Below are 56,626 nucleotides of genomic sequence, written 5' to 3'. Positions count from 1 at the left end.
TACGACATGCCGCACGTCGAGTTCATCGAGATCGGCCAGTAAGGCCATCAGAGACTTCCTGCGGCGCCGCTCTGCGGTTTCGGTTTCGGCACAGGTGCGCACCACCGCGTGATAGCGCACCGGATATCGCGCAATCGCCTCGACAATCCGCTGCCGCTCCCGAACGTACCGCTCCTCGTACCAGTGAAGCTTGCTGCGCCCGGGGCGACTCAGGTTCCGCAAGCTCGCGCTGACCGATTCTCGATCGTCCTCATCAAGAACGGCCGCAGCGACGACATAGACGGGACCAATAAGTGACGGTTCGCTCTCATCAAGATAAGCAACGCACAATCCATCACACCCCCAGCATCTCCGTCAATGTCTAGATAACCAGATATTGACGGATGTCGCATTGGCAATGTGACACCGGTCGGCGGCTACTGCGGCGACTGCCCGCTCGGATAGGCCACCGTCAGCAGGTGCGCGCTCGCGCCGAGCAGGGCCGGTTCGGTCTCCACTCGCCGCAGGCTCTCGAGCAGCCGCCGGGCGGATCCGGGATCGGCGAGGCGTTCGGCGAGCACTTCGTCCCCGAACAGCCAGCTCGCGCCTTCCACGGCATAGGTGACCGGATCGGTGAGTCCGGCCTCGCGTGCCTCGGCGGCGAGCTCTTCCGGGTGGTGGAAGTAGGCGGTGGTGAACCAGTCCTGCGGAGCGTCCTCGGGCGGGCGGTGCCCGGTGCCTTCGAGGTCACCGTCGATGAGCGAGCGAAAAGCCGGATCCGCGTCGAGCCCGAGGCGCATACCGTCGTGCAGCGAGGCGAACCGGCTGATCCCGGCGACGGCGACGCAGCCACGGCTCACCCGGGCCGCTTCATGCCAGGCCGTGATCCGCTCCGCGCGTTCGGGCAGGTGGTAGAGCGGGCCGAGCATCAGCACCGCGTCGAAGCTCCCCTCGGCGAACCGCAGTTCCCGCGCGTCCCCGAGTTCGGCGTCCAGCCCGGCCTCGCGCGCCTGCGTCACGTGCTTCTCGGCCGCGTCCACGAGGGTCACCCGATGACCGAGCTCGGTGAGCCAGTGCGCGTACCGGCCGGGGCCGCCGCCGAGATCGAGGATCCGCGCCGGGCTCGCGGGCAGCTGCCGCGCCAGAATGTCCTTGGTGCGCAGGAACTCCACCTGTCCGTGCGGGCTGTCCAGCCTGCCTACCTCACTGATCTCGGCGTAGTGGCGCAGTATCGAGGCATCCATGCGCGAACCCTGCCAGGCCGCGCCACGGGCGGCCACCGATTTGTTCAGCGTTTGCCGAGCAATCACCACTCGACCATTCGGATACCGAAATTCGAACCCAAAAGGCTCGAGCGCTGCACCACTTTCGCGAACGGCAGATCGGCGAGCGCAGGGCTCACGCGGCCCCGATTTGGAAAGCGCTGATAAAGGGGCTCTCCTCCACAGCATCCTCACCGGCTTCTTCGAGGTACAGCTGGACCGCTTCGATGAGGTTCGCCTTCGCTTCATCGATCGTCTGACCTTGCGAGGCGACCTCGACCTCCAGGCACCGCGCGACGTACCAGTCCTCTTCCTGGTGCACCGCGGCCGTCAATGTCTTCGCCATGTGCACACTTTAGCCCAGATCACCGTGGTCGCGACGGCCATTCGAGCCCCGGTTCGGCCACCCGGATGGGACCGGGGAACGCCGGGCGCGCGGCCGCGATCGCCCGCGCCGGATCGGTGCCCGGCCACAGATGGGTCAGCAGCAGCTCGCCGACCCGGGCGTCCCGGGCGTACTCGCCCGCCTGGCGGGCGCTGGACAGGAAGGCGGCGTCCTCTTCGGGCACGGTTTCGGGATAGGTGGCCTCGGCGAGCAGCACATCGGCGTCCGCGGCGAGCTCGGTGACCGCGGCGCTCGGCCCGGTGTCCCCGGTATAGGCCAGCCGATCCCCGCCCGTCACGCGCAACCCGAGGTTCACCACGTGGTGCGGCAGGGGTACCGGCAGCACTTCGAACGTCCCGATACGCACCGGTTCGCGCGCCCGCAGTTCGTGCACCAGACCGGCGGAGCGCACCGCGGCGACCTGGTCGAGCGCGAGCACCCGGTCGAGCGCTCCCCGCGGGGCGTACACCGGCAACGGCGGCTCGCCTTCGAGCGCACGGGCCCGCAGCAGCGGATTCAGATCGGCGCAGTGGTCGGGGTGCCCGTGGGTGACGGCGACGGCGCCGAGTTCACCCGCGGCGAGGTACCGCTGCAGTGCGGCGAAACTGCCGTAGCCGGGATCGAGCAGCAGGGTGTGCCCCTGGTACTCGAGCAGGTAACCACTGCACGGCTGTGCGGCGCTCGGCCAGGCCCCCGCCCCGCCGAGCACGGTGAGCTTCATCGGTCGAAGAGGGCGAGCAGTTCCTGCTTGCCGAACATCTCGGCGGACTGGCGCGCGGTCGGCGCCCCGGCGTCCGGATCGGCGCCGCCCTCGGCGAGTACCCGTACCACCTCGTTCTCTCCTTTGAACACGGCACCGGCGAGCGGGGACTGGCCGCGGTCGTTGAGCTTGTCCGGATCCGCGCCCCGGTCGAGCAGCGCACGCACGGTTTCCGCGTGCCCGTGGTAGGCGGCGAGCATGAGCAGCGTGTCCCCGGATTCGTTGGCGAGGTTCACCGGAACCCCGGCCTCGACATAGGCGTCCAGCTCGGCCGTGTTTCCGGTGCGCGCCATCCCGAACAACCGGGTCGCGAGCTCAACGAGATCTTGGTCATCGCCCATATCCGGATTCTGGCATGTTTCCGGGTCACGGCCATATGCTGACCGGATGCGACCGGCTCGACTGCTGTGGCGTACCTGCGCCCACGCGCTCAACGGCAAGCCAGGCACGAACGAACACCAGCTGCGCAAGGCGGTGTCCGGCAAGACGGTGCTCATCACCGGCGCCTCGTACGGGATCGGTGAGGCGACCGCCCGGCTGCTCGCCGGCGCGGGGGCGACCGTGCTGCTGATCGCCCGGTCCGCGAAACGACTCGACGAGGTCACGGCCGCGATCCGCGCGGACGGCGGGGACGCGCACGCCTATCCGGCCGATCTGACCGATACCGATTCGGTGGACGGGCTGGTCGACCGGATTCTCGAGGCGCACGGCCAGGTCGATGTGCTGGTGAACAACGCGGGCAAGTCGATCCGGCGGTCGATCGAGCTCTCCGAGAACCGGTTCAGCGATTTCCAGCGGACCATCGACATCAACTACCTCGGCCCGGTCAAGCTCACCCTCGCCCTGCTGCCCTCGATGCGCGCCAGGGGCGCCGGTCATGTGGTGAACGTGTCCACCTGGGGCATGCGGATGTCCCCCGGGGCGCGCTGGGCGGCGTATTCGGCCTCCAAGGCCGCCTTCGACACCTGGTTCCGCACCTTCGGCAAGGAGGTCCGCTCCGCGGGCATCACCACCACGAGTGTCTACATGGGGCTGGTGCACACCAGGATGAGCGCGCCGACCGCGGCCCTGCGCAGTGTTCCCGGCCTGAGCCCGCAGGAGGCCGCGGGAATACTCGCGGACGCGATCGTCACCCGCAAACTCAAGATCGAACCGCCGTTCATGGCGCCGATCGCGATCGGCCTCTACACCCTGCGCACCCCGGTGGAACTGCTCAGCGCCGCGCTGTACCGCTTCGGCTCGGACAGCGAGGCTTCGATCGCCGCGGTGCGCGAGCAGGAACCGCCGCAGTCACGGGTGTCCTAGCTTCACAGGTGCCGCAGCTTCGGCCACAGCACCGACCACGGCGCACGCAGACCGGTGCAACGCCAGATGGGCACATCCTTGGTGGCGCCGGGCAGACCGAGCCGCGCATCGGCTTTCCCCGCCGGTTCCAGGTTCGCGCAGATCGGCTCGAACACCACCCGGTCCCCGACCGCGAGCACGGGGCGTGCCGCCGCCGGTGGCGCGCCGAAGTAGCCGAATCCGCGGGATGGGCTGTACACCGGGGGTAGCCCGAAGCGGGTTCCGTACCGGTCCAAAGCGCTTGCCTGCCAATAGGATTCGGCCAGCAGCACCGCGTTTTCCCGGTCGCGGGGAGCCAGCCCGCGGTAGGCGCGCGCGGTGCTCGCGGCGAGTTCCCGCCAGCCGAACTGACCGTTGACGCTCAGCTTCGTCGCCAGCTCCGCCCGGTCGCGCACCGGTTCCACGGAATCGGCGGGCTGCCACGGAAGCACATACAGCGCCGAACCGATCGAGACCGCGGTCAGCACCGCGAGCACCGTCTTACCTGGCACCCGGAGCCCGCGTCTGGTCAGTTCGACGGCACCGACGGCCATGACGCCGGCGAAGATCCCGGCCACGTAGTACTCGCGCCCGTTCAGCACCAGGAACACCGCGAACAACAGCACCGTCGTCAGCGCCAGGAACCGGTAGTCGCGCAGGTGTTCCGCACGCATCAGGCGCCACAGTCCATAGCAGAGCAGCGGAACACCGAGCACCCCGGCGAGTGCGATGGCGAGCGGGACGAAGAGCACCCGCCCGGCGGCGAAGGCCTGCTCACCGGCAACGATCGAACCCATGCCCAGTTGCGGCCAGCCGTGGTTCGCTTGCCACACAAGGGAAGGCAGCATGCTCAGCACCACGATGGCCGCGCCGGTCCAGAGCATCGGCCGGGTGAGCATCCGCCGCGGCCCGAGCAGCAGCACCGCAACCCCCGCGCTCAGCCAGAAGAACGGGATCAGCCATTTCACCTGCATGTCGACCGCGGTCGCGATGCCCGCGCCGAGCAGCAGCAGGTCGTTCCCGGTACGTACCCAGGCGCACCAGGAACCAGGTGATCAGCACCCACAGCGCGGTGTCCACGGTGTTCGTCGCCAGCATGTGCCCTTGCAGGAAAAGGAAGAACGAGCTCGCGTATGCGGTAGCGGACAGCAGCTGCGCGCCCTTTCCCCCGCCGAACTCCCTGGCGAGCAGCCCGGCGAAGAACACGGCGCCCGCGGTGATCAGCGCGGCGGGAACACGCAGGGCGAACACCGAGCCGGGCGCGATCGAATCCATGAGATACGCGAGCAGCGGGAGAACCGGCCCCTGGTCGGCATAACTGAATTCCAGGCGGTGCCCCGCGGCGAGGAAATACAGTTCATCGCCGAAGTACCCGTACCGGCTCGCGAAAACGAGCAGCAGCACGAAACTCGCAAGGGCGATCAGCGATACCCCCAGTTTCGCGAACGGTACGGGCAATCCGGTTCCCGCGCGATTCTCCGCGGTCAACGTTGCCATCGCCCACCTCACAGGGTCATCAGATCAGGCCACAGTTTCGACCACGGTTCGCGCAGTTCGGCGCACCGCCAGATCGGTACATCCGTTGTCTCACCGGGAAGGCCGAGCCGTGATTCGGATTTCCCCAGTGGCTCCACCCGGTTGCACGCGGCACGCAGCGCGGGCTCGGTGCCGCCGATGTAGAGCACGGTTTTCGCCGAGTCCGGTGGCGGGCCGAAATAACCGAATCCACGACCGGGGCTGTACACCGCGGGCAATCCGTGCTGCGCGCCGAATTCGTCGAACGCGGCGGCCCTGGTGTACGAATCGGTGACGAGCACCGCGGATTTCCGCTCCTCCGGGGTGAGCCGGTGATAGGCGTTCGCGGTCGAGTTCATCAGATCCTGCCAGCCGAACTGACCGTTGAGGGTCAGCTTCTCGGCGGCGTCCTCGGGCCCGTGCACCGGTTCGATCTCCGCGGCAGGGCGCCACGGCAGCAGCACGACCGAGGACCAGACCGCGACGACCGCGAGCACCCCGATCGCCCAGCGGCCGAGCGGATAAACCTTGTCCCGCAACAGTTCCGCCGAACCGGCCGCGGCGAGCACCGGGAACATCCCGACCACGTAATAGGGCCGCCCGCTCGCGATGACGAAGAAGACGAACAACAGGATCGCGGCCGGGGCGAGGAACCGGTACGGGCGCAGCCGTTCGGCGCGGAACAGCCGCCACACCCCGTAGCACAGCAGCGGAACACCGAGCACTCCGGCGAGTTTGAGCGCCTCCGGGGTGAACAGCAACGGACCACGGGCCGCGGCCTCGTCCGCGCCGATGATCTCGCTCATCGCCAGCTGCGGCCAGCCGTGCCCGGCCTGCCAGACCAGGCTAGGCACCATGCTGACCCCGACCAGGAACGCCCCGGTGAGCAGCATCGGGTTGATCAGCATCCGGCGCGGCCCGCAGACCAGCACGGCAAGCGCGACACAGATCCAGAAGGCCGGAATCAGCCACTTCACCTGCATGTCCAGCGCGGTGACACAACCGGCGGCGAACAACAGCCAATCGACCCTGGTGCGCACCCAGCGCACCAGCAGCCAGGTGATCAGCACCCACAGCACACTGTCGATCGTGGCGGTGGCCAGCAGATGTCCTTGGGACAGCAGGAAAAGCGAGCTGGCCGCGGCGAGCGCGGAGAGCGTCTGCGCCCCGCGTGTTCCGCCGAACTCCCTGGCGAGCAACCCGGCGAGCAGCACGATCCCCGCCGAGGCCAGTACCGAGGGAAGGCGCACGGCGAACAGCGAGCCGGGCGCGATCAGATCCATCAGCCTGGCGATCGCGGGCACCAGCGGCCCCTGATCGGCGTAGCTCACGTCGAGCCTGCGCCCCGCGGCGAGAAAGTACAGCTCGTCCCCGAAGAAGCCGTACCGCTCGATCACCGCGAGCAGCAGCCCCGCGGTCGCCAGTGCCACCAGCCCGATGCCGAGCTTCGCCACCGGCGCACGCCCGCTCGCCTCACCCATCGCCGTATCCCCCTCTTCGCTACCGGCACACCATCCTCGCGGTCGCCTCGACCGCGGCGCGCGAATAGCGTTCCATGTCGAAGTCCTCCGTGCGCGAGACCCGGCCGGCGAGACCGTCGATGGTGTCCCGGATGAACATGGCCGTCATCCGGACGTCGAACTCGGCGAACTCCCCCGTTTGCTGCCCTTCCTCGAGCAGTTCGACCAGCGGATCGAGAACGTCCGCGTTCTCCTGCATATCGCGGAAGTGCAGCATCCCGTCCTGATCCCGGAGGTTGCCGATCACATCCACGAACACCCGCAGATAGGTGCGGTGCTGCCCGATGAATTCGAAGTTCGACTCCAGATAGGCGCGCAGCTTCGGCCAGGCCCCCTCCGCCGCGTCGATCCGCGGGGCCATGAACTCGCCGCCCGCGATGTAGAGCTGGATGACGAGCTGGTGCAGCAGATCGTCCTTGCCGTCGAAGTGATAGGAGATGACACCTTTGGAGATGCCCGCACGCTCGGCGATCTTGGCCAGCGAGGCTTTCAGGTAGCCCTGCTCGGCGATCACCTCGACCGCGGCCTCGATGATCTGGCGGCGGCGCGCCTCCTCGATGAACGTCCGGCCTTTCTGACCGGGCGACTCACTTTCTGACCGCATGGCCAAACTTTAGCATCGGAGGCGGGTCAGGCCAAGGGTGTGTCTGGTGGATGCCTTCCGTCGCGAGCGGGAGCCAGCGTGGCGGCGCCCCTGCGGGACACCCGCGCCCGAGATCGGCAAGGCGGAGGATTGAGCCATAGCGGAGCTGTGGTGATTGCGCGCCTTCGCAGCAAGGCGCCGCGCTGGCCCCGCGCAGCAGGAAAGCGCATCCGCCAGGCGCACCCCTAGGGTGTGTCCGGCCGCTGTCGGCGAACCGGCAGAATGGTGCCCCGTGAGCAGCCCTACGCCTATCCCACAACGGATCGCCGAGGAACTCGGCATCGAGCAGCGCCAGGTGACCGCGACGATCACGATGCTCGACGACGGCGCGACGGTGCCGTTCATCGCGCGCTACCGCAAGGAGGTGACCGGAGGGCTCGACGATGCGCAGCTGCGCACGCTGCACGAGCGGCTCGGTTATCTGCGCGAACTCGACGAGCGGCGCACCGCGATCCTCGACTCGATCCGGGAGCAGGGCAAGCTCACCGAGGAACTGGAACAGTCCATCAACGCGGCCGAGACCAAGGCCCGCCTCGAGGACATCTACCTTCCGTACAAGCCCAAGCGGCGCACCAAGGCGCAGATCGCCAGGGAACAGGGCCTGGAACCGCTCGCCGACGCGCTGTTCGAGGACCCGTCCAACGATCCGAACACGCTCGCCGCGCAGTACGTGACCGAGGAGGTCGCCGATGCCCAGGCCGCACTGGACGGGGCCCGCGCGATCCTCGTGGAGCGTTTCGGGGAGGACGCCGACCTGGTCGGTGAGCTGCGCGAGACCATGTGGAACCGGGGACGGCTGATCACCAAGGTCCGCGAGGGCAAGGAGAACGAGGGCGCGAAGTTCGCCGACTACTTCGACTTCGCCGAGGAACTCGCCTCGCTGCCGAGCCACCGGGTGCTCGCCGTGTTCCGCGGGGAGAAGGAAGGCGTGCTCGATCTGACCGTCTCCCCCGAACCCTCCGACGAAGAGGTCCCCGGGCCGAGCGAGTACGAGCGCGCGATCGCGGCCAAGTTCGGCATCAGCGACCAGGGCCGCGCCGCCGACTCCTGGCTCACCGGCGTGGTGCGCTGGGCCTGGCGTACCCGCATCCTGATCCGGCTCGACGTGGACCTGCGGGCCCGGTTGCGCGCCGCCGCCGAGGACGACGCGGTCGGGGTGTTCGCCACCAACCTGCGGGACCTGCTGCTCGCCGCGCCCGCGGGAACCCGCCCGACCCTCGGGCTCGACCCGGGCCTGCGCACCGGGGTGAAGGTAGCCGTGGTGGACGCGAACGGCAAGGTCACCGACACCGCCACCATCTACCCGCACGCCCCGGCGAAGCGCTGGGACGAATCGCTGGCCGCCCTCGAAGCCCTCGTCCGCAAGCACGAGGTCGAACTGATCGCGATCGGCAACGGCACCGCGTCCCGGGAGACCGACCAGCTGGCCGCCGAGCTGATCAAGAAATCCAGCGCGAAACTGACCAAGGCCGTGGTCTCCGAGGCGGGTGCCTCGGTGTACTCCGCCTCCGAATACGCCTCGACCGAACTGCCGACGCTGGACGTCTCACTGCGCGGCGCGGTCTCCATCGCCCGGCGGTTGCAGGACCCGCTGGCCGAACTGGTCAAGATCGAACCGAAATCGATCGGGGTCGGCCAGTACCAGCACGACGTGTCCGAGCTCAAGCTGGCGCGCAGCCTGGACGCCGTCGTCGAGGACTGTGTGAACGCCGTCGGCGTGGACGTGAACACCGCCTCGGTTCCGCTGCTGACCAGGGTTTCCGGGATCACCGCCACACTCGCGGAGAACATCGTCGCGCACCGGGACGCCAACGGTTCCTTCAGCAACCGGGTAGCGCTCAAGGAGGTCGCCCGGCTCGGCCCGAAGGCCTTCGAACAGTGCGCCGGCTTCCTGCGCATCCAGGGCGGCGATGATCCGCTCGACTTCTCCAGCGTGCACCCCGAGGCCTACCCGGTCGTACGGCGGATCCTGTCCAAGACCGGCGCCGAGACCGGCGAGCTGATCGGGAACACCAAGCTGCTGCAGGGGCTGCGCCCCGAGGAGTTCACCGACGAATCCTTCGGTGTGCCCACGGTGAGCGATATTCTCACCGAACTGGAGAAGCCCGGCCGCGATCCCCGTCCGGAGTTCGCCGCGGCCAAGTTCGCCGAGGGCGTGGACACCCTCGCCGATCTGAAGGTGGGCATGGTGCTCGAGGGCGTGGTCACCAATGTCGCCGCCTTCGGCGCCTTCGTGGACGTGGGGGTGCACCAGGACGGGCTCGTGCACGTCTCCGCCATGGCGAAGCGGTTCGTCTCCGATCCCCGCGAGATCGTGAAGTCCGGGCAGATCGTGCGGGTCAAGGTCCTGGAAGTGGACATCCAGCGCAAGCGCATCGGGCTCACGCTGCGCCTCGACGACCCGACCGACGGCTCGAAACCCGCGCAGGACAAGGAGAATCGCGGCCAGCGCGGCGGTGGAGGCGGTCAGCGCGGCGGTGGCGCCAAGGGCGGCAACCGCGGTAACGGCGGAGGCAAAGGCGGGAAGCAGGGCGGCGGCAAGCCGTCCCGGGACCGGGCACCCCAAGGCGGTGCCATGGCGGATGCGCTGCGCCGGGCCGGTCTGACGGGCAAGTAGTTCGGTGGTGTCCGGGGAGCGATCTCCCCGGACACCCTCCTCACTGCACCGGGTTGGTCAGCGTGCCGATTCCCTCCACGGTCACCGAGACCGACTGGCCCGAGGTGATCGGGCCGACCCCGGCCGGGGTTCCGGTCAGGATGACGTCCCCGGGCAGCAGCGTCATGACCGTGGAGATCCACTCCACGACCTTGCCGACATCGTGGATCAGCAGCGAGGTGCGCGAGTCCTGTTTGCGCTCGCCGTCCACTTCGGTGTGGATGGGCAGATCGGCCGGGTCCACGGCGGTGTCGATCCACGGGCCGAGCGGGCAGAAGGTGTCGTGCCCTTTCGCGCGGGTCCACTGGCCATCGTGTTTCTGGTGGTCGCGCGCGGTCACGTCGTTGGCGACGGTGAACCCGAGCAGGGCGTCCCGTGCCTTGCTCGCGGAGACGTTCTTGCACGGGGTGCCGACGATCGCGGCGAGCTCCCCTTCGAAGTGCACCTCGTTCGAGCTCGCGGGCAGCTTGATCGGCAGGTTCGGGCCGATCACCGAGGTGTTCGGCTTCATGAAGATCACCGGATCGGCCGGGGCCTCGCCACCCATCTCGGCGGCGTGATCGGCGTAGTTCTTGCCGATACAGATGATCTTCGTCGGCAGGATCGGGGCGAGCAGCCTGGTGTCGGCGAGCTTCCACTTCCGCCCGGTGAAGTTCTTCTCCACCCCGAACGGATGCTCGGCGATCTCCGCGACCACGGCATCGGCCCCTTCGCCCTCGACGGCGGCGAAAGCGACCCCTTCCTGATGAGCAATCCTCGCGATACGCACGGGGCCACTGTACAGCGTGCCTCGTGCGGCCCTCGTCCGTCGCGAGCGGGACATGGGGCCGCTCGAGGTGCCCTCAGCCTTTGGTCTCGGTGCGCACCCGGTACGCCTTGTGCGCAAGCGCATCGGTGAGCGCCAGCCAGCTCGCCTCGACGATGTTCTCGTGCACTCCGACGGTGGTCCACTCGCGCGCGCCGTCCGCGGAGTCGAGCAGCACCCTGGTTACCGCGTCGGTGCCGTGCGCCCCGGCGAGGATGCGCACCTTGTAGTCGGCGAGCGCGACCTCGTCCATCCAGCTCAGGTGCGGGCGCAGCGCGGTGCGCAGTGCGGCGTCCACGGCGTGCACCGGCCCGTTCCCCTCGGCGGTCGCGATCACCCGCTGCCCGCCGACGTGCAGTTTCACCGTGGCCTCGGAGACCACCGAGCCGTCCGGGGCGTGGTCGATGATCACCCGGTAGGACTCGAGGGAGAACACCGCGGATTCGGCATCCGCCTCCCCCGCGTTGCGCCGCAGCAACAGTTCCAGTGAGGCGTCGGCGGCCTCGTAGGACCACCCGGCCGCCTCCCTGCGCTTGACCTCGTCCACCGAGGCGGTCAGTGCCTCCGGCCGGGCGGCCAGGTCCACGCCGAGTTCACGGCCCTTGAGTTCCAGGCTCGCCCTTCCGGCCATCTCAGTGACCAGTACGCGCATGTCGTTGCCCACCAATGCGGGATCGATGTGGTTGTACAGCAGGGGATCCACCTTGATCGCGCTCGCGTGCAGGCCCGCTTTGTGCGCGAAGGCCGATGCACCGACATAGGCCGAATGCGGATCCGGGGCGATGTTCGCGAGTTCGGCGATGCCGTGCGAAACCCGGGACAGTTCCCCGATCGCGCCCTCCGGGAGCACCGGCATGTCCAGCTTCGCCACCAGATTCCCGAGCACTCCGAACAGGTCCGCGTTGCCCGCGCGTTCGCCGTAACCGTTGGCGGTGCACTGCACGTGGCTGGCCCCGGCCTGCACGGCGGCGATCGAATTGGCCACCGCGCAGGATGTGTCGTCCTGGCAATGGATCCCGAGCCGGAAGCCGGTCTTTTCACCTACCTCGGCGACCGTCTCGGCGATCCCGAGCGGGAGCTGGCCGCCGTTGGTATCGCAGAGCACCACCACATCCGCGCCCGCCTGGACTCCCGCGTCGAGCACCCGCAGCGCGGTCTCCGGATCGTGGGCGTAGCCGTCGAAGAAGTGCTCGGCGTCGAGGAACACCCTGCGGCCCTCGCCGACGAGGAAGCGCACGGTGTCGGCGACCATCGCGGCCGCGGTCGGCACATCGGTGCGCAGGGCGCGTTCGATGTGCCTGCGATCGGATTTCGCGACCAGGGTGATCACCGGGGCCGCGGAGTCGAGCAGCGCGCGCACCTGTGGATCCTGCGCGGCCTGGGTGTCGGCCTTGCGGGTGGCGCCGAACGCGACGAGCGCGGCGTGTTTCAGTTCCAGTTCCCCGGAAGCGGCACGGGCGAAGAACTCTGTGTCCTTGGGCAGCGCGCCGGGCCAGCCACCCTCGATGAACCCGACCCCGAGGGAATCGAGCAGCCGGGCGACGGCGAGCTTGTCGGCGACCGAGTAGGAAATCCCCTCCCGCTGCGCGCCATCGCGCAACGTCGTGTCGTAGACGTGGAATTCGTCCCCGAGCGGGGTGCCTTCCGGGCGGGTGCGGGTCACGGTGGTTCTCCTGTGGTGGCGGGACGCTGTGCTGATCGGGCAGAAGCAAAAAAAGAACCTCCCGTACGAATACGGGAGGTTGGCGCATCGGGTGCGTTTTGTGAACGGCTACCCGATGCGCTTGGCGATAATGCCGGTCGCGGTGCTGGTGACACGCTTCATGTGCGGCATGATCGCATGCGCTGCCGACGTTGTCCAACCGCCGGTCATGCGCCGGTTCCGTGCTGTGGCGCGGAAACGAGTGCGGCGAGCCGGTCGCCGATGGCCGAGGTGGTCCCCGGGTTCGCGTGGTCCCGGGTGGCGAGGTCGAACGCGACCGAGGCCTCGATGCGCCGCGCCGCCTCGCGCTCACCGATGTGGTCGAGCAGCAGCGAAAGCGAGAGCACCGCGGCCGTCGGATCGGCGATCCCCTGCCCGGCGATGTCCGGGGCGGACCCGTGCACCGGCTCGAACAGCGCGGGGTTGGTGCCGCTCACGTCGAGGCTGCCGGAGGCCGCGAGCCCGATCCCACCGGTCACCGCGGCAGCCAGGTCGGTGATGATGTCGCCGAACATGTTGTCGGTGACGATCACGTCGTACCGTGCGGGATCGGTGACCAGGTGGATGGTCACCGAGTCGACGTGCTGGTAGGAGACGGTCACCTCGGGGTGCTCGAAGGAGACTTCCTCGACCACGCGGGACCACAGCGAGCCCGCGTGGGCGAGCACGTTGGTCTTGTGCACCAGGGTCAGGTGCTTGCGCGGGCGGGCCGAGGCACGGGCGAACGCGTCCCGCACCACCCGGTCCACCCCGTGCATGGTGTTCACGCTGACCTCGGTGGCCACCTCGTGCTTGGTGTCCTTGCGCAGGATCCCGCCATTGCCCGCGTAGAGCCCCTCGGTGCCCTCGCGCACGACGACCAGGTCGATCTCCGGCGGCTCGGCGAGCGGGCTGCGCACCCCCGGGTAGAGCTTCGAGGGCCGCAGGTTCACCGCGTGATCGAGCTCGAAACGCAGGTTCAGCAGCAGGCCGCGCTCCAGGATGCCGCTCGGCACGGTCGGGTCCCCCACCGCGCCGAGCAGGATCGCGTCCTGGTCCCGCAGCTCGGAAAGCACCGACTCGGGGAGCAGCTCCCCGGTGGCGTGCCAGCGGGTCGCACCGAGGTCGTAGCGCGTGACCTCGGCACCCGGCGAGACCTCGTCGAGCACCTTCAGCGCTTCGCCGATGACCTCTGGACCGATCCCATCACCTGGGAGCACGGCAAGCCGCATCTAAACCTCCACTGTTATCGCTTACCGAGCACACTACCGGGCGACACCCGGCGCCGGACGAGCGACGGTGTCCAAATCGCGAGAAGCTGATCAGCGGAAATCGATCGAGTGCGCGGTGCGTGCGCCGATCGCCGCGCCGATCTTGGCGAGCACCGACTCGTCCACCGCGTGATCCACCCGGATGAGCATGGTCGCCTCGGAGCCGCTCGTGGTCTGGGACAGCTGGGCCGCCTCGATGTTCACCCCGGCCTCACCGAGCAGGGTTCCCGCGGTGCCCATCACGCCCGGCCGGTCGGCGTACTCGAGCAGCAGCACGGTGCCCTCGGCGCGCAGGTCGAAGTGCCTGCCGTTGATCTCCACCAGCTTCTCCACCTCGTCCAGCCCGGTCAGGGTGCCGGAGACGGAGATCGTGGAGCCGTCGGACCCGGTCGCGCGCACGGTGACCAGGCTGCGGTGGTTCGGGCTCTCCGACTCGGTCTGCACATCGGCGCGCACCCCGAGCTCCTCGGCGAGGTTCGGCGCGTTCACGAAGGTGACCTGCTCATCGACCAGATCGGCGAACACCCCGCGCAGCGCGGCCAGCGGGAGCACCGTCACGTCCTCGCCGGAGATCTCGCCGCGCACCGCGACGGTGATCGAGGTGGGTGCCTTGGCCGAGAGCGCGGCGACCACGGTGCCCAGTTTCTGGGTGAGCGGGAGGAACGGGCGCACCTCCTCGCCGACCGGTCCACCGGCCACGTTCACCGCGTCCGGGACGAACTCGCCGCGCAGCGCCAGCAGGGTCGACCGCGCCACATCGGTGCCCGCGCGGTCCTGCGCCTCCGCGGTCGAGGCACCGAGGTGCGGGGTCACCACCACGTTGTCCAGGCCGAACAGCGGGCTCTCGGTGGTCGGTTCGGCGCTGAACACGTCGATGCCCGCGCCGCCGACCCGGCCCTCGCGGATCGCATCGGCCAGCGCCTGCTCGTCCACGAGCCCGCCGCGTGCCGCGTTCACGATGATCACGCCCGGCTTGACCTTGGCCAGCTTCTCGGCGTCGATCAGGCCCTTGGTCTCCGGGGTCTTGGGCAGGTGCACGGAGATCGCGTCGGCGCGGGAGAGCAGTTCGTCCAGCTCCACCACCTCGACACCGAGCTGTGCGGCCCGCGCGGCCGAGACGTACGGGTCGTAGGCGATCAGGTTCGCGCCGAACGCGGCGAGCCGCTGCGCGACCAGCTGACCGATCTTGCCGAACCCGACGATGCCCACCGTCTTGCCGTTGATCTCCACACCCGAGTAGGAGGAGCGCTTCCACTCCCCGCCGAGCAGGCTCGCACAGGCCGCGGGGACCCGGCGCGCCACCGAGAGCAGCAGCGCGATCGCGTGCTCGGCCGCGGAGACGATGTTCGAGGTCGGCGCGTTCACCACCATGACGCCCTTGGCCGTGGCCGCCTCGACCTCGACATTGTCCAGTCCCACCCCGGCGCGGGCGACGACCTTGAGCTTGCTGCCCGCGGCGTACACCTCGGCGTCGACCTTGGTTGCCGAGCGCACGAGCAAGGCATCCGCCTCGGGGACCGCCGCGAGCAACGCGGATCGGTCGGTCCCGTCCACGTGGCGGATCTCGAGTTCATCACCGAGCACTTCCAGCACGGAGGGCGCGAGCTTCTCTGCGATCAGAACGACTGGACGACTTGCGTTAGTCACGATAGCTGCTCATTTCCTGCGTGGTACGCGAAACATAGGACACAACCAGTGGACACCGCACTGTGCCCACCTCAGCCAGCAGTGTAGTGCTCGAACTCGGGACGTCCAGGGCGTACAACTACATGGAATACCGGCCAATCACACTCCGTACACAAAAATCGGGGCACCGTCCGCAATGGACAGTGCCCCGATCCGGGTCTTCTCGAGCGGCGAGGCCGCTCTCACCACCCCCGCAACTCGCACCTACGCGGTGTCGTTGAGGGGGTTGTCCACCCAGGACATGAGCCCGCGGAGTTTCGCACCAACCTGCTCGATCTGGTGCTGCTGGCCCTGCTCACGCAGCTTGGTGAAGTTCGGGCGGCCGTTGTCGTCCTCGGCGATCCACTCCTTGGCGAAGGATCCGTCCTGGATCTCGCCGAGGATCTTCTTCATCTCCGCCTTGGTCGCGTCGTTGACCACGCGCGGACCACGGGTGAGGTCGCCGTACTCGGCGGTGTCCGAGCAGGAGTAACGCTGCCGGGCGATGCCGCCTTCGTAGATGAGGTCGACGATGAGCTTGAGCTCGTGCAGCACCTCGAAGTAGGCGATCTCCGGCTGGTACCCGGCCTCGACCAGGGTCTCGAAGCCCGACTGGATCAGGTGCGAGGTCCCACCGCAGAGCACGGCCTGCTCACCGAACAGGTCGGTCTCGGTCTCCTCCTTGAAGGTGGTCTTGATGACCCCGGCGCGCGAGCCGCCGATGCCCTTGGCGTAGGAGAGCCCGAGCGCGAGCCCGTTGCCCGAGGCGTCCACCTCGACCGCGACCAGGTCCGGAACGCCCTTGCCGTCGACGAACTGACGGCGCACGAGGTGCCCGGGGCCCTTCGGCGCGACCAGGATGACGTCCACGCCCTCCGGCGCCTGGATGTAGCCGTAGACGACGTTGAATCCGTGCGAGAAGCACAGCACGTCACCGGAGTTCAGGTTCGGCGCGATCTCGTCGGCGTAGACCTTGCGCTGCACGGTGTCCGGCGCCTGGATGGTGACGAAGTCGGCTTCCTTGGTCGCCTCGGCCGGGGTGAGCACGCGCAGGCCCTGTTCCTCGGCCTTGGCGCGGGACTTGGAGCCTTCGGGGAGCCCGATGCGGACGTCGACGCCGGAGTCGCGCAGGGACAGTGCGTGGGCGTGCCCCTGGCTGCCGTAGCCGATCACCGCGACCTTGCGGCCCTGAATGAGCCCGAGGTCGGCGTCATCGTCGTAGAAGATTTCCGCGGCCATGTGTTATTGCTTTCCTTCCAACGTTCGATCTTGCTCGGGTTGTCGAACTACTCAGCGCACCGAGGTAGCGGTGATCGACCGCGCTCCCCTGCCGAGTGCCACCATTCCGGACTGCACTATTTCCCGGAGCCCGTACGGTTCGAGCATCCGCAACAGCGCGGCCAGTTTATCGGTGTTGCCCGTGGCTTCGACGGTGACCGCTTCTGGCGAGACGTCGACTACCTTAGCGCGGAACAGCTGTACGGTTTCCAGCACCTGGCTGCGCACGGTCGCGTCCGCGCGCACCTTCACCAACAGCAACTCCCGCTGTACGGAGACGGCAGGTTCGAGCTCGACGATCTTGATCACGTTCACCAGCTTGTTGAGCTGCTTGGTGACCTGTTCGAGTGGGAACTCCTCCACCGAGACCACGATGGTCATACGGGAGACATCCGGATTCTCGGTCGGCCCGACCGCGAGCGATTCGATATTGAATCCGCGCCGCGAGAACAGACCGGAAACCCGCGCGAGAACACCCGGTTTGTTCTCGACGAGAACCGAAAGTGTGTGTGAACTCATTGCCGCCCCCGCTTCGCTTCGTCGATCATTTCCGATTCCTCGACCGGCGGTGCGACATCATCGCTGTCGAAAAGCGGGCGTATATCGCGGGCCGCCATGATTTCGTCGTTTCCCGTTCCGGCGGCGACCATCGGCCACACCTGAGCATCCTTGCCGACGACGAAATCGATGACCACGGGGCGGTCATTGATTTCCATCGCCTGCTTGATGACCGCGTCGACCTGTTCTTTGCTCTCCGCGCGAAGACCCGCGCAGCCGAGCGCCTCGGCGAGCATCGGGAAATCCGGGATATTGTGTTTCTGGGTGCCGAGATCGGTGTTCGAGTACCGCTCGTCGTAGAACAGGTGCTGCCACTGGCGGACCATTCCCAGATTGCCGTTGTTGATCACGGCGACCTTGATCGGGGCGTCCTCGATCGCGCAGGTGGCCAGCTCCTGGTTGGTCATCTGGAAACAGCCGTCCCCGTCGATGGCCCACACCTGCTTGTCCGGGACCCCGAACTTGGCCCCCATCGCGGCGGGCACCGCGAAGCCCATGGTGCCGAGGCCTCCGGAGTTGATCCAGCTGCGCGGCCGCTCGTAGCCGATGAACTGGGCGGCCCACATCTGGTGCTGGCCGACCCCGGCCGCGTACACCGCCTCCGGCCCGACCAGCGCGCCGATGCGTTCGATGACGTACTGCGGGGACAGCGTCCCGTCGCTCGGCCATTCGTAGCCGAGCGGGAAGGTTCCCCGCGCGTCGTTCAGGTACTCCCACCACGCGGTGTAGTCGCCGACCGGGCCCTTCTGGGTGTGCTGCTCCTTCACCGCATCGATGAGCTCGGTGATGATCTCCTTGGCGTCCCCCACGATCGGCACGTCCGCGTGCCGGTTCTTGGAGATCTCCGCGGGGTCGATGTCCGCGTGCACCACGGTCGCCGAGGGCGCGAAGGAGTCGAGCTGCCCGGTGACCCGGTCGTCGAACCGGGTGCCGAGCGCGATGATCAGGTCCGCGCGCTGCATGGAGGCCACCGCGGCCACCGAGCCGTGCATGCCGGGCATGCCCAGATGCGAGGGATGCGAGTCCGGGAAGGCCCCGCGCGCCATCAGCGTGGTGACCACCGGGACCCCGGTGAGCTCGGCGAGGTTACGCAGCTCGGCGTCCGCGCCGGACTTGATCACTCCGCCGCCGACGTAGAGCACCGGCCTGCTGGACTTGGCCAGCAACCGCGCCGCCTCGCGCACCTGCTTGCCGTGCGGGCGGGTGGTCGGCCGGTAACCGGGCAGGTCGAGTTCCGGCGGCCAGGAGAACGAGGTCGCCTCCTGCAGGACGTCCTTCGGGATGTCCACCACGACCGGGCCGGGGCGCCCGGTGGAGGCGATGTGGAAGGCCTCCGCGACCGCGCGCGGGATGTCCCGCGCCTCGGTGACCAGGAAGTTGTGTTTGGTCACCGGCATCGTGATACCGCAGATGTCGGCTTCCTGGAAGGCATCGGTGCCGATCAGCGCCCTGCTCTGCTGGCCGGTGATCGCCACGACCGGGACCGAGTCCATGTGCGCGTCGGCGAGCGGGGTGACCAGGTTCGTCGCGCCCGGGCCCGAGGTCGCCATGCACACCCCGACCTTGCCCGTGGCCTGCGCGTACCCGGTCGCGGCATGCCCGGCGCCCTGTTCGTGGCGGACGAGCACGTGGCGCACCCGGGTCGAGTCAAGCAGCGGATCGTAGGCGGGAAGAATCGTGCCTCCGGGAATCCCGAAGACCACCTCCGCTCCGACCTCCTCGAGCGAACGGACGAGGGACTGCGCACCGGTGACGCGTACTGGGGCGCCACTCGGCGGAGCCGGGACCGGTCGCTGCGCTGCCTGCTTTCCCTGGCCGGGTTTCGCGGATTTGTCCCCGGACTGACCGGGATCCTCACCGCGTGCCCGACGCGTTGCGCTTGTCATCTGCCTGCCTTCTTACCTTTTTTTCGGGTCCAGACACGAAAAAACCCCCGACGACCTGGGTCGTTCGAGGGTGCGCGTCGACGAGCTACTTCTCAGGCGTCGACGCGCCCTGGAAGTACGAGAATGCTCGTGTACATCATGGGCGGAAGGTTAACGGTTGACGGTCCGATCCGTCAACAGGGCGGGAATCATGTCCCGGATGATGAAACCAGGGGGTGTGTGGCACCACCCCATCGTGCTAAGGCACTCTTGACGGGTGCCGGTGACGAAGGACGAACAGATGTCGGACCAGGAACAAGCCGAGCCCACGCTGCCGAAGCGGCTCGTCTTCCGCTTCCCGCGCACGAGCCTGCTCGCCGTGCTCGCCGTCATGGTCTTCGCGATTCCGTTCGCCTCCGGCTGGCCGCCGCTGTGGCTGATCTACGTCTTCCCGCTCGCCGCCGGATACGCGGTGATCCGGCTGCGCACCATCGTGGACGCCGAGGGGCTGCACGTGCGCGGTCTCGCGGGCAGCAAGCACATTCCGTGGTCCGCGCTGCGCTCGCTGCGGCTCGGTGAGCGTTCCTGGGTACGCGCGGTGCTCGCGGACGAGACCGAGTTCACCCTGCCGACCGTCCGGCTGCGCCACGTGCCCGCGCTCTCGCTGATGTCCGGTGGTCTCATCGCCGATCCCACCGAGAAACCGCGCGAGTGAGCATCGCCCGAGAGGCGTCCTGACCGGGTCCGGGTGTCCGGTCACCGCGAAACCCGGTGCGATACAGGAGTAAACTGGCCACCACCGGCCCATTACGGCGCCGCGGCGCGTTCAATCAGGTGCGCGCCCGCTGACGCCTGCCTCGACAATTTTCGTATTCGATCACGGAGGAGCCGTGCCCGAACTGCGCTCCAAGACCACAACGCATGGTCGCAACGCCGCGGGGGCCAGGGCCCTGTGGCGCGCCACCGGTATGACCGACAGCGATTTCGGCAAACCGATGGTGGCCATCGCCAATTCCTACACTCAGTTCGTGCCCGGTCACGTACACCTCCGCGACCTCGGCCAGATCGTGGCCGAGGCGGTCGCCGAGGCCGGGGGGATCGCGCGCGAATTCCACACCATCGCCGTCGACGACGGGATCGCGATGGGGCATTCCGGAATGCTCTACTCGCTGCCCTCGCGCGAGATCATCGCGGATTCCGTCGAGTACATGGTCAACGCGCACCAGGCCGACGCGCTGGTGTGCATCTCCAACTGCGACAAGATCACCCCCGGCATGCTCAACGCCGCCATGCGGCTGAACATCCCGGTGGTGTTCGTCTCCGGTGGGCCGATGGAGGCCGGGAAGGCCGTCGTGGTGGACGGGGTCGCGCACGCGCCGACCGACCTGATCACCGCCATCGCCGCCTCGGCGAACTCCGGGGTCGACTCCGACGGACTGACCGCCGTCGAGCGGTCCGCCTGCCCGACCTGTGGTTCCTGCTCGGGGATGTTCACCGCGAACTCGATGAACTGCCTCACCGAGGCGCTCGGGCTTTCCCTGCCGGGTAACGGTTCCACGCTCGCCACGCACGCCGCGCGCCGCGAACTGTTCGAGAACGCCGGCCGGACCGTTGTCGAACTGGCCCGCCGCTACTACGAGCAGGACGACACCTCGGCGCTGCCGCGGGAGATCGCGAGCAAGGAAGCCTTCGAGAACGCCATGGCCCTCGATATGGCCATGGGCGGATCCACCAACACCGTGCTGCACATCCTCGCCGCGGCGCAGGAGGGCGAGGTCGACTTCACCCTCGCGGACATCGAACGCATCTCGCGGGATGTGCCCTGCCTTTCCAAGGTCGCGCCGAACTCCGACTACCACATGGAGGACGTGCACCGGGCCGGTGGAATCCCGGCGATCCTCGGCGAGCTCTACCGTGCGGGCAAGCTCAACACCGGGGTGCGCACCGTGCACTCGTCCACAATGGACGAATGGCTCTCCGCGTGGGACATCCGCGCCGAGTCGCCGAGCGCGGAGGCCGTCGAGCTCTACCACGCGGCCCCCGGTGGGGTGCGCACCACGGAGGCCTTCTCCACCAGTAACCGCTGGGACGAGCTGGACACCGACGCGGCGAACGGCTGTGTGCGCGACCTCGAGCACGCCTACACCGTCGACGGCGGGCTCGCGGTGCTCCGCGGCAACCTCGCCGAGCGCGGCGCGGTGATCAAGACCGCGGGCATCGAAGAGGAACTGTGGCACTTCGAGGGCCCGGCCAGGGTGCTCGAATCCCAGGAACAGGCGGTCTCGGCGATCCTGAACAAGGAAGTCCAGCCCGGGGATGTCGTGGTGATCCGCTACGAGGGCCCCTCCGGCGGACCGGGCATGCAGGAGATGCTGCACCCGACCTCCTTCCTCAAGGGCCGTGGCCTCGGCAAGTCCTGTGCGCTGATCACCGACGGCCGGTTCTCCGGCGGTACCTCAGGGCTCTCGATCGGGCACATCTCCCCCGAGGCCGCGGGCGGTGGGCTGATCGGGCTCATCGAGGACGGCGACCGGATCCTCATCGACGTGCACGATCGCAAGCTCGAACTGCTGGTCAACGAGAGCACCATCGCCGAGCGCCGCGCCAAGATGGAGGCCAGCGAACGGCCGTGGCAGCCCAAGGACCGGCAGCGTCCGGTCACCCAGGCACTGCGGGCCTACGCCCGGATGGCCACCGACGCCTCGACCGGTGCGGTCCGCGACGTCACCAAGTAGCGGCGAGGTTTCCGGATCGGGGCGGGCATGGCTCGCCCCGATCCGGCCGCGCCGGTGCTCACCAGCGCAGGCGTAGCTCCCTGGGCCCGTGCACCAGGCGCCCCACCCGCCAGGGCACCTGCTCGGCGCTCTCCGCGAAGCGCAGTCCGGGGAACGCCTCGATCAGTGCGCCGAGCCCGACCCGCAGTTCCATCCGGGCCAGCTGCGCACCGAGACAGTGATGCACCCCGTACCCGAACCCCACATGCGGATTGGTCTCCCGGTCGAAGTCGATCCGATCGGCGCCCGGGAAGACCGACTCGTCCCGGTTCGCCGAACCGAGCGCGCCGATCACTGATTCACCGGCACGCACGAGGACCCCGGCGAGCTCCACATCCTCGGTGGCGACCCGCGCGCTGCCGCCATTGCCCAGCTGTACATAGCGCAGCAGCTCTTCCACGGCGGAGTCGAGCAGTTCCGGCCGCTCGACCAGGCGTGCCCACAGACCGGTGTCCAGCAGCGTGAAGGTGAAGTTCGCCAGCTGGTTCGCGGTGGTCTCGTGCCCCGCGACGAGGATACCCACGCCCATCTGCACCAGCTCGTCCTCGCTGAGCCGGTCGGTGTTGTCCCTGGCCTCCACGAGATCGGTGAGCAGGTCCCGGGAGCGCTGTCCTTCCGGCTGCGCACGCCGCGCGGCGATGTGCTCGCGCAGATAGGCGAACAGTTCCTCGCGCGCCTGCTCGATCTCCCCGGCCGTCGCCGCCGTCGTACTCAGCATGATCTGGGCGAAGTGCTGGAAGAAATGCCGGTCGGTCGCGGGCACCCCGAGCAGTTCACAGATCACGGTCACCGGGAGCGGCAGGCAGAACTGATCGACCAGATCCGCGGGCGGCCGCATGCCCGCGATCAGTTCGCCGACCACCTGCTCGGTGCGCGGGCGCCAGCGCTGCACGTTCTTCATGGTGAACGCGCTGGCGACGAGCTTGCGCAGGCGCGAGTGCTCCGGCGGATCCATCGCGAGCAGCCCGCCCGCGCGCACCCGCGCCGGAGTGGTCCGCGGGATGTCCTCCCCAACCGTCGCGGCACGGGAGAACCGTGGATCGGCATAGACCTGCTTCACATCGGCGTACCGGGTGACGAGCCAGGCCTGACCGCCGTAGGGCAACTCGACGCGCTGGATCGGACGTTCGGCACGCAGTTCGGCGAACTCCACGGGTGGCGCCAGCTCCGCCGGCTGCTCGAAGGGGTACTCGAGCACATCTGTCGCCGCCATCTCCACTCCTTTTTGCAGTTTCTGCATTTTTTCGAGCGTAGCCCGTCTGCTCCACCGCGGACAAGCAACCCGATCGGTTGCGTTCGGTTTTCCCAGTACACCGCGGGTTTCCCGGCCTGCCCAGCCCCGGAGCCGCGTGAATGGACCATTCATGCGGCTCTGCTGCGGCGCCGCCCCCGAACCCTGCGGTAGGAAGGAGGCATGGCCCAATCCGCTGGCACGATCGACGAATCCGAACTCCGCACCCGGGCGGCGGAACTGCTGACCGCGCTCGCCGGTGACGGCGCCGAGCTTCGCGAGGACCAGTGGCAGGCGATCCGCGCCCTCGTCCTCGACAACGCCCGGGTACTCGTCGTGCAGCGCACCGGATGGGGCAAGTCGGCGGTCTACTTTCTCGCCACCGCCCTGCTCAGGGAAAAGGGCACCGGTCCTACGGTGCTCATCTCCCCACTGCTCGCCCTGATGCGCAACCAGATCGAGGCGGCCGCGCGGGCCGGGATCCGCGCGGCGAGCATCAATTCCGCGAACATCCAGGACTGGGAGCAGGTGCGCCAGCAGGTCGCCGAGGGCCTGGTCGACGTCCTGCTCATCAGCCCGGAACGGCTCAACAACCCCGATTTCCGGGATTCGGTGCTGCCCTCGCTCTCCGCGAGCGCCGGAATGCTCGTGGTCGACGAGGCGCACTGCATCTCCGATTGGGGGCACGATTTCCGGCCGGACTACCGCAGGCTGCGCGCCATGCTCACCGAACTGCCGGACGAGGTGGCCGTGCTCGCCTGCACCGCCACTGCGAACGACCGGGTGGTCCGGGATGTCACCGAACAGCTCGATCTCGGCGGGCGGGACACGGTCGTACTGCGCGGCCGGCTGGACCGGGAATCGCTGCGCTGTTCGGTCGTCTCGCTGCCCAGCTCCCGGCAGCGCATCGGCTGGCTCGCCGAACACCTTGCCGAGCTGCCCGGCTCGGGGATCATCTACACACTCACCGTGTCCGGCGCCGAGGACGTGGCGGATGTCCTTACCGCGCAAGGGTTTCCGGTCGCCTCCTATACCGGGCGCACCGAACCGGCCGAACGCGAGCAGGCCGAGCAGGACCTGCTGCGCAACAAGGTCAAGGCGCTCGTGGCCACCTCCGCGCTCGGGATGGGTTTCGACAAGCCGGACCTCGGATTCGTCGTGCACCTCGGCGCCCCGTCCTCCCCGGTGACCTACTACCAGCAGATCGGCCGCGCGGGCCGCGGTGTGCGCAGCGCGGAGGCGATCCTGCTCCCCGGTGCCGAGGACCGGGATATCTGGGCGTACTTCGCCTCGATGGCTTTCCCGCCGGAACCGGTCGTGCGTGCCGTGCTCGACGCGCTCGGCGAGGCGTCGAAACCGCTGTCCACCGCGGCACTGGAACCGCTCGTCCCGCTTTCCCGGTCCCGCTTGGAAATGGTGCTCAAAGTACTGGACACCGATGGCGTGCTGCACCGGGTCCGCGGCGGCTGGACCATCGGCGAGCAGGAGAGCTGGCACTACGACACCGAACGCTATGCGCACATCGCCCGTGCCAGGGAAACCGAGCAGCAGGCGATGCTCGACTACGCGTCCACCGATGGCTGCCGCATGCTGTTCCTGCTGCGCCAGCTCGACGATCCTACGGCGGGCGAATGCGGGCGCTGCGACAACTGCACGGGCGAGCGCCCGGGCACTCAGGTCAGCGACAGCACCGTCGCCGCGGTCGGCGGCAGGCTGGACGCGCCCGGTGTACCGGTGCCGCCGCGCAAGACCTGGCCGACCGGAATGGCGGGTCTCGGCGTTCCCCTCTCCGGAAAGCTCCCCGAGGGTCAGCGCGCCGAGGAGGGCCGGGTGCTCGGCAGGCTCACCGATATCGGCTGGGGCAACCGATTGCGCGCCCTGTTCGCCGAACCGGACGGGCCGGTGCCAGACGAGGTGTTCCAGGCCTGTGTCCAGGTGCTTGCCGGATGGGATTGGGCCGAGCGCCCCACCGCGGTCGCCGCGATCGCCTCGACCGGACGGCCCCAGCTGGTCTCCAGCCTCGCCACGCGGCTGTCCCAGGTGGGAAGGCTCACCTGGCTCGGCACCGTGCACTCCGCGGGAACCGGGGAAGGACGCACGAACAGCGCGCGACGGCTCGCCGCGGTGCACGACGCGCTGAGCCTCGGCGAGGAACTGCGCGCCAGGCTCCCGGACAATCCGGGACCGGTGCTGCTCGTGGACGATCGGGTGGACACCGGCTGGACCATGACCGTGGCGAGCAAACTGGTCCGGGAAGGGGGCGCCGGAGCGGTCTACCCCTTCGCCCTGGCCCAGGTCGGCTGAGGCGGAGGCGTCAGGCCTGCCCCGGAACAGAGCAGGCGCCCTGCACCTCTCGGGCCAGGATGTCCTGCACGGTCGAGCGTTCGAGTTCGGCCGCGACGGCCTCGGCGACCGCCCCGTCGATGGCGGCCAGCGAGCGCTGGACACCGCGGCCGACCGGGCAGTCCGGATTGGGCCCGTGCAGTCCGAGCACCGGATCCGCGCCCTGCAGCAGTCGCCACACCCGCGCGAGCGTGATCTCCTCGGCGGGGGTCGCCAGCTCCCAGCCCCCGTGCACCCCAGGCCGGGAACACACCAGCCCGGCCTCGCGCAGCGGCCCGAGCACCCGGCGCACGTGGACCGGGTTCACATTGGTGCTCGCGGACAGTTCATCCGAGCTCACCGGGCCACGTTCGACCTGGCCGGCGAGGTAGGTCAGCACGTGCACGGCGACCGCGAACTGGGTGTTCTTCGAACTCGGCATACCCCCATGTTGCCATATCGCCATCGTCGTGGTTACAGTTTGATTCGTAATCACAACAGCTACAGTTAGGTTTCGCGATGACGATCGCCATCACCGGGGCTTCCGGCGCATTGGGGCGGACCACCGCCGAGCTCGTATTTCAGTCCGTGGAGCCGAGCAAGGTCGTACTCACCACCCGGCATCCGGACTCGCTCGCCGAGTTCGCGGCTCGCGGCGCCGAGGTGCGCCGAGCCGATTTCGCCGATCCGCGCACCCTCGCCACCGCGTTCACCGGCGTGGACCGGCTGCTGCTCATCTCCACCGATGCGGTCGGCGCCCGGCTGGACCAGCAACGAGCCGCCATCGCCGCCGCGGCCGATTCGGGGGTCGGGCACATCGCCTACACTTCCGTGCCCGAACCGGTCCCCGCCAATCCCGCGCTGGTGGTTCCCGATCACGCGGGCACCGAGCAAGCGCTGCGGGACAGCGGCGTGCGGTGGACGATGCTGCGCAACAACCTGTACGCGCACATGCAGATCCCGGTCATCGAACAGGCCATCGCGGCGGGCCGGCTGGTGACCAACACCGGTGCGGGCGCCATCGCCTACGTGACCAGGGAGGACTGTGCCGCGGCCGCGGCCGCCGTGCTGACCCAGGACGGGCACGCGGACAAGGCGTACGACATCACCGGCCCCGAGGCACTCACGGCCGAGGACCTGGCAGCCCTGGCCAGTGAACTCGGCGGCCGCGAGGTCGAGCTCGTGCACACCGAGGATGCCGCGTTCGCCGAGGGGCTGCGGACGGCCGGGCTGCCCGAGGAGGTCGCGGAGGTCGTGGCCTCGTTCGGCGCGGCGAGCCGCGGTGGTTTCCTCGCGAACGCCAGTGCCGCTGTCGCCGAGCTGACCGGCCGCAAACCGGTGGCACTGGCCGATATCGTCCGGGAGGCACTGCGGTCCTGAGCCCTCGCTCAGCTCGACCGCAGCGGCACCAGATCGTCGGCGTGCACCACCTCACGGCGCTGCTCGGGCGGTAGTTCCCCCGTCGATTGCCCGGTCATCGTGGCCAGCTCCGTCGCGTCATAGGCGACCACGCCCCGGGCGACCACGGCCCCGTCCTCGGCAAGGAGCTCGACCACATCCCCGGCGTTGAACGTCCCGCCCACCTCGAGGATCCCGGCGGCGAGCAGGGAACGGCGCCGCCGGGTCACCGCGGTGACCGCGCCCGTGTCCAGCCGCAGCCGCCCGGTGGCGTCCGCGGCGTAGCCGAGCCAGAACCGGCGGGCGGAAAGCCTGGTCTTGCCGGGCGCGAAGGCAGTGCCGACGCTCGCCGAGTCCAGGGCCTGCTTCGCCTGTTCGGCCCCGGCGAGCAGGACCGGGATCCCGGCACCCGAGGCGAGCCGTGCGGCGGCCAGTTTGGAGGCCATGCCACCGGTGCCGAGCCCGGATGCGGCAACCGTTTCCACACCGACCCCGTCGAGCTCGGCCGGATCGGTGATCTCGGTGAGCACGCGCGCCCCAACGAGTGCCGGGTTGCGGTCGTAGAGCGCGTCCACATCGGAGAGCAGCACCAGTGCATCCGCGCCGACCAGATGCGCTACCAGGGCGGCGAGCCGGTCGTTGTCCCCGAACCGGATCTCCTCGGTGGCCACGGTGTCGTTCTCGTTGACCACCGGAATGGTGCCCATCCGCAGCAGGGTGGCGAGTGTGCGCTGGGCATTGCGGTAGTGCGAGCGGCGCACCACGTCATTGGCGGTGAGCAGGACCTGTCCCACGGTGAGTCCGTTGCGGCCGAACGCTTCGACGTAGGCGTGTACGAGCGCGAGTTGTCCGACGCTGGCCGCCGCCTGTTGTTTGGCGATGTCCTTGGGGCGGCGCGGGATGCCCAACGGGGCCAGTCCCGCAGCGATGGCGCCGGAGGAAACGAGCACCACCTCGCCACCGGCGTTCGCGCGCGCCGCGAGCGGTTCCACGAGCGCGTCCAGCCGGGCGGCGTCCAGGCCTCCGCGGGCCGTGGTCAACGAGGACGAACCGACCTTGACGACGATGCGTTTCGCCGCAACGATCGCTTCCCTGGCTTCCGACACCACACGCTCCTTTCGCCGCAAGGAAACGCTGCCACAAAAGAACCGCCGCGGTTACTGGTTTTCCTGCTCCTCGAGACCGCGCCTGCGCCTGCGTGCCTGCTTGCGTTCCGCCGCGCTCGGCCGGTCCGGCCCCTCGTCGAGGCGCGGATCGCTTCCCCTGCTGTACATGGCGACGGCGACCCCGGCCGGAGTGGACGGTTCCCAGTCGAAGGAGACCGAACCGATCGTGACCGGGCTTCCGGGCACCGCGCCGAGCCGGGCCAGCTCCTCCTCCACACCGAGCCGGGCCAGCCGGTCGCCGAGGTAACCGACGGCCTCGTCGTTGGTGAAATCGGTCTGCTTGATCCAGCGCTCCGGGCGCTCGCCGCGCACCACGAACCCGCCCTCGGTGTCCGGGTCCTTCTCGATGGTGAACTCGGCGCCACCGATTGCCTTGGGGCGCAACACGATCCTGGTCGGCTCGGCCGGTTTCACCGCGGCACGCTGGCCTTCGACGATCTCGGCGAGCGCATACCCCAGCTTCGCGAGCCCCTCACGGTTCGCGGTGGACACCTCGAAGATCGGCCAGCCGCGGCCCTCGAGATCCCCGCGCACCAGCTCGGCGAGATCGCGGGCATCGGGAATGTCCATCTTGTTCAGCACGATGATCCGGGGTTTGTCCGCGAGGTTCCCGGAAAGCGAAGGCGTGTAGCGGGCGAGTTCGGACTCCAGCGCGTCGATGTCCGAGCTCGGGTCCCGCCCCGGTTCCTCGGTCGCGCAGTCCACCACGTGCACGATCGCCGCACAGCGCTCGATGTGCCGCAGGAAGTCGAGGCCGAGCCCCTTGCCCTCGCTCGCCCCCGGAATGAGACCGGGTACATCCGCCATGGTGAACACGGTGTCCCCGCTGGTGACCACGCCGAGGTTCGGCACGAGGGTGGTGAACGGGTATTCGGCGATCTTGGGTTTCGCCGCGGAGAGCACGGAGATCAGTGAGGACTTGCCCGCCGAGGGGAACCCGAGCAGACCGACATCGGCGACCGACTTCAGCTCGAGCACCAGCTCCCGGTGCTCCCCCGGTTCACCGAGCAGCGCGAACCCCGGCGCCTTGCGTGCCTTGGAGGCGAGCGCGGCGTTCCCCAGCCCGCCGCGGCCGCCGTTCGCCGCGAGCAACCGGGTGCCCTCACCGACGAGGTCGGCCACCACCTCGCCGTTCTCGTCCAGCACCACGGTGCCGTCCGGTACGGCGAGCTCCAGGTCCTCCCCGTTCGCCCCGTTGCGGTGCGCGCCCTTGCCCTGCTTGCCGTTGGTCGCGCGGGCATGCGGATGGAAGTGGAAATCGAGCAGGGTGTGCACACCACGGTCGACGACGAGGCTCACGCTGCCGCCGTTCCCGCCGTTCCCGCCGTCCGGGCCACCGAGCGGTTTGAACTTCTCGCGGTGCACGGATGCGCAGCCGTGCCCACCGTCCCCACCGGTGACATCGATGGTCACCCGGTCGACGAACCGCGACATCCTCACCCTCCTCAACGATTCCCGACAGCTCGAGCGTCTTCAACAGCTCAAGGCTCTTCAACAGCTCGAGGTTCTTCAACAAAAAAGGCGGGCCGGGACGTGAATCCCGGCCCGCCATGGGCGTGAAGCCCGAAAACTGGCTATTCGATCAGGCGTCCGCCTCGACGATGTTCACCGTCTTACGGCCACGCTTGGCACCGAACTGCACGGCGCCGCCGGTGAGCGCGAACAAGGTGTCATCGCCGCCACGGCCGACGTTCACGCCGGGGTGGAACTTGGTGCCACGCTGCCGGACGATGATCTCGCCCGCGTTGACCTGCTGACCACCGAAGCGCTTGACCCCGAGCCGCTGGGCGTTCGAGTCGCGACCGTTACGGGAGCTGGACGCACCCTTCTTGTGTGCCATGGCGGAACTCCCCTACTTGCTGATTCCGGTGACCTCGACGCGGGTCAGCTGCTGGCGGTGACCCTGGCGCTTGTGGTACCCGGTCTTGTTCTTGAACTTGTGGATGCGGATCTTGGGGCCCTTGGTCTGCTCCACCACCTTGCCGGTGACGGCGACCTTGGACAGTGCGCTCGCATCGGTGACCACATCGGCCCCGTCGACGAGGAGCACGGCCGGGAATTCGACCTCGGCGCCCGACTCGCCTGCGAGGCGCTCGACCTCGACTACATCGCCGACGGCCACCTTGTACTGCTTGCCGCCGGTCTTGACGATCGCGTACATCGGGCGGATGTCTCCTACTCCATCAACGGACTGCTGATTCTCGGGCCTCATTTCCGAGGCCGCACGTTCGTGCCCCACCGGACGGTGGGCCGCAATCGAGGGTACACCCCCGACTTCCGCGGGGATGTACCCGGGTCGACTTCACTGTCTGCCGAGCCCGGCCGGCGAGCGCGAGGCCCGCCGGAGGACTCATGCCTCGGGGGCCCCGCTCGGCCGGGAAACCACCCTGCGGGTGCGGCGCGGGGTCTGGGTCCCCGCGACCACGCTCGCGCTGCCGGTCTCGGTCGGCACGTGGCCGTTGTTCTCCGGCACGCTCGCCGGTTGCGGCGGGCCCGCCGGCCGCTGCGCCGGGCTGTGCGGCTCAGCGGAAGCACGGCTTTCGGCGCCGGGGTCCTCGACCGGGGTCGAGGCCGCGACCGGTTCGGGCCGCTCGTGCCCGTTGGCCCCGTTCACTGCCGGGCGCGAGGCCGATTCGGCGCCCTTGTCCCCGGAGTCCACCTGAGCCCCGGAGTCCGCCTGAGCCGCGGGCGCCGCCTCGGCCGCGGCGGCCCCGGTGCTCTCGGATTCCTCGGAGTCCTTGCTCCCGGTGTCCTTCTGCGCCGCTTCGGCCGCCTTGGCGTGCAGCAGGGCCGTCGCCGCGATGCGCTGCGCCGCGCGCTGCGCCTCCTCGGGGTCCTGCTGTTGCTGCTGTTGTTGTGGTTGCTGCTGTTGCGGTTGCTGCTCGCCGCGGTCCTTGTTCTTGCGCGACTTGCGGCCGTTACCGTTCGAGGCGGGCGGGGCGCTGGGCGCCGGTGCGTCCACCGGGGTCGCCGAGACCACCACGCCGCGACCCTTGCAGTGCTCACACGGGGTGGAGAAGGCTTCGAGCAGCCCGGTACCGACCCGCTTACGGGTCATCTGCACGAGCCCGAGCGAGGTGACCTCGGCCACCTGATGCCGGGTGCGGTCCCTGCCGAGGCATTCGGTGAGCCTGCGCAGCACCAGGTCCCGGTTCGACTCGAGCACCATGTCGATGAAGTCGATCACGATGATGCCGCCGATATCGCGCAACCGCAGCTGGCGCACGATCTCCTCGGCCGACTCCAGGTTGTTCCTGGTCACCGTCTCCTCGAGGTTGCCGCCGGAGCCGGTGAACTTCCCGGTGTTCACATCGATCACGGTCATCGCCTCGGTACGGTCGATGACCAGGTAACCGCCGGAGGGCAGCCAGACCTTTCGATCGAGTGCCTTGGCGATCTGCTCGTCCACCCGGTATTCGGTGAACACATCGCTCTGCGCGACGTGCTTGCGCACTCGCGAGGTCATCTCGGGCGCCACGTGCTCGATGTAGGAGTTGATCGTCTCCCAGGCGGTGTCCCCGGCGACGACGAGTTCGGCGAAGTCCTCGGTGAACAGGTCCCGCACGACCTTGACCAGCAGGTCGGGCTCCTCGTAGACGAGCTCGGGGGCCTTGGCCGACTTGGACTTGCTCCGGTCGTTGATCGCCTCCCACTGCACCTGCAGCCTGCGCACATCCCGTTCGAGGTCTTCCTCGGAGATGCCCTCGGAGGCGGTCCGGATGATCACGCCCGCGTCCTCGGGCACGATGCGCTTGAGGATGTCCTTGAGCCTGCGGCGTTCGTTGTCCGGGAGCTTGCGGGAGATCCCGGTCGCCGAGCCACCGGGCACGTAGACGAGGAACCGGCCGGGAAGCGAGATCTGGGTGGTCAGCCGCGCCCCCTTGTGCCCGACGGGGTCCTTGGTGACCTGCACGAGCACCGCGTCGCCGGTGGAGAGGGCCTGTTCGATGCGCCGCGACTTGCCTTCGAGGCCCGCCGCGTCCCAGTCGACCTCGCCCGCGTAGAGCACCGCGTTGCGGCCGCGGCCGATATCGACGAACGCGGCCTCCATGGAGGGCAGCACGTTCTGCACGCGGCCGAGGTACACGTTGCCGACCAGCGAGCCGGAGCCGTGCGCGGTGACGAAGTGTTCGACGAGCACGCCGTCCTCGAGCACGCCGATCTGGGTGTGCTCGCCCTGTTCCCGGACGACCATGCGGCGCTGCACGGATTCCCGGCGGGCGAGGAACTCGGCCTCGGAGAGGATCGGGGTGCGACGGCGCCCGGCCTCGCGCCCGTCCCTGCGGCGCTGGCGCTTGGCCTCCAGCCGGGTGGAGCCGCGCACCGCGCGCACCTCGTCGCCGGACCCGTTGTTGCCGTCGCGCACGTGGGTGACCGTGTTCGGCGGATCGCCCGCGGCCCCGCCGTTACCGTCCTCGGTGCCCTTGCGGCGGCGCCTGCGCCTGCGCCGCCGGGAGCCGCCGTCCTCGTCCCCGTCCTCGGTGGCGTCGGTGTCCTCGGTCTCCTGATCCGCGGGCGCGTCCTGCTTGTTCTGGTTCTGCTTCTGCTGATTCTGCTTGGGCTGGTTCTGCTTGCCCTGGCCGGGCTTCTCGCCGTCCTGCTTGTCGGTCTCGGCCTCATCGTTCGTGCCGTCCCCGCCCTCGGCGGCCTCGGCGCCCTTGCCCCGGCCACGGCCACGACGGCCACGACGGCGGCGCTTGCGGTTGGCGTCCTCGCTGTCGGCGTCTTCCTCGTCCTCGGTCACCGAGGTGTCCGCCGCGGGCTCGGGGTCGGCGGCGTCGGGTTCCTTCGGTTCCGGGGCCACCTCGGCCGGTTTGGGCTCGGGCGGCAGGAACAGCGGAGAGGCCGCGGCGAACACCGGCGCGGCCGGGGGCTGGTGTTTGACCAGCTGGTTGGCGGGGGCGAGGGTGAGCGCGCCGCCGGATTCGGTCTCGGCCTGCGCGTTCTGTTTCGGCCCGAGGAACAGCTCCGGGACCGTACGTGCCTGCTCGATCTCCTCCGCGACGACCCGCTCGGACGTTTCAGTCTTCTCGGCCTTCTCGGCCTTCTCGGCCTGGGCGGGCTGGGCTGGCTGCTCGGCCGGTTCCGGTTCCGTGGTGGCGGTCGCCTCGGACTCGGCCGGGGCCGCCGCCGCGACCGGTTCCGTCGCGGGCTGCTCCTGCTGCTCCCCGACCGGATTGCCCAGGTGATCGGCGACCCGCTGGGCGAGCTCGCGGTCCACGCTCGACTGCACCGTCCGCGCGGAACCACCGAGTTCGGTGATCGCGGTCAGCACTGCCCGCGAGGAGGTCGCCAGCCGCTTGGCGAGCGCGTGCACCCGCAGTTTCGCGGGCAGCGCCTCGGCTGTGGACGGTGTGACGTTATCCCCGCCGGTGGATTCGGCGGGGTTGTCCGTGTTCGACATACAACTCCTTCGCCCCCGGGCGCACCCGTTCCCGATGACAGGGAAGGTCGCGGCCGCGCAGGGGCACTTTCGGTGTTCGTTTGTACCCGCTTCTGCGTCCCAGCAGCGGGAAACCTTGCCTTCCGCCGACCCATGTTCCTGGGCAGGCGAGGTCGGTCGACGAGGCGCCGTCCAGCGCCCTTGCCTCCTGGCCTCCTGCGACCAGCTACGTGGAAGACGTCCGGTCTCCGACGAGCGGATCGACGAGTTGGCCTGCGTCGTCGAGCGGCCCCTGTGCGATCCGGCTCGCCTTCGCGGGGCCGCCGAACCACTCGTGACCTGTGACAACGTGAAGCGCACGCAGCACATCGTCGGGTCGTACGGTCGGTGTCATCTGCCGTACCACCACCTCGAGTATCCCATATCCGGGCGTCTTCGGGACCCCCTCGCCCGGAGGTTGTTTCGCCACATGCCCGCTCACCTGCGGGAACGACTCCGACACAGGTTCGACCTTGATCGAAACACAAGCCTGGCGGACATCGATGTCCTTGAGCCCGCTCTTGGTGCGGCGTTGCACGATCACCTCCTCGGTGTCGAGCAGCGCGGCGACCGCGTCCTCGAGCGAGGCGCCATCGGGAACGGGAAGGGTGATCCGCCATCGACTGGCTCGCATCCGGTCCGCGAGTGCGCCCTCACCCGCGGTGACCACCTGGAGCACCGGCACGTCCGCGGGCAGCGCGGAACCGAGGCGTTCGGCGACCGAATCGGGATCGACCGATTCGGTGAGGCCGATCTCCACGTATTCGGCCTCGCTCGCGGTCCCGGTGGGCGCGGCGCCGATCCAGGACAGCTTCGGGTGCGGGCTGAAGCCCTGCGAATAGGCGACCGGCAGCTCCGCCTTGCGCACCGCACGCTCGAACAGGCGCGCGAGATCGCGGTGCGAGGCGAACCGCAGTTTGCCGCGCTTGGCGTAGCGGAGCCACAGTTTGCACGCCGTAGGCGCGGACGGATTGGGGCGATCGTCGGCCACGAGGGTTCCTTAGACGGGGGTGATGGGCAGCAGGGTGCGGCCGGTCGGCCCCATCTCGATCTCGGTGCCCATGCTCGGGCAGACACCGCAGTCGAAGCACGGGGTCCACCGGCAGTCGTCCTGCTCCTGCTCGTCGAGGGCATCGCACCAGTCGTCCCAGAGCCACTGCTTGTCCAGGCCCGAGTCGAGGTGGTCCCAGGGCAGGACCTCGTCCTCGGCGCGCTCCCTCGTGGTGAAGAAGGCCACGTCGACGCCGTGCGGGCGCAGCGCCTCGTCCCCGCAGCGCATCCAGCGTTCATAGGAGAAGTACTCGTGCCAGCCGTCGAACCGGCCGCCCTCACGCCACACCGCCTCGATCACCGCGCCGACCCTGCGGTCCCCGCGGGAGAGCAGTCCTTCGATCAGTGAGGGCTTGCCGTCGTGGTAGCGCATGCCGATGCTGCGGCCGAGCGAGCGGTCCGCGTTGACCTCGGTGCGCAGCTTCTTCAGCCGCGCGTCCACGGTGTCCGGATCGCACTGCGCGGCCCACTGGAAGGGGGTGTGCGGTTTGGGCACGAACCCGCCGATCGAGATGGTGCACCGGATGTCCTTGCGCCCGGCCGCCTCCCGGCCGGCCCGGATCACATTGCGCGCCATCTCGGCGATCTGCAGTACATCCTCGTCGGTCTCGGTGGGCAGCCCGCACATGAAGTACAGCTTGACCTGCCGCCAGCCCTGGGCGTACGCGGCGGAGACGGTCCGGATCAGGTCCTCCTCGGAGACCGTCTTGTTGATCACCTTCCGGATGCGTTCGCTGCCGCCCTCCGGGGCGAAGGTGAGCCCGGATCGGCGGCCGTTGCGGGTCAGCTCGTTGGCCAGGTCGATGTTGAAGGCGTCCACCCTGGTCGAGGGCAGGGATAGCCCGGTGTTCGTGCCCTCGTAGCGGTCCGCGAGCTGCTTGGCGAGGTCCCCGATCTCGGAGTGATCCGCCGAGGACAGCGAGAGCAGCCCGACCTCTTCGAACCCGCTGTGCTTGAGCCCGGTGTCCACCATCTCCCCGATGCCCTGCAGCGAGCGCTCGCGCACCGGCCGGGTGATCATCCCCGCCTGGCAGAACCGGCAACCACGGGTGCAGCCGCGGAAGATCTCCACGCTCATCCGTTCGTGCACCGATTCGGCGAGCGGGACCAGCGGTTTGCGCGGGTACGGCCACTGGTCCAGGTCCATGGTGGTCCGCTTGCTCACCTGCTCCGGGGCGGCGGCGCGGTTCGGTGTGGTGCCGGTGAGCCGACCGGTCTCGGCGTCGTAGCTCGCGTCGTAGAACCGGGGCACGTACACGTTCCCGGTCGCGGCGAAGCGTTCGAGCAGCGCATCGCGGCCCTCGTGCTTGTGTTCGCGCACGATCGCGGTGAGTTCGATGACCGCTTCCTCACCGTCGCCGAGCACGACCGCGTCCACGAAGTCGGCGATCGGTTCCGGGTTGAACGCGGCATGCCCGCCCGCGATCACCAGCGGATGCGAGTCGTCACGGTCACCGGCGTGCAGCGGGATCCCGGCCAGGTCCAGCGCGGTGAGCAGATTGGTGTAGCCGAGCTCGGTGGCGAAGGAGACACCGAGCATGTCGAAGGCCCCGACCGGGCGGTGCGCGTCCACCGTGAACTGCGGGACCCCGTGTTCGCGCATCAGCTCCTCGAGGTCCGGCCACACCGCGTAGGTGCGCTCGGCGAGCACATCCGGGATCTCGTTGAGGATTTCGTACAGGATCATGACGCCCTGGTTGGGCAGGCCCACCTCGTACGCGTCCGGGTACATCAGGGCCCAGCGCACGGTCGTGGAGTCCCACTCCTTCACCGTCGCGCCGAGCTCGCTGCCGATGTACTGCACGGGCTTCGAAACGCGGGGCAGCAGCTCCTCGAGCGCTGGGTATACCGATGACACACTCACACCGACAAGGGTAAACGGGACGGGTAATCTGCCCGGTATGGGCAACCGGGCGATCGTGCGCGCGCTACTCGGCGCGCTGCTCGCGCTCGGTCTGGTCGGGATGCACGCGGTCACCGCGGTCGCGGCCCCGGAGCCGAGCCACCACGCGATGGTGCAGCACGAGGGGCCGGTGCTGACCGCACCCGCCGAACACGGTGGTGAGCACGGCGCGAGCCATTCCTTTCAGCACCTGTGCCTCATGGTGCTCACCTTCCTCGGGCTCGTGCTGCTGTTCGTGCTGTCCGGCACCGTCCGGCCCGGCACGCTGAGCCCCGCGCGCGGGAGCCCGCACCGCACCGCTGCCCCGGATCGCCCGCCGAGACCCGCGGGCCGCTCGCTGCTGAACCTGGTCTGTATCTCGCGGACGTGAGAGGCCGCGGTGCTTATCAGGCACCGCCGTATGCCGTTCGGAACGTCCAGCGATAGCTACTGACCAGGAGGAATCACCATGCGCATTCGCGCGCTCACCGTCGCCGCTCTCGGCGCCGTGCTCACCCTGTCCGCGTGCGGCGGCACACCGGAGCACAACGAGGCGGATGTCATGTTCGCCAGCCAGATGATCCCGCACCACAAACAGGCCGTGAGCATGGCCGACATGGTCCCGGCACACACCGGGGACCCGAAGCTGCGCTCATTGGCCGAGCAGATCAAGAAGGCCCAGCAGCCCGAGATCGACAAGATGACCGGCTGGCTCGATTCCTGGGGCGCCGAGGACAAGGCGAAGGAGCACTCGGGCCACGCCATGACCGGGATGATGAGCGAGCAGGACATGTCCAAGCTCGGCACCGTGAACGGGAAGCCCTTCGACACGATGTGGCTGAACATGATGATCAAGCACCATCAGGGCGCGGTCGACATGTCCAACACCGAGCTCAAGGACGGTTCCGCCGCGGAGGCCAAGCAGCTCGCCCGGGACATCATCGGCGCTCAGCGCAAGGAGATCGACACGATGCGCGGCATGCTCGGCTGAGCAGGGCACCGGGGCCGGTCGGCGACCGGCCCCGGTTCACCACGGGACGCCTGCTCCGAAGCGGTCCAGATACGCCAGACCGGGTTGCCCCAGCCGGGAGAGCAGCACATCCACCATGAGCGGGGTGCTCTCCTCGATGGTGAACGGCGCGTCCGGCCCGCCGAGGGCGGTGCGGATCCAGCCGGGCGCCAGGAGCACGAACGCGCGCCCGGTACCGGACTGCCGGATGGCGAAGCCGCGCATGAACATGTTCAGGGCTGCCTTGCTGCCCCGGTAGAGCTCGCGCGACCCGGCCACGTTGTTCGTGATGCTGCCCTGCCCGGAGGACATCGCCCCGATGAGCCCGGTCGCGGACACCAGGTCTTCGAGGGCCTCGATGACCCGCATCGGGCTGAGCGCATTGGTGACCATGACCTCGACGAACTCGTCCGTGGAAACCGCGCCGATCGGGGTCTGCTCGTTGTTCGTGGTCCCCGCGTTCACGAACAACAGGTCCAGTTCCCGGTGCGCGAGCCGGTCGTGTAGCGGGGGCAGCTGATCGGGTTCGTTGATGTCCAGCTGCTCGATCCGGATGCGCCCCGCGGAGCGCTCGGCCAGTTCGTGCAGCGGGGTCCGCGCTTCCGGATCCCGGACGGTACCGATGACGTGCCATCCCCGGTCGCGGAGTTCGGCCGCCATCGCGTGCCCGAGTCCGCGCGAGGCGCCGATGATCAGCGCGGCCGGGGTGTGTCCTGTCGTTTCGGTCAATGGAGGAGTCCCTTCGCATTCCGGTGTTGCCCTTCGAGTTTTCCCACCGCGCGGTCTTCGGTGCGGGTTTCCGGCCCGGATTCGTAGGATCACGACCATGTCCGGTCCCGTGCTGCGTGAATCCGTCGCTGTACAGCCCGAGGATGTGCGTCTCATTCGCGCGCTGCAGATCGCGCCGCGCGCCTCGTTCGCCACGATCGCGCACGCGCTCGGCCATTCCGAGGCCGCGGTTCGCCGTCGCTATCGCAGGTTGTGCGCCGAAGGCGTGCTCCGCGTGGCCGGTGTGGTCAACCCGGGGGCGTCCGGACAGAGCCGCTGGCTGGTGCGGGTGCGCTGCCGTCCGGGCAGTGCCGCGGCGATCGCCGAGGCACTCGCGAAGCGCGCGGATGTCAGCTGGGTTGCCCTTGCCGCCGCGGGTTCGGAGATCACCTGCGCGGTCCGGCCCCGGAGCGCCGAACAGCGGGAGAACCTGCTCGGGCAACGGCTTCCGCGCACCGCCGCGGTACTGGACGTCAACGCCTCCGTGATGCTGCGCCAGTTCCTCGGCGGCCGGGCGCACTACTGGGCGGCGCTGCGCGGAACGCTGAGCCCGGAAGAGGAATCGGCACTGGGCGGGGCGGACACGCCGTTCCCGGAATCCCCGGTGGTCGCCGCCGATCCGGTGCGGCTCACCGAGGCGGACGAGCAGATGCTGGACCTGCTCGCCGCGGACGGCCGGGCCAGCCTGGTCGAACTGGCCGCGGCCGCCGACCTCACCCCTGGACGGGCCGGGCGCAGGCTGCAGACCCTGCTGCGGCACCGGGTCGTGCACGTGGATGTGGAGATCGCTCCCGCGGCGCTCGGCTATCACGCGCGGGCGAACCTGTGGCTGCGCGTGCATCCCTCGGCGATCAAGAGCGTCGGCCGGACCCTCGCCGAGGAACCCGGGATCGCGTTCGCTGCGGCCATTTCCGGGCCGTACAACCTGAACGCCGTCGCGCACTGCCGGGATCTGGACGAACTGTTCGAGTTCAGCACCGAACGCATCGGCGCGCTTTCCGGGGTGCAGAGCATGGAGCTCTCCCCGGTGCATCGGCAGGTCAAGCAGTCGGGAACGCTGGTGTACGGGGACCGGCTGGGGCCGCGCCCGGATCAGGATGCGTCGAGCGATTCCAGTTCGACCGAGCCCCCAGGGCGCACCCGGCGCGCCCGCCGATAGCCGTAGCCCGCGTACACGGCGAGCCCGAGCAGCAGCCAGCCACCGAGCCGCGCCCAGGTCTCCCAGTGCAGATAGGACATCAGCCAGATGGAGAACCCGATGCTGCACAGTGGCACGACGGGCATCCCCGGACAGCGGAAGCCGCGCCGCAGCCCGGGTTTGCGGTAGCGCAGCAGCAGAACGGCCCCGGAGACCAGGACGAAGGCGAGCAGCACGCCGATATTGGTGAGCTCGGCGACGGTGTTGATCGGGAAGAGCCCGGCCAGCGCGGCGGCGATGATCCCGATCCCCCAGGTGGCCCGGTGCGGGATCCGGCGTTTGGGATGCAGCGCGGCGAAGGTCGCGGGCATGAGCCCGTCACGGCCGAGCGCGTACCAGATGCGCGCGGCGCCCATCATGAACGAGAAGGTCACCGTGACGATGCCGATGATCGCGCCGAGGGCGACGATATTGGCCACCCCGGCGAAGCCGACACTGCGCAGCGCGCTGGAGAACCCGCTTTTCGGGTCGAGCCGGGAGTAGTGCTGCATCCCGGTGAGCACGATGCAGGCGAGCACGTAGAGCACCATGGACACGCCCAGCGAGATCAGCATCGCCTTGGGCAGATGGCGGCGCGCGGAAACGCTTTCCTCGGCGGCCGAGGAGAGCGCGTCGTAGCCGAAAACCGCGAAGAACACGGTGGACGCGCCGGTGAGCGCCCCGGTGACGCCGAACGGGGCGAAGGGATGCAGGTTGGCCGGATCGAGCCGGGTGAACCCGAGCACGATGACCACCAGCACGATCAGGATCTTGATGATCGTCAGCACCGTCTCCACCCGCGCCGAGGTGCGCGTTCCCCTGGTGAGCAGCCAGGCGACCGCGAGGCAGATGAGCATCGCGATCAGGTCCACCCGGTGCCCCGCCCCGGTCCCCGGCGCGCCGAGCGCCCACTGCGGCAGGTGCACGCCGAGCCCGTCGAGCAGGAAACCGACGTACCCGGACATGCCGATCGCGACGACCGCCACGATCGCGGTGTACTCCAGCAACAGGTCCCAGCCCACGATCCAGCCGACGAGCTCACCGAGCACGGCCGCGCAGTAGGTGTAGGAGGAACCGGCCCGCGGCACCATGCCCGCGAACTCGGCGTAGGCGAACGCGGCGAACAGCGAGGCGAGCCCGGCGACGAGGAAGGAGACGAGCACGGCGGGCCCCGCGGTGTCCCTGGCCACGGAGGCTGCGAGGCTGAAGATTCCAGCGCCGATGATCGCGCCGATCCCGATCATGGTCAGCTGGGTGAGCCCGAGCGTGCGCACCATTCGCGAACCGCCGGGCGGTTCGGCGGGCAGCGTTCGCCGCAGCACGCCACCGGGGCCGGTACCGAACAGGGTGGACAGCCGCGATACCGCCATTGGCACGCTCCGATCCGAGGTGAGCGAGGTCGCCGATCACCTTGGAACACGCCGGGCCCGCGGGGAAGGGGAAGCAGACCGAGACCCGCGCGCCCTCAGCGCGAGGTGCGCTGTGGGTACCCGGTCAGATCGATGGTGAACCACACCTCGTCGCGATAGTCCTCGTCGCCGAGGTGCACCGCGCCAGGCCAGCGGCCGCGTTCGGTCCAGCCGTGCTCGGTGTAGAAGCGCTCCAGCCCGTCCCCGGAGCGCACCCCGAGGGACACGGTGCGCAGCCCGATCTCCCCGGCGTGCGTCACCGCGGCGTTCAGCAGCGCACCGCCGACGCCGAGGCCCTGCGCCGCGGGGCTGACCATGAGCCTGCGCACCTCGCCGCGGTGCTGGACCGCGGGCACATCGGCGGGGACCAGGAACACCACACCGAGCAGCCGCTCCTGCTCATGCGCGGTGAACAGCAGTTCCTGTCCCTCGGCGACCGCGGCGAGCACCGCATCGGTGGCCGAGCGGATCAGTTCCGGATCATCGGCAGCGGTGAATCCGACCGCTCCCCCGGACTCGGTGACCTCGGTCCAGAGCGCGGTGAGCCGCTCGGCGAAGCCATCGCCGAGGGTCCGCGCGAGCTCGACCCGTGTCATGACACCACTATGGCAGGTCCTTGGTGAACCACACCTCGTCACGGTATCCGCCGTCAGCGAACCGCACCGCGCGTGGCCAGCGACCGCGCTCGGTGAAGCCGTGCGCGCGGTAGAACCCACCGAGGCCGGTGCCCGAACGGGTGCGCAGGAACACCGCCTCGACACCGTCCTTCGCCAGCGCGGCGAGGCCGTGTTCGAGCAGGCGGGTGCCCCAGCCGGTCCCCTGCAGCCCGGGGTGCACGCCGAGCCATTCGAGCTCGGCGGTGTGCCTGCGCACTGGCCGGTGACCGCGGCGGAAGTGCGCGAACCCGCGGACCCCGGACTCGTCGAAGACCACGAACAGGTAGTGATCCGGCGAGCCGAGACCGTCCACGACCGCGCGCGCCGCCCCGCGGACGGCCGCCTCCGGATCACCCCGGTCGAAGCCGAGCGCACCACCGGCCTCGGTGATGCGTACCCACAGCCCGGACAGCTCATCGAGCAGCCCGTCCGAGCCCGCGGTGATCCGGATCGGCCCGCGCACGGAGGTCAGCCCAGCTCGGGGAACCACAACTTGATCTCGCGCGCGGCCGATTCCGGGGAGTCCGAGCCGTGCACCAGGTTGTACTGGGTCTCCAGGCCGTAGTCGCCGCGCAGGCTGCCCGGGGCCGCCTTCTCCACCGGGTCGGTGCCGCCGGCGATCTGGCGGAAAGCCGGGATGGCGCGGGTGCCCTCCACGACGATCGCCACGACCGGGCCGGAGGTGATGAACTCGAGCAGATCGCCGAAGAACGGCTTGTCCTTGTGCTCGGCGTAGTGCTCCTCGGCCACCGAGCGCTCGACGTCACGGAGTTCGAGCGCGGCCAGCCGCAGGCCCTTGCGCTCGATCCTGCTGATCACTTCGCCGACCAGGCCGCGCTCCACGCCGTCCGGCTTGACGAGGACAAGGGTGCGCTCACTCACGATTGATTACTCCTTCGATTAAGAATTACCCGCGCACAACCGTAACGGGTGGTCAGCCACCGTCTTTCGCCAGGCAGGCCAGTTGCCCCGAGGACGGGGAACGGTAATACCAGACATCGGCCTCCGGCAGATCGGTGCACGCCGATGCGGGGGTGGCCGTGGACGCCATGCGCACCACCCGGGAGGCGTCCCGATCGGTGCCGCAGTCCACCCGGTGCGCGCCCTTGCCGGTACCGAGCACCACGCAGTCCCCGGTGTGCAGCAGCAGCGAGACGCAGTACACCGCGTCCGCCGAGTCGTCCCGCTGCACCGCGCCCCAGCGGGCGAAGTCCGCGACCGCCGCGCAGTCCTGCGGGGTGCGCCCGACCGCGTTGATCACGAACACCGACTCGTCCCCGGTGCAGGAGGCGGGGCGCAGCGATCCCGGGTGATCCGAGTAGAAGCAGGAACCGACCGCGAACGGGGTGCCACCGGCCCCGCTCGGCAGGGCGTGCCCGGCGACCTCCGCACTGTTGCCCATGCCGATGGAGAGCAGGCCGAACAGGGCACCGACGGCCAGTGCGAGCACCAGGCCGAGGGCGAGCAGCACCCTGCTGCGCACCTGGGCATGCCTGACGGCCCCCGTGTACCGGCTGCGCGGGGCCAGATCGGCGCTGGCATTGCCTCCGATGCCGGCAGGCATGGCTGACGTTGTCCTCCTCCCGCTGGGCTTTCGACGTTGCAGCGCCGCTGCGCTGTCGTCGTCCGCCTTGCATCTCATCCGATCTGATCCCCGCTCGCGCGGAAGAGGACCGTCAGACATGCCCTAAGACCCCTGCCCGTCGCCCGGTTGCTGACTCGGCAGGGTGCCCTGCCGGTATCGGCGGAGCACATCCGCGCGCAGCCGCAGCATGATCACCCAGATGATCAGGAACAGCACCCCGATGACCGCGAGCGCGCCGAGCACCAGCCCGCACAGGGCCACCACGACCTGCAGGCCGAGCCCGGCGATCGGGCTCCAGGAGAAACCGAGCAGCCCGCACAGCGCGAGCAGGGCGACCACGAGACCGAGCACCACCCAGCCCGCGCCGCTGGCGAACCCGCCGCCGAGCTTCGCGGCCACCGGGAGCGCGAGCGCGATCACGATCGCCTCCATGACCAGCGCACCGGCCATGACGCCACGGAAGGACCGCGCCGGATCCTTGGCCTGGGGCTGCTGGTCCTGCGCCTGGCCTGGTTGCGGTTTCTCTGGCTGCGAGCCGTCCGAGGTCATGCCGGATCCTTCCCGAACAGCGCGCGTGCCTCACCCGCGGTCACCACCGAGCCGGTCACCAGCACTCCGGCGCCGGACCACTGTTCGTCGGCCTCGTCCTCGGTGAGCGCGACGGCGCGCTCCACCGCGTCGTCGAGCCGCCCGACGACCTCGACCCGTTCATCGCCGAAGATCGCCTCGGCACGGTCGGCGAGTTCGTGTGCGGGCAGCGCGCGCGGGGAGGAGTTCGTGGTGAGCACGATCGAGGACAGCACCGGTTCGAGCGCGGTGAGGATGCCGGTCGCGTCCTTGTCCCCGAGTACCCCGACCACCCCGACCAGTTTGCGGAAGGCGAACTCGGACTCGATGGCCGAGGCGAGCGCGGCCGCGCCGTGCGGATTGTGCGCCGCGTCGGTGAGCACCGTCGGCGCCGAGCGCAGCCGTTCGAGCCTGCCGGGGACCCGCACGTTCTCGAATCCCTCGCGCACCCGGTCCATGTCGAGCCGGTGAGTCTTGCCCGCGCCGAAGAACGCCTCCACGGTCGCGAGCGCGAGCGCGGCGTTCGCGGCCTGGTGCGCGCCGTGCAGCGGGAGGAAGATCTCCTCGTACTCGCCGCCGAGCCCCTGCAGCAGCAAGCGCTGTCCGCCGATGGCCACATCCCGTTGCAGCACACCGAATTCCGATCCCTGGCGGGCGACGGTGGCATCCATCTCGGCCACCTTCTCCAGGATCGCGCGCGCCGCCTCCGGTTCCTGCTCGGCGAGGATGACGGTGGCGCCTTCCTTGATGATGCCCGCCTTTTCCGCGGCGATCCCGGCCAGATCACTGCCGAGGTATTCGACGTGGTCGATGCCGACCGGGGTGATCGTGGCGACCTGACCGTCGGCGATGTTCGTGGAGTCCAGCCTGCCGCCGAGTCCGACCTCGACGATCCCGGCCTCGATGGGGGCATCGGCGAACGCGGCGTAGGCCATCGCGGTGAGCACTTCGAACTTGGAGAGCGGCACCTCGGCGCTTTTGTCCACAATGGACAGATAGGGCTCGATCTCCCGGTAGGTCTCGATATAGCGTTTCGCCTCGATGGGCGCGTTGTCGATGGAGATGCGCTCGGTGACCGACTGCAGGTGCGGACTGGTGAACCGGCCGGTGCGCAGTCCGATCGTGGACATCAGCGAGTCGATCATCCGCACGACCGAGGTCTTGCCGTTGGTCCCCGCGACGTGCAGCACCGGATAGCTGCGCTGCGGCTGGCCGAGGATGTCGGCGAGCGCGGCGATCCGCGCCAGTGACGGGTCGATCTTCGACTCGGGCCAGCGGGTGTTGAGCTCGGCTTCGATCACGCGCAGCTCGTCCAGCACGGCCGGGTCCTCGCGCGGCACCTCGACTCCTACTCCTCGCACCGTTTCCTACCTCGCCCGAGTCTACGCACCGCACCGGATCACCACCCGCTTGGGCGTCGCGGCCACCGGCGGGCCGGAGCACTATGTTGTGCATGCTTCGAACACGCGTCATCACGCTGTGCAGTCTGCTCGGCGTGCTGCTGCTCGGGCTCGCCACATCCGCGAGCGCCCTGCCGAGCCCCCGCTACCAGCACTACGTCGCCCTCGGTGACTCGTACACCGCGGGCCCGCTGATCCCCATGCAGCGGCTGAGCCCGCTCGGCTGCTTCCGGTCCACGAACAACTACCCCTCGCTGCTGGCCGGCAAACTCGGTGTGGATGACTTCACCGATGTCAGCTGTTCCGCGGCGACCACGGAGCACATGACAGCCGAACAGAAGGTGTTCGCGGGCACGAACGCCCCGCAGCTGGACGCGCTGTCCGGCGACACCGATCTGGTCACCCTCGGCATCGGCGGCAACGACTTCAGCGTGTTCGGCACCGTCACCGGCGAATGCCCGAAACTGCGCGAGAACGACCCGAAGGGCGCACCCTGCCAGGCGAAGTACGCGGACACCTTCGCCAAGGCCTACCCGGAGATCAGCAAGCGCATCACGACCGTGCTCAGCGGCATCCACCAGCGCGCCCCGAAGGCGAAGGTGCTCGTGCTCGGTTACCCGGACATCGTGCCCGCCACCGGGACCTGCCCGGACCGGCTCCCGCTCGCTGACGGGGACTACCCCTTCGGCCGCTCGGTCGAGATCTCGCTCAACGACGCGATTCGCGCGGCGACCGAACAGGACGGGAACGCCTCCTATGTGGACACGTTCACCCCGACCGAGGGCCACGATGTCTGCGCGAAGCAGCCGTGGATCAACGGCAAGACCCTCAACCCGTTCGCCGCGATGTCCTATCACCCGTTCCGCGAGGCGATGGTCGCCGAGGCAGGGCTGGCCTACCGGCTGCTCGGCGGGGACACACGCGCGGTACTGAACACGCCGTACCCGGTGCACGGCCCGGTCGCGAACGAGCACCAGCTGCGTTCGGCCACGGCGCGTTAACCGTCCAGGTGTTCCCGTAGCGCGGGCAGGAATCGCCGGTCAGTGGCCAGCCAGCCGAGCTCGCCCAGCTCCGGTGCGCGCACCCAGCGCACGCCGAGGTGTTCGGTGGCGACCGGTTCGGCGGCCGGATCGGCGAGCCGCGCGGTCCACAGGTGCAGCACCAGCCCCTCGCGCAGCGCCACCGCGGGTCCGATCCGCGCGCCGGGCAGCACCTCGACGGCCAGTTCCTCGCGGCATTCCCGGCGCACCGCGCCCGCCTCGGTCTCCCCTGGTTCCACCCGCCCACCGGGGAACTCCCAGCCGCCCGCGTCCTCGGGCGGATAGGCACGCTGCTGGGCGAGCACCGAATCCGCGCGCAGCAGCGCGGTCGCGACCACGATCACGGGCGGGACGCTACCGTGCCGCGGGCCAGCGCACGTCGAAACGGGCCCCGCCCTCCGGGGAGTCGGTGACCCGCACACTGCCGCGCCGGGCCCGCACCAGCTCGGCCACCAGCGCGAGGCCGAGGCCGCTTCCCCCCGAATCGCGCGCCCGGTCGTCGGCGAGCCGGTAGAACCGGTCGAACACCTTGGCGCGGTGTTCGGCCGCGATCCCCGGTCCGTCGTCGTCCACCAGCAGCCGCACCGAGCGACCGCTGGGCAGCACGCTGACCCGGATGTGCGCGTGCGCGTACCGGCGCGCGTTGCGCAGCAGGTTGTCCAGCACCACCTTCACCTCGGGCGCGGCCGCGAGCACGCTGCACTCCCCCGCGGGCGCCTCGAACCACACCGGGGTCCCCGCGCCGAGGCGTTCGATGGCCGCGTGCACCGCGAACGCGAGGTCCACCGCCTGCGCCTGCGCGATCCGCCCGGCGTCCGAGCGGGCGAGCACCAGCAGGTCCTCGACAAGGGTGGACAACCGCTGTGCCTCGGCCTCGATCTCGGCGAGCACCTCCTGGGCGTCCTCCGGATCCGGATGCAGCACCGCGACCTCGGCCTGCGCGCGGATCGCGGTGACCGGGGAACGCAGCTCGTGCGCCGCGTCCCCGGTGAACCGCTGCAGTCGCGCGGTGGCCTCGTCGCGGCGCTGCAGCAGCCCGTTGAGCGCGGCGGTGAGTTCGTGCAGTTCGTCGTGCGCGACGGGTTCGGGGAGCCGTTGCCCGGTCGGCAGTTCCCGCGCCGCGGCCCGCATCTTGCGGATCGGGCGCAGCACGAAGCGGATCGCCAGCCAGCACAGCACGCCCACCCCGGCGGCACCGAGCACCGCACCACCGATCATCCACTGCCGCGCGGTGTGCACCAGGTAGCCATAGCCGGTCAGCGGGACCGCGGCGGTGACGAGGCGCTGCGCCCCGTCCGGAGCGGTGACCACGCCGCCGAGCCAGCGCAGCATCGGCTCGCCGTTCTCGTTGACCGGCTCACCGGCCTTGAGCGCGTCCAGCTCGTGCCGGTCGAGCGTGGTGCGCGCGCCGCCGTCGACCGGATCGCCCGCGGTGTCCAGTACCCGCACCGTGATCCCCGGCGAGGGCGGAGCCACCGCCGAACCGTGCGCGACCGCGGACCGCGCGGCGTTCAGCCGCGGGGCGATGGCCTCGTCGGCAGCGCTGATCGAAAGCGTTCCGAGCAGGTTCCCGGACAACAGCACGAGTACCAGCAACAGCGCGAGCGAGCCGAACGCGACGACCAGGCTCACCCGGAAGGCGAGCGAACGGCGCAGCCACCACCCCTTCACGGTGCGGCGACCAGGTAGCCGTGTCCGCGCACCGTGCGCAGCAGTTCACCCGCCCCCGCAGCCTCGAGCTTCTTGCGCAGGTAGCCGACGTAGACCTCGACCGCGTTGCGGGTGGCCGCCTGCTCGTCCCCCCAGGCGGCGCGCAGCAGCTCGTCCTTGCTCACCGAGGAACCCGGGCGGCTCGCGAGCGCTTCGAGCACCGCGAACTCCCGCGGGGAAAGCGGCAGCGGTTCGCCGGAGAACCGGGCCTCCCGGGCACCGCGGTCCACCTCGAGCTCGCCGACCCGCAGCACGCCCGCTCCCTCGTCGGCCCCGCGCCGCAGCAGGGCCTTCACCTGGGCGGCGAGCACCACGAAGGAGAAGGGTTTCACCACGTATCCGTCCGCGCCGAGATCGAGCCCGTCGGCCTGGTCGTAGTCCCCGTCCTTGGCGGAGACCAGCAGCACCGGGGTGCGCACCCCGTCCGCGCGCAACCGTTCGAGCACCCGGTAGCCGGAGAGCCCGGGCAGCATGATGTCCAGCAGGATCACCGAGAAACTCCCGGTCCCGGCCAGTTCGAGGGCACTGGGTCCGTCGGCGGCGGTGACCACATCCATCCCCTCCGCGGTCAGCCCGCGCTGCAGCGCCCTGCGCACACCCAATTCGTCGTCGACCACCAGCACTCTCGGTTTCACGGGCTCAGCATGCCTTGTCCCGGGCCCCGCTGCCGGATGCTCTCAGTGCGGTCTCAGTTTCCGGGGTGCATGCTCAGTGGTGTGGACGGGGAGAACCGAAGGAGAAACCGCATGAAGACCAAGAAGGTGACCACCGGCATCGCGGTCGTCGGCGTGCTCGCGGGCGCGGCAGGGCTGGCGATCGTCACGGTCCCCGCGGGCGCCGATCCCGCCCCGCAGCTGCCGAAGGTGAGCCCGGAGTCGCTGGTCAGCTCGGTGCTGCAGGCCAAGCCCGCCCAGTTCGGCGGCACCATGAGCGCCACGAGCAACCTGGGGATCCCGCTACCCGAGCTCAAGCAGGGCACCGACGGCGACTACAGCGCGCAGGTCTACTACGGCGGCGCGGACAAGTTCCGGCTGACCAGCGCGCAGCAGGGCGGTTCGCAGCACACCACGGTCTCGGACGGGTCGACGCTGTGGAACTACGACTCGAAGGGCCGCGAGGTCAGCAAGCTGCCGATGCAGCACGCCAAGGCGCACGAAAAGGCGATGCAGGAGCGCGGCAAGGGCGATCCGGTCGCGATGAGCAAGCAGCTGGTCGGCAAACTGCGCGAGTCCAGTGACCTCACCGTGGACGGCACCGCGCGGGTCGCCGACCGCGATGCCTACGAGCTGGTCCTGACCCCGAAGCCGAGCGAGAAGACCCTGGTCCGTGAGGTCCGGGTGGCCGTGGACGCGCAGACGCGGATGCCGCTGCGATTCGAGGCCTTCGGCAACGGCTCCGCCGATCCGGCACTCGAGTTCGGCTTCACCAAGCTCGATGTCGGCCAGCAGGACCCGGCGCTGTTCTCGTTCACCCCGCCGCAGGGCGCGAAGGTGACCACGGTCGACCCGAGCAAGCACATGGACAAGCTCAAGAAGCAGCCGAAGCAGCAGATGAACACCGTCGGCGAGGGCTGGGACACCGTGCTCACCGGGAAGCTGGACACCAAGAACGCGAAGCTGCCCCAGGGCGAGCAGGGCAAGCAGGAGCCCGGCCAGAGCAACACCCCGGCCGGGATCATGGACCGGTTCGCCAAGCCGGTGCACGGCGCCTACGGCAACGGCCACCTGATCAGCACCTCCATCGGAACCGCGCTGATCACCGACGACGGCCGGTTCGCCGCGGGCCTGGTCCCGCAGCAGGTCCTCGAGCAGGCGCTGGGCACCAAGTGACCACCACGATGCGACCCACTCCGGGCCCGGGGGCGGAAACGCTCCCGGGGCCCGGGGCCGGGCAGGACCAGGAACTCGCCGCCGCGACGCGGGGACTCGGCAAGCGGTTCAAGGGGGTCGACGCGGTCTCCGAGCTCGACCTCGAGGTGCCGCGTGGTTCGGTGCTCGGGCTGCTCGGGCCGAACGGTTCCGGCAAGACCACCACGATCCGGATGCTGCTCGGGCTCACCGCGCCGAGCACCGGAACCGTGGAGCTGCTCGGGGCGCGCATGCCCGACCAGGCACAGCACGTGCTGTCCACGGTCGGCGCACTGGTCGAGGGCCCCGGTTTCCACTCCTTTCTCTCCGGGCGGGACAACCTGCGCCGGTGCGCGGCCGCCGAACCCCGGCTGGCCACCCGGTCGATCAAGGCCGCCGTGGACTCCGCGCTCGAACGCGTCGGGCTCACCGAGGCCGCCGATCGGCGCTACCGCGGCTACTCGCTGGGCATGAAGCAGCGGCTGGGGCTCGCCGCCGCCCTGCTCGTCCCGCGCGAACTGGTGATCCTGGACGAGCCGACGAACGGGCTCGACCCCGCGGGAACCCGTGAGGTGCGCGCGGTGATCGGCGAGCTGCACCGCGAGGGAACCACCGTGATCGTCTCCTCGCATCTGCTCGCCGAGGTGGAGGCGACCTGTACGCACGTGGCCGTGATGAACCGCGGAAGCCTTGTCGCACAAGGACAACTCGACGAACTGCTGGAGGCGGGCAACACCGGACTCGAGGTGCGCACCGAGGAGGCGCCCGCCGCGCTCGAGGCACTCGGCGCGGAGCGGATAGCCGCCCGCGAGGTGGAGGGCGGGGTGCTCGTGGACCTCACCACCGCCCGCCCCGAGCAGGTGCTGCGCGTACTCGTGCGGGCCGAGGTCGCGGTGACCGAGGCACGCAAGCAGCGCACCGGACTCGAGGACCTGTTCGCCCAGCTGACCGAGGAAGGAGCGCAGGCATGACTACAGCCACCCTGGCCGAACCGGCGAGCGGCCTCACCCTGCGTCCCGAAGCCACCCGGGCCCCGCTCGGCCGGTTGATCGGCTCCGAACTGCGCTGGATGCTGTTGCGCCGCAGGACCGTGTTCGCGCTCGGCGGGCTCGCCCTGATCCCCATCATCATCGGGATCGGGCTGTCCGTGGCCACCGGATCCGGCATGCTCGCCGGCGGACTGGACACCCTGCTGCGCGGCAACGGCCTGATCCTGCCGATGCTCACCCTCCTGCTGCTCGCCAACCTGTTCCTGCCGCTGGTCGCCTCGATGTTCGCGGCGGACGCCATCGCGGGCGAGTCCGCGAGCGGAACACTGCGCGGGCTGCTCGTCGCCCCGATCGGGCGGCTGCGCCTGCTCGGCGTCAAGGCCTTCGGGGTCGCGGTCGCCTCCCTGGTCGCGGTGCTCGTCGTCGCGATCACTTCGATCATCATCGGCGAGATCCTGTTCGGTGGCACCGGAATGCTCAGCTTCTCCGGCACCCCGGTCGGGTTCGGCGGCGCGCTGGGACGCATCGGGCTCGCCGTGCTGTGGACCACCGTGCAGCTGTTCGGCATCGGCGCGGTCGCGCTGGCCATCTCCGCGTTCACCGAGCACCCGCTCGTCGTGATGGCCTCGACCCTGGCCGGGGTGATCGTGTTCAGCGTGCTCAACAACATCTCGCAGCTCTCGGCCATCCACCCGCTGCTGATCACCAACGGCACCATGAGCGGGGCGATTCCCGGGCTGCTCGGCGGACCGATGGACCTCGGCCCGTACGGCCAGAGCATGCTGGTGGCCGCCTGTTACACGGTCATCGGGCTCTCGGTCACCGCGATCCGCATGGTCAATCCCCGCTGAGCCACTTCTCCCGAGGCGATCCACGACCGGGGCCCGGTCGCTCACGAACCGAACCGTCCACGCTGAGCGACCGGGCCCATTCCTCGGCTCGTCCAGGCGCTACCGCCTGCCGGGTCTGGCCAGAACGGCGTCGAGTCGTCACCATGGCCGCATGACTGCACTACTGACCGAACAGCAGATATCGGACGCACTCGGCGAACTCCCGGAATGGCACCGCGAGGGCGAGGCCATCACCCGTTCCGCGAAATTGCCCAGCTTCCCGGACGCGATCACCGCCGTGGACCGCATCGCCGAGATCGCCGAGCGCGCCGACCACCATCCCGATATCGACATCCGCTGGCGCACACTCACTTTCACCTGTGCCACCCATTCCGAGGGCGGACTCACCGAGAAGGACACCCGGCTCGCCACCGAGATCGACAAGGTGCTCGCCTCCTTCGGATAAAGCCCGCATGAAGCGCTGATCACAGGCCCGCGCGGGACGCTAACGATCGGCCCGCGCGGGGCGATCTCATGGGTGCGCAGAGAAAATTCGGGGAGTGCACCAATGTTGAACATGTCCACCAGCCAGGTAACCGTCCACAATCACCGGACCGCCACCATCGTCACCGCGGTCCTCGCCCTGCTCGGAATCGTGGCCCTGTTCAGCACCGTGCCCGTCGATTTCGCCGTGTTCATCCTCTTCGCCGCGGGCATCGTGCTCGCCGGTGGCGCCGTGCTGATCTACACCGCCCGCCAGTACCGCCGCTTCGACGACGAGTGAGCGGTTCCGGCGCGCGCGATGAGTTTCCGCCGCGGCACCGGTCCGTACGGTCATGACCCATACGACGACACACATGACCACTTCGCTGGACGGCTTCGCGGCCGGGCCCGAGCAGTCCCGGGAGAACCCACTCGGCCGCGGGGCCATGGCACTGCACCGGTGGCACCTCGACGGTGAATGGCTCGCCGACAACGAGATCGACATCCGCTGGCGCGACTGGCTGCTGCGGCCTCGCGGCGCCTACGTGATGGGCCGGAACATGTTCGGGCCCGTGCGCGGCGGCTGGGAGAACGATCCCGGATGGCGCGGGTGGTGGGGCGAAGAACCGCCGTACCACGCACCCGTCTTCGTGCTCACTCATCACGAACACGAGCCGATCGAGATGGCGGGCGGAACCACCTTCCACTTCGTCACCGGAGGATTCGCCGAAGCGCTGCGGCTCGCCCGCCAAGCCGGAGACGGGGACGTCGACATCGCGGGCGGTGCCTCCACCGTGCGCCAGGCACTCGCCTCCGGTGAACTCGACGAGCTCAGCCTCGACATCGCCCCCGTCCTGCTCGGTCAGGGCGAACGCCTCTTCGACGAAACCACCGCCGCGGCCACCCTCGAACCCATCGAGGCCGAACACACCCCGTTGGCCACCCACATCCGCTACCGCGTGCGCTACTGAGCCGGGGCCCCGCGTGATTTTTCGCGCGGGGCCCGAATTCCCGATCGCTGCTAACTTGAGGCGATGGAGCAGGGACAGCCCAGCAAGACGGCATTGGCGACCGGCTATTGGCGCGCGTATCACCAGGTGCTCGATGAGCCACGGGTGCTGGAGGACCCGCTGGCCCTCCGGATCCTGCGGCTGTCCCCGGACGAGCTGACCGATCAGGACACCGAGCCGTGGAGTCGGTTCGGTGGCACCAGCGGCAGCCAGCTCGGCAGGCGACTGTTCTTCGCCACCCGCAGCCGCTTCGCCGAGGAGGTGATCGGTGAAGCCGTGCGCGCGGGAACCCGGCAGGTGGTATTCCTCGGGGCGGGCCTCGACACGTTCGCCTATCGCAACCCGTTCCCGGAACTGCGGGTGTTCGAGGTCGATCACCCCGCTACTCAGTCGTGGAAACGACAACAGCTCGCCGAAGCGGACATCCCGGTCCCGGATTCGGTGACCTTCGCCCCGGTCGATTTCGAGACCGATTCGCTGTCGGACGGTTTGGCGGCTGCCGGATTCGATCGCGGCGAACCCGCCATCTTCGTCTGGCTCGGCGTCGTCTTCTACCTGACACAGGATGCGTTCCAGGAGACGCTGCGGTACATCACCGGACAACGGGGATCCGTGCGACTGGTCCTCGACTACCTGCCCGCCCCGGCCACCGCGGACGAGCAGGCGGCACTGCGGGACCGTATGGAGCGGCTCATGAACGCGGGCGAACCGTTCCTGAGCATGTTCCCGCCCACCGAAATGGAGCAGCAGCTCAGCTCGGCCGGGTTCACCACCGTCGAGGATCACTCCGCGGCGGCACTGATCGAGCACTATCGCGGTGCGCCCCTGCCCGAAGGCGCGGCCCTCCCGAAACCGGCTTCGCGGCTGCTCCAGGCCGGGCGCTGAGCTGACCGGCAGCCGTTCAGGGGTTCCGGAAGCCGATCCGCGTGGATGACGTGCAGTTCGCTGACCGCGCGGGTCAGGGCGACGTAGAGCCGCTGCAGGCCGCGGGACTCCAGCGCGGCGATGCGGGCAGGTTCAACGACGAGCACGGTGTCGAACTCGAGTCCCTTGGTCAGGGTCACCGGTGCCAGGATGAGGCGCTCGGCTTCGAGGCTGCCTTCATCGGCACCGAGCACGGTGTGTCCGATCCCGTTTCCGGTAAGGGCGCGCTGGAGCTCGGGGACATCCTCGTCCGCGGCGATGAGCCCGATCGAGCCTTCCCCGGACAGGGCGGCAGCGCAGGCGGCGACCGTGGTTCCGATCGTTTCCCCGGGGGCGGTTTCGGTGATGTGCAAGGCATCGGCGGACTGGCGAAACGAGGCCGGGCCACGCAGTTCCGGGGCGATGCGCGGAAGCAGCCGGGCGGCGTAGTCGATGACCTGTGCCGGTACCCGGTAGCCGCGGGTCAGCTCCTCGATCCGGCCCTCCGGCCGATCGAGGTGGGCCAGCACGGTGGCCCAGTCCTCGACCGCGGCCGGGCTGGTGGCCTGGGCCAGGTCGCCGAGCACCGTGCAGGAACCGGTCATACGGCGCGCGATCGCCCGGATCTGCATCGGGCTGAGATCCTGCGCCTCGTCCACGACGATGTGCCCGAGCCTGTCCGGCGTCGCGATCAGCGCCGCGCATTCGTCGAGCAGTGCCAGGTCGAGGCTGCTCCAGGCCATCGCCTTCCGGCTGCGTGGGCGCGGGGTGCGCAGGATGGCATGCTGTTCCTCGGGCGAAAGGATTCCGTCCGCGGCGTGCGCCAGCCGGGCCCGCTCGGTGAGCAACTCGAACACGAGGCGGTCCGGATCGGCCGTCGGCCACATTTGCCGGACCGCGCGGCCGATCGCCGTAGTGCGGCGCAGCTGCGCCGCGGTGGTCGTGATGGTTCCCCCGGCCCGCTCGATCTGGCGCAGCACCAGTTGTGCCAGACGCTGGGCCAGCAGTTCCCGACCTGAGCCGTAGTCGATCTCGCGGCCGCGCACGAGCGCGAGTTGTTCGGCCAGCTCTTCCTCGGACAGCCGCCAGATCCGGTGCCGGTGCTTGAGCTCCAGCGGCTCCGGCGGCGGCTGGATCCGGGACCACAGGTGCCGCCGGATGACCTCGGCCATCCGCGCATCGCCTTTGACCCGCGCCGCCCGCGGATCCTCGACATGCCCGACGGTGTGTCCCGAACCGGCGAGCTCGTCGATCGTGGTCTGGGATACCGCCACCTCACCGAGGGCGGGCAACACATGGCGGATATAGGACAGAAAGGAGCGGTTGGGCCCGATCACCGCGACCCCGCCGTCGGTACGCAACCGTTCCCGCTCGGCGTAGAGCAGATACGCGAGCCGATGCAGGCCCACTGCGGTCTTTCCCGTTCCGGGTGCGCCCTGGATGCACAGGGTGCGCTCCAGCGGGGCACGCACCAGGCTCATCTGTTCGGGTTGGATGGTGGCCACGATGTCGCGCATCGGCCCCTTGCGCGGACGCTCGATCTCGGCGGCCAGCAGACCACTGCCCTCGGGTGCGTCCTGGCGATCGATCGGTTCGTCCTCGTACGCGGTCAGCACACCATGGTGATCGAAGCCGTACCGGCGGCGCACCCGGACTCCCATCGGATCCTGGTGGTCGGCCTCATAGAAGGCGCGGGCCAGCGGGGCACGCCAATCGATGATCAAGGGTTCCCCGCGCACATCCCGGACCCCCTGGCGGCCGATATAGACCCGGTCGCCCTCCGGAGTGCGGGTGTGCGGGCCACCCCCGTCCCGCTCGTAGATCCGTCCCGGCGGGTAGTCGAGGCGGCCGAAGAACAGCGGCACCTCTTCGAGGTCCGAGAGCTCCTCGACCCGCTGCGCGCGGAACTGCCGCAACGCGTGGAAGAAGTACTTGTTCTCCACGGCGTCCCCTGCCTCGCCCGCCCCCGTGGCGAGCGCGGTGCTGATCTCCGCACGCATACGGCTCAGCTCCGCACGGCAAGCGTCCAGGTAATCGCGTTCCGCACGGATCTCCGGCTCGACAGCCTTCTGGTCGGTCTGATGCATGCTCGTGGCTGGCCTCACTCGGCGACATTAAACTTTACCCGGTTAATCATACAACTTGGTTAATTTGCTAACCAGGGCAGGCGTAGCTACGCTGAGGCCATGGCCGAACCAGGACTGCGGGAACGCAAGAAACGCCGCACCCGCGAGACGATCACCGAGGCCGCCTTCACCCTGTTTCAGGAATCCGGGTTCGACAACGTCTCCGTCATCGACATCGCCGCCGCAGCCGAGGTGTCCAAACCCACCCTGTTCGCCTACTTCCCCACCAAGGAAGACCTCGTCCTGCGCCGATTCCTCGACGACGACAGCGGACCGGCGATCATCGTCCGGGACCGTGCAGCAGGCACATCCGCACTGCAGGCCCTGCGAGAAGACTTCCTCCGACGACTCGCCCGCCGCGACACCCTCACCGGACTCGACGACAGCGCGCCCGCCATCACCTTCCACAAGCTGCTGTACTCCACGCCCACCCTGATGGCCCGGCTCACCGGATACATGCTCGACCAAGAACGAAAACTCGCCGAAGAACTGTGCGCCACCGGTGGGGCGAGCGAGAAACTCACCGCCCGGATCCTGGCCGCGCAGATCTTCGGAATCCAGCGCATCCTCTCCGCGCACAACGCCGAGGAAATACGCTCCGGCCGCAGCGCCGAGGACATCTACCCCGCCGCGGTCGCCCAGACCGAGGCCGCCTACGACAGGCTGGAACGCAGCTGTTCCGGTGACTAAGGGGTGTCTCGTAACC

The 56,626-nt window shown here is 69.3% G+C and carries 54 protein-coding genes (1 of these 54 cut by a window edge); 18 read left to right on the top strand and 36 right to left on the bottom strand.

All coding sequences use genetic code 11. The annotated features are described in order from the left end of the window. From AD72_RS12955 to AD72_RS12935, 5 genes are all read right to left on the bottom strand, one after another. Positions 1 to 330: the 5' portion of a hypothetical protein gene (locus tag AD72_RS12955; protein WP_156365169.1), read on the bottom strand. It extends 249 nt beyond the left edge of the window; the window shows 330 of its 579 coding nt (coding positions 1-330); its start codon is at positions 328 to 330; its stop codon lies beyond the left edge, outside the window. Positions 331 to 416: 86 nt separating this feature from the next. After that, positions 417 to 1,289 (bottom strand): class I SAM-dependent methyltransferase, encoded by an 873-nt coding sequence (locus tag AD72_RS12950; protein WP_197284958.1) that lies wholly within the window; start codon positions 1,287 to 1,289, stop codon positions 417 to 419. An 88-nt stretch (positions 1,290 to 1,377) separates the two neighbouring features. Continuing rightward, complete coding sequence (locus AD72_RS12945) at positions 1,378 to 1,587, bottom strand: type II toxin-antitoxin system HicB family antitoxin (RefSeq protein WP_031466731.1); 210 nt, start codon at positions 1,585 to 1,587, stop codon at positions 1,378 to 1,380. Between the two features lie 19 nt (positions 1,588 to 1,606). After that, positions 1,607 to 2,347, bottom strand: coding sequence for an MBL fold metallo-hydrolase (locus AD72_RS12940; RefSeq protein WP_031466730.1), 741 nt, complete (start codon positions 2,345 to 2,347; stop codon positions 1,607 to 1,609). Beyond that, positions 2,344 to 2,727 carry an ankyrin repeat domain-containing protein gene (locus AD72_RS12935; RefSeq protein WP_031466729.1) on the bottom strand — a complete coding sequence of 128 codons (384 nt, stop codon included), beginning with the start codon at positions 2,725 to 2,727 and terminating at the stop codon, positions 2,344 to 2,346. The genes AD72_RS12940 and AD72_RS12935 overlap by 4 nt, the downstream gene beginning before the upstream one ends. A gap of 46 nt (positions 2,728 to 2,773) precedes the next feature. Here AD72_RS12935 and AD72_RS12930 point away from each other — a divergent pair, with 46 nt between their 5' ends. After that, a complete protein-coding gene (locus AD72_RS12930; RefSeq protein WP_231644819.1) occupies positions 2,774 to 3,691 on the top strand; it encodes an SDR family NAD(P)-dependent oxidoreductase in 918 nt (305 codons plus the stop codon). 792 nt (positions 3,692 to 4,483) lie between these two features. Here AD72_RS12930 and AD72_RS37595 read toward each other — a convergent pair. Genes AD72_RS37595 through AD72_RS12915 form a run of 3 tightly spaced genes read right to left on the bottom strand, consistent with a single transcriptional unit; the run spans position 4,484 to position 7,348 of the window. Next, positions 4,484 to 5,206, bottom strand: coding sequence for an ArnT family glycosyltransferase (locus AD72_RS37595; RefSeq protein ID WP_231644818.1), 723 nt, complete (start codon positions 5,204 to 5,206; stop codon positions 4,484 to 4,486). 8 nt (positions 5,207 to 5,214) lie between these two features. Next, positions 5,215 to 6,705, bottom strand: coding sequence for a glycosyltransferase family 39 protein (locus AD72_RS12920; protein ID WP_031466727.1), 1,491 nt, complete (start codon positions 6,703 to 6,705; stop codon positions 5,215 to 5,217). Between the two features lie 19 nt (positions 6,706 to 6,724). Continuing rightward, the gene (locus AD72_RS12915) at positions 6,725 to 7,348 is read right to left on the bottom strand and encodes a TetR/AcrR family transcriptional regulator (RefSeq protein WP_031466726.1); all 624 of its coding nucleotides are present in this window, start codon (positions 7,346 to 7,348) and stop codon (positions 6,725 to 6,727) included. 271 nt (positions 7,349 to 7,619) lie between these two features. Here AD72_RS12915 and AD72_RS12910 point away from each other — a divergent pair, with 271 nt between their 5' ends. Beyond that, the gene (locus AD72_RS12910) at positions 7,620 to 10,004 is read left to right on the top strand and encodes a Tex family protein (protein ID WP_031466725.1); all 2,385 of its coding nucleotides are present in this window, start codon (positions 7,620 to 7,622) and stop codon (positions 10,002 to 10,004) included. Positions 10,005 to 10,044: 40 nt separating this feature from the next. Here the strand turns inward: AD72_RS12910 and AD72_RS12905 are convergent, their stop codons facing one another. From AD72_RS12905 to AD72_RS12875, 7 genes are all read right to left on the bottom strand, one after another. Beyond that, positions 10,045 to 10,812: a fumarylacetoacetate hydrolase family protein gene (locus AD72_RS12905; RefSeq protein WP_031466724.1), complete on the bottom strand. Its 768-nt coding sequence runs from the start codon at positions 10,810 to 10,812 to the stop codon at positions 10,045 to 10,047. A 73-nt stretch (positions 10,813 to 10,885) separates the two neighbouring features. Further along, positions 10,886 to 12,511, bottom strand: a complete 1,626-nt coding sequence (gene cimA, locus AD72_RS12900; protein WP_031466723.1) for a citramalate synthase — start codon at positions 12,509 to 12,511, stop codon at positions 10,886 to 10,888. Positions 12,512 to 12,717: 206 nt separating this feature from the next. Beyond that, entirely contained in the window at positions 12,718 to 13,761 is a 1,044-nt protein-coding gene (locus AD72_RS12895) for a 3-isopropylmalate dehydrogenase (protein ID WP_031466722.1), read from the bottom strand. Positions 13,762 to 13,851: 90 nt separating this feature from the next. Then, positions 13,852 to 15,447: a phosphoglycerate dehydrogenase gene (gene serA / locus AD72_RS12890; RefSeq protein WP_031466721.1), complete on the bottom strand. Its 1,596-nt coding sequence runs from the start codon at positions 15,445 to 15,447 to the stop codon at positions 13,852 to 13,854. A gap of 243 nt (positions 15,448 to 15,690) precedes the next feature. Continuing rightward, positions 15,691 to 16,704 carry a ketol-acid reductoisomerase gene (gene ilvC / locus AD72_RS12885; RefSeq protein WP_031466720.1) on the bottom strand — a complete coding sequence of 338 codons (1,014 nt, stop codon included), beginning with the start codon at positions 16,702 to 16,704 and terminating at the stop codon, positions 15,691 to 15,693. 51 nt (positions 16,705 to 16,755) lie between these two features. Further along, entirely contained in the window at positions 16,756 to 17,262 is a 507-nt protein-coding gene (gene ilvN / locus AD72_RS12880; RefSeq protein WP_031466719.1) for an acetolactate synthase small subunit, read from the bottom strand. Beyond that, positions 17,259 to 19,187: an acetolactate synthase large subunit gene (locus AD72_RS12875; RefSeq protein ID WP_051898556.1), complete on the bottom strand. Its 1,929-nt coding sequence runs from the start codon at positions 19,185 to 19,187 to the stop codon at positions 17,259 to 17,261. Before AD72_RS12875 ends, ilvN begins: the two co-directional genes overlap by 4 nt. Before the next feature lie 280 nt (positions 19,188 to 19,467). Between AD72_RS12875 and AD72_RS12870 the strand changes: the two genes are divergently transcribed. Together AD72_RS12870 and ilvD are read left to right on the top strand one after the other, a co-directional pair. Next, positions 19,468 to 19,881, top strand: a complete 414-nt coding sequence (locus AD72_RS12870; protein WP_031466717.1) for a PH domain-containing protein — start codon at positions 19,468 to 19,470, stop codon at positions 19,879 to 19,881. A gap of 175 nt (positions 19,882 to 20,056) precedes the next feature. Then, the gene (gene ilvD / locus AD72_RS12865; protein WP_031466716.1) at positions 20,057 to 21,901 is read left to right on the top strand and encodes a dihydroxy-acid dehydratase; all 1,845 of its coding nucleotides are present in this window, start codon (positions 20,057 to 20,059) and stop codon (positions 21,899 to 21,901) included. A 58-nt stretch (positions 21,902 to 21,959) separates the two neighbouring features. On the opposite strand, the gene AD72_RS12860 is transcribed toward ilvD, so the two are convergent. Then, positions 21,960 to 23,153, bottom strand: a complete 1,194-nt coding sequence (locus AD72_RS12860; protein ID WP_031466715.1) for a cytochrome P450 — start codon at positions 23,151 to 23,153, stop codon at positions 21,960 to 21,962. A 201-nt stretch (positions 23,154 to 23,354) separates the two neighbouring features. On the opposite strand from AD72_RS12860, the gene AD72_RS12855 reads away from it, so the two are divergent. Beyond that, entirely contained in the window at positions 23,355 to 25,475 is a 2,121-nt protein-coding gene (locus AD72_RS12855) for a RecQ family ATP-dependent DNA helicase (protein WP_082468923.1), read from the top strand. Between the two features lie 10 nt (positions 25,476 to 25,485). Here the strand turns inward: AD72_RS12855 and AD72_RS12850 are convergent, their stop codons facing one another. Continuing rightward, a complete protein-coding gene (locus AD72_RS12850; RefSeq protein ID WP_031466713.1) occupies positions 25,486 to 25,935 on the bottom strand; it encodes an RrF2 family transcriptional regulator in 450 nt (149 codons plus the stop codon). Between the two features lie 77 nt (positions 25,936 to 26,012). Here AD72_RS12850 and AD72_RS12845 point away from each other — a divergent pair, with 77 nt between their 5' ends. Next, the gene (locus AD72_RS12845; protein ID WP_031466712.1) at positions 26,013 to 26,873 is read left to right on the top strand and encodes an NmrA family NAD(P)-binding protein; all 861 of its coding nucleotides are present in this window, start codon (positions 26,013 to 26,015) and stop codon (positions 26,871 to 26,873) included. An 8-nt stretch (positions 26,874 to 26,881) separates the two neighbouring features. Here AD72_RS12845 and proB read toward each other — a convergent pair whose 3' ends face one another. The 7 genes from proB to AD72_RS12810 all read right to left on the bottom strand — a co-directional run bounded on the left by proB (position 26,882) and on the right by AD72_RS12810 (position 36,393). Further along, positions 26,882 to 27,997, bottom strand: coding sequence for a glutamate 5-kinase (proB, locus tag AD72_RS12840; protein ID WP_031466711.1), 1,116 nt, complete (start codon positions 27,995 to 27,997; stop codon positions 26,882 to 26,884). A gap of 51 nt (positions 27,998 to 28,048) precedes the next feature. After that, positions 28,049 to 29,491, bottom strand: coding sequence for a GTPase ObgE (obgE, locus tag AD72_RS12835; RefSeq protein ID WP_031466710.1), 1,443 nt, complete (start codon positions 29,489 to 29,491; stop codon positions 28,049 to 28,051). A 148-nt stretch (positions 29,492 to 29,639) separates the two neighbouring features. Further along, complete coding sequence (rpmA, locus tag AD72_RS12830; protein ID WP_031466709.1) at positions 29,640 to 29,897, bottom strand: 50S ribosomal protein L27; 258 nt, start codon at positions 29,895 to 29,897, stop codon at positions 29,640 to 29,642. 12 nt (positions 29,898 to 29,909) lie between these two features. Beyond that, positions 29,910 to 30,218 (bottom strand): 50S ribosomal protein L21, encoded by a 309-nt coding sequence (rplU, locus tag AD72_RS12825; protein ID WP_031466708.1) that lies wholly within the window; start codon positions 30,216 to 30,218, stop codon positions 29,910 to 29,912. A 189-nt stretch (positions 30,219 to 30,407) separates the two neighbouring features. Continuing rightward, positions 30,408 to 33,461, bottom strand: a complete 3,054-nt coding sequence (locus AD72_RS12820) for a translation initiation factor IF-2 N-terminal domain-containing protein (protein WP_031466707.1) — start codon at positions 33,459 to 33,461, stop codon at positions 30,408 to 30,410. Positions 33,462 to 33,666: 205 nt separating this feature from the next. After that, entirely contained in the window at positions 33,667 to 34,470 is an 804-nt protein-coding gene (locus AD72_RS12815) for a TIGR03936 family radical SAM-associated protein (RefSeq protein ID WP_031466706.1), read from the bottom strand. A 9-nt stretch (positions 34,471 to 34,479) separates the two neighbouring features. Beyond that, positions 34,480 to 36,393, bottom strand: coding sequence for a TIGR03960 family B12-binding radical SAM protein (locus AD72_RS12810; protein WP_031466705.1), 1,914 nt, complete (start codon positions 36,391 to 36,393; stop codon positions 34,480 to 34,482). A 37-nt stretch (positions 36,394 to 36,430) separates the two neighbouring features. Between AD72_RS12810 and AD72_RS12805 the strand changes: the two genes are divergently transcribed. Both AD72_RS12805 and AD72_RS12800 read left to right on the top strand, forming a co-directional pair. Beyond that, on the top strand, positions 36,431 to 36,802 hold the full coding sequence (locus AD72_RS12805; RefSeq protein WP_031466704.1) for a hypothetical protein: 372 nt from the start codon (positions 36,431 to 36,433) through the stop codon (positions 36,800 to 36,802). A 78-nt stretch (positions 36,803 to 36,880) separates the two neighbouring features. Then, positions 36,881 to 37,402: a DUF305 domain-containing protein gene (locus AD72_RS12800; RefSeq protein WP_037345645.1), complete on the top strand. Its 522-nt coding sequence runs from the start codon at positions 36,881 to 36,883 to the stop codon at positions 37,400 to 37,402. 36 nt (positions 37,403 to 37,438) lie between these two features. On the opposite strand, the gene AD72_RS12795 is transcribed toward AD72_RS12800, so the two are convergent. Further along, positions 37,439 to 38,149 carry an SDR family NAD(P)-dependent oxidoreductase gene (locus AD72_RS12795; RefSeq protein WP_031466702.1) on the bottom strand — a complete coding sequence of 237 codons (711 nt, stop codon included), beginning with the start codon at positions 38,147 to 38,149 and terminating at the stop codon, positions 37,439 to 37,441. Between the two features lie 97 nt (positions 38,150 to 38,246). On the opposite strand from AD72_RS12795, the gene AD72_RS12790 reads away from it, so the two are divergent. Next, positions 38,247 to 39,347, top strand: coding sequence for an Lrp/AsnC family transcriptional regulator (locus AD72_RS12790; RefSeq protein WP_051898555.1), 1,101 nt, complete (start codon positions 38,247 to 38,249; stop codon positions 39,345 to 39,347). Here the strand turns inward: AD72_RS12790 and AD72_RS12785 are convergent. The 7 genes from AD72_RS12785 to folC all read right to left on the bottom strand — a co-directional run bounded on the left by AD72_RS12785 (position 39,281) and on the right by folC (position 44,922). Next, on the bottom strand, positions 39,281 to 40,735 hold the full coding sequence (locus AD72_RS12785; protein WP_031466700.1) for an amino acid permease: 1,455 nt from the start codon (positions 40,733 to 40,735) through the stop codon (positions 39,281 to 39,283). The two genes, AD72_RS12790 and AD72_RS12785, sit on opposite strands and share 67 nt — an antisense overlap. A 95-nt stretch (positions 40,736 to 40,830) precedes the next feature. Then, positions 40,831 to 41,370: a GNAT family N-acetyltransferase gene (locus AD72_RS12780; RefSeq protein ID WP_037345643.1), complete on the bottom strand. Its 540-nt coding sequence runs from the start codon at positions 41,368 to 41,370 to the stop codon at positions 40,831 to 40,833. 7 nt (positions 41,371 to 41,377) lie between these two features. Further along, positions 41,378 to 41,893, bottom strand: coding sequence for a GNAT family N-acetyltransferase (locus AD72_RS12775; protein WP_051898554.1), 516 nt, complete (start codon positions 41,891 to 41,893; stop codon positions 41,378 to 41,380). Between the two features lie 5 nt (positions 41,894 to 41,898). Beyond that, a complete protein-coding gene (gene ndk / locus AD72_RS12770) occupies positions 41,899 to 42,312 on the bottom strand; it encodes a nucleoside-diphosphate kinase (protein ID WP_020500733.1) in 414 nt (137 codons plus the stop codon). 52 nt (positions 42,313 to 42,364) lie between these two features. Further along, positions 42,365 to 42,994, bottom strand: a complete 630-nt coding sequence (locus AD72_RS12765) for a hypothetical protein (protein ID WP_031466697.1) — start codon at positions 42,992 to 42,994, stop codon at positions 42,365 to 42,367. A gap of 123 nt (positions 42,995 to 43,117) precedes the next feature. Beyond that, complete coding sequence (locus AD72_RS12760; protein WP_051898553.1) at positions 43,118 to 43,564, bottom strand: DUF4233 domain-containing protein; 447 nt, start codon at positions 43,562 to 43,564, stop codon at positions 43,118 to 43,120. Next, entirely contained in the window at positions 43,561 to 44,922 is a 1,362-nt protein-coding gene (folC, locus tag AD72_RS12755; RefSeq protein ID WP_031466695.1) for a bifunctional tetrahydrofolate synthase/dihydrofolate synthase, read from the bottom strand. The genes AD72_RS12760 and folC overlap by 4 nt, the downstream gene beginning before the upstream one ends. Positions 44,923 to 45,035: 113 nt before the next feature. Here folC and AD72_RS12750 point away from each other — a divergent pair, with 113 nt between their 5' ends. Continuing rightward, on the top strand, positions 45,036 to 45,983 hold the full coding sequence (locus tag AD72_RS12750) for an SGNH/GDSL hydrolase family protein (RefSeq protein ID WP_425480766.1): 948 nt from the start codon (positions 45,036 to 45,038) through the stop codon (positions 45,981 to 45,983). Here AD72_RS12750 and AD72_RS12745 read toward each other — a convergent pair. Genes AD72_RS12745 through AD72_RS12735 form a run of 3 tightly spaced genes read right to left on the bottom strand, consistent with a single transcriptional unit; the run spans position 45,980 to position 48,355 of the window. Then, positions 45,980 to 46,366 (bottom strand): NUDIX domain-containing protein, encoded by a 387-nt coding sequence (locus AD72_RS12745; protein WP_031466693.1) that lies wholly within the window; start codon positions 46,364 to 46,366, stop codon positions 45,980 to 45,982. The genes AD72_RS12750 and AD72_RS12745 overlap by 4 nt on opposite strands. Before the next feature lie 10 nt (positions 46,367 to 46,376). Further along, a complete protein-coding gene (locus AD72_RS12740; protein WP_031466692.1) occupies positions 46,377 to 47,693 on the bottom strand; it encodes a sensor histidine kinase in 1,317 nt (438 codons plus the stop codon). Continuing rightward, positions 47,690 to 48,355, bottom strand: a complete 666-nt coding sequence (locus tag AD72_RS12735; RefSeq protein WP_026197816.1) for a response regulator transcription factor — start codon at positions 48,353 to 48,355, stop codon at positions 47,690 to 47,692. Before AD72_RS12735 ends, AD72_RS12740 begins: the two co-directional genes overlap by 4 nt. A 123-nt stretch (positions 48,356 to 48,478) precedes the next feature. Between AD72_RS12735 and AD72_RS12730 the strand changes: the two genes are divergently transcribed. The 7 genes from AD72_RS12730 (at position 48,479) to AD72_RS12700 (ending at position 53,776) form a co-directional block, all read left to right on the top strand. Then, positions 48,479 to 49,561: a LolA family protein gene (locus AD72_RS12730; protein WP_031466691.1), complete on the top strand. Its 1,083-nt coding sequence runs from the start codon at positions 48,479 to 48,481 to the stop codon at positions 49,559 to 49,561. 8 nt (positions 49,562 to 49,569) lie between these two features. Next, complete coding sequence (locus AD72_RS12725; protein ID WP_231644817.1) at positions 49,570 to 50,550, top strand: ABC transporter ATP-binding protein; 981 nt, start codon at positions 49,570 to 49,572, stop codon at positions 50,548 to 50,550. Continuing rightward, entirely contained in the window at positions 50,547 to 51,419 is an 873-nt protein-coding gene (locus tag AD72_RS12720) for an ABC transporter permease (RefSeq protein ID WP_051898552.1), read from the top strand. Before AD72_RS12725 ends, AD72_RS12720 begins: the two co-directional genes overlap by 4 nt. A 151-nt stretch (positions 51,420 to 51,570) precedes the next feature. After that, complete coding sequence (locus tag AD72_RS12715; RefSeq protein WP_031466688.1) at positions 51,571 to 51,864, top strand: 4a-hydroxytetrahydrobiopterin dehydratase; 294 nt, start codon at positions 51,571 to 51,573, stop codon at positions 51,862 to 51,864. A 102-nt stretch (positions 51,865 to 51,966) separates the two neighbouring features. After that, positions 51,967 to 52,182: a hypothetical protein gene (locus AD72_RS12710; RefSeq protein WP_031466687.1), complete on the top strand. Its 216-nt coding sequence runs from the start codon at positions 51,967 to 51,969 to the stop codon at positions 52,180 to 52,182. A 73-nt stretch (positions 52,183 to 52,255) separates the two neighbouring features. Further along, complete coding sequence (locus AD72_RS12705; protein WP_197284957.1) at positions 52,256 to 52,852, top strand: dihydrofolate reductase family protein; 597 nt, start codon at positions 52,256 to 52,258, stop codon at positions 52,850 to 52,852. Between the two features lie 63 nt (positions 52,853 to 52,915). Continuing rightward, a complete protein-coding gene (locus AD72_RS12700; RefSeq protein ID WP_031466685.1) occupies positions 52,916 to 53,776 on the top strand; it encodes a class I SAM-dependent methyltransferase in 861 nt (286 codons plus the stop codon). On the opposite strand, the gene AD72_RS12695 is transcribed toward AD72_RS12700, so the two are convergent. Continuing rightward, positions 53,701 to 55,881, bottom strand: coding sequence for a HelD family protein (locus AD72_RS12695; protein ID WP_037345636.1), 2,181 nt, complete (start codon positions 55,879 to 55,881; stop codon positions 53,701 to 53,703). The genes AD72_RS12700 and AD72_RS12695 overlap by 76 nt on opposite strands. Positions 55,882 to 55,980: 99 nt before the next feature. Between AD72_RS12695 and AD72_RS12690 the strand changes: the two genes are divergently transcribed. Beyond that, complete coding sequence (locus AD72_RS12690; protein WP_031466683.1) at positions 55,981 to 56,610, top strand: TetR/AcrR family transcriptional regulator; 630 nt, start codon at positions 55,981 to 55,983, stop codon at positions 56,608 to 56,610. Positions 56,611 to 56,626 lie beyond the last annotated feature (16 nt).

Origin of the sequence: Sciscionella sediminilitoris (assembly GCF_000737195.2) — a bacterium.
In the GTDB taxonomy this organism is placed as follows: Bacteria; Actinomycetota; Actinomycetes; order Mycobacteriales; family Pseudonocardiaceae; genus Sciscionella; species Sciscionella sediminilitoris.
Note: the sequence above shows the minus strand (reverse complement) of the source record. Positions and strands in the feature narration are given on the sequence as shown.

Excerpts from the sequence above, each read along its gene's own strand:
- AD72_RS12945 (WP_031466731.1), bottom strand. The coding sequence starts at position 1,587 with ATGGCGAAGACATTGACGGCCGCGGTGCACCAGGAAGAGGACTGGTAC.
- AD72_RS12940 (WP_031466730.1), bottom strand. The coding sequence starts at position 2,347 with ATGAAGCTCACCGTGCTCGGCGGGGCGGGGGCCTGGCCGAGCGCCGCA.
- AD72_RS12935 (WP_031466729.1), bottom strand. The coding sequence starts at position 2,727 with ATGGGCGATGACCAAGATCTCGTTGAGCTCGCGACCCGGTTGTTCGGG.
- AD72_RS12930 (WP_231644819.1), top strand. The coding sequence starts at position 2,774 with ATGCGACCGGCTCGACTGCTGTGGCGTACCTGCGCCCACGCGCTCAAC.
- AD72_RS37595 (WP_231644818.1), bottom strand. The coding sequence starts at position 5,206 with ATGGCAACGTTGACCGCGGAGAATCGCGCGGGAACCGGATTGCCCGTA.
- AD72_RS12920 (WP_031466727.1), bottom strand. The coding sequence starts at position 6,705 with ATGGGTGAGGCGAGCGGGCGTGCGCCGGTGGCGAAGCTCGGCATCGGG.
- AD72_RS12915 (WP_031466726.1), bottom strand. The coding sequence starts at position 7,348 with ATGCGGTCAGAAAGTGAGTCGCCCGGTCAGAAAGGCCGGACGTTCATC.
- AD72_RS12895 (WP_031466722.1), bottom strand. The coding sequence starts at position 13,761 with ATGCGGCTTGCCGTGCTCCCAGGTGATGGGATCGGTCCAGAGGTCATC.
- ilvC (WP_031466720.1), bottom strand. The coding sequence starts at position 16,704 with ATGGCCGCGGAAATCTTCTACGACGATGACGCCGACCTCGGGCTCATT.
- ilvN (WP_031466719.1), bottom strand. The coding sequence starts at position 17,262 with ATGAGTTCACACACACTTTCGGTTCTCGTCGAGAACAAACCGGGTGTT.
- AD72_RS12875 (WP_051898556.1), bottom strand. The coding sequence starts at position 19,187 with ATGACAAGCGCAACGCGTCGGGCACGCGGTGAGGATCCCGGTCAGTCC.
- AD72_RS12870 (WP_031466717.1), top strand. The coding sequence starts at position 19,468 with ATGTCGGACCAGGAACAAGCCGAGCCCACGCTGCCGAAGCGGCTCGTC.
- AD72_RS12860 (WP_031466715.1), bottom strand. The coding sequence starts at position 23,153 with ATGGCGGCGACAGATGTGCTCGAGTACCCCTTCGAGCAGCCGGCGGAG.
- AD72_RS12855 (WP_082468923.1), top strand. The coding sequence starts at position 23,355 with ATGGCCCAATCCGCTGGCACGATCGACGAATCCGAACTCCGCACCCGG.
- AD72_RS12850 (WP_031466713.1), bottom strand. The coding sequence starts at position 25,935 with ATGCCGAGTTCGAAGAACACCCAGTTCGCGGTCGCCGTGCACGTGCTG.
- AD72_RS12845 (WP_031466712.1), top strand. The coding sequence starts at position 26,013 with ATGACGATCGCCATCACCGGGGCTTCCGGCGCATTGGGGCGGACCACC.
- obgE (WP_031466710.1), bottom strand. The coding sequence starts at position 29,491 with ATGTCGCGGTTCGTCGACCGGGTGACCATCGATGTCACCGGTGGGGAC.
- rpmA (WP_031466709.1), bottom strand. The coding sequence starts at position 29,897 with ATGGCACACAAGAAGGGTGCGTCCAGCTCCCGTAACGGTCGCGACTCG.
- rplU (WP_031466708.1), bottom strand. The coding sequence starts at position 30,218 with ATGTACGCGATCGTCAAGACCGGCGGCAAGCAGTACAAGGTGGCCGTC.
- AD72_RS12820 (WP_031466707.1), bottom strand. The coding sequence starts at position 33,461 with ATGTCGAACACGGACAACCCCGCCGAATCCACCGGCGGGGATAACGTC.
- AD72_RS12805 (WP_031466704.1), top strand. The coding sequence starts at position 36,431 with ATGGGCAACCGGGCGATCGTGCGCGCGCTACTCGGCGCGCTGCTCGCG.
- AD72_RS12800 (WP_037345645.1), top strand. The coding sequence starts at position 36,881 with ATGCGCATTCGCGCGCTCACCGTCGCCGCTCTCGGCGCCGTGCTCACC.
- AD72_RS12790 (WP_051898555.1), top strand. The coding sequence starts at position 38,247 with ATGTCCGGTCCCGTGCTGCGTGAATCCGTCGCTGTACAGCCCGAGGAT.
- AD72_RS12785 (WP_031466700.1), bottom strand. The coding sequence starts at position 40,735 with ATGGCGGTATCGCGGCTGTCCACCCTGTTCGGTACCGGCCCCGGTGGC.
- AD72_RS12780 (WP_037345643.1), bottom strand. The coding sequence starts at position 41,370 with ATGACACGGGTCGAGCTCGCGCGGACCCTCGGCGATGGCTTCGCCGAG.
- AD72_RS12765 (WP_031466697.1), bottom strand. The coding sequence starts at position 42,994 with ATGCCTGCCGGCATCGGAGGCAATGCCAGCGCCGATCTGGCCCCGCGC.
- AD72_RS12760 (WP_051898553.1), bottom strand. The coding sequence starts at position 43,564 with ATGACCTCGGACGGCTCGCAGCCAGAGAAACCGCAACCAGGCCAGGCG.
- AD72_RS12750 (WP_425480766.1), top strand. The coding sequence starts at position 45,036 with ATGCTTCGAACACGCGTCATCACGCTGTGCAGTCTGCTCGGCGTGCTG.
- AD72_RS12730 (WP_031466691.1), top strand. The coding sequence starts at position 48,479 with ATGAAGACCAAGAAGGTGACCACCGGCATCGCGGTCGTCGGCGTGCTC.
- AD72_RS12725 (WP_231644817.1), top strand. The coding sequence starts at position 49,570 with ATGCGACCCACTCCGGGCCCGGGGGCGGAAACGCTCCCGGGGCCCGGG.
- AD72_RS12720 (WP_051898552.1), top strand. The coding sequence starts at position 50,547 with ATGACTACAGCCACCCTGGCCGAACCGGCGAGCGGCCTCACCCTGCGT.
- AD72_RS12715 (WP_031466688.1), top strand. The coding sequence starts at position 51,571 with ATGACTGCACTACTGACCGAACAGCAGATATCGGACGCACTCGGCGAA.
- AD72_RS12710 (WP_031466687.1), top strand. The coding sequence starts at position 51,967 with ATGTTGAACATGTCCACCAGCCAGGTAACCGTCCACAATCACCGGACC.
- AD72_RS12705 (WP_197284957.1), top strand. The coding sequence starts at position 52,256 with ATGACCACTTCGCTGGACGGCTTCGCGGCCGGGCCCGAGCAGTCCCGG.
- AD72_RS12700 (WP_031466685.1), top strand. The coding sequence starts at position 52,916 with ATGGAGCAGGGACAGCCCAGCAAGACGGCATTGGCGACCGGCTATTGG.
- AD72_RS12695 (WP_037345636.1), bottom strand. The coding sequence starts at position 55,881 with ATGCATCAGACCGACCAGAAGGCTGTCGAGCCGGAGATCCGTGCGGAA.
- AD72_RS12690 (WP_031466683.1), top strand. The coding sequence starts at position 55,981 with ATGGCCGAACCAGGACTGCGGGAACGCAAGAAACGCCGCACCCGCGAG.